The organism is Paenibacillus sp. 2TAB19 (assembly GCF_052115185.1).
Taxonomy (GTDB): domain Bacteria; phylum Bacillota; class Bacilli; order Paenibacillales; family Paenibacillaceae; genus Pristimantibacillus.
Window position 1 is genome coordinate 1 of record NZ_JBFRGE010000028.1, and the last position, 57671, is coordinate 57671.

44 protein-coding genes and 6 tRNA genes (1 of these 50 running past the window's edge) are annotated in these 57671 nt (G+C 52.4%); 39 read left to right on the forward strand and 11 right to left on the reverse strand.

Annotated elements, in window-relative coordinates; all coding sequences use genetic code 11:
- The first annotated feature begins 201 nt into the window (after positions 1–201).
- The 9 genes from AB4Z33_RS14600 (at position 202) to pdaA (ending at position 3552) form a co-directional block, all read left to right on the forward strand.
- Positions 202–289 (forward strand) — tRNA-Ser (locus AB4Z33_RS14600).
- Between the two features lie 26 nt (positions 290–315).
- Positions 316–390 (forward strand) — tRNA-Glu (locus AB4Z33_RS14605).
- An 18-nt stretch (positions 391–408) separates the two neighbouring features.
- Positions 409–485 (forward strand) — tRNA-Met (locus tag AB4Z33_RS14610).
- Between the two features lie 35 nt (positions 486–520).
- Positions 521–596, forward strand: a tRNA-Thr gene (locus AB4Z33_RS14615).
- A 7-nt stretch (positions 597–603) separates the two neighbouring features.
- Positions 604–678 (forward strand) — tRNA-Gly (locus AB4Z33_RS14620).
- An 8-nt stretch (positions 679–686) separates the two neighbouring features.
- Positions 687–763, forward strand: a tRNA-Pro gene (locus AB4Z33_RS14625).
- A 119-nt stretch (positions 764–882) separates the two neighbouring features.
- Complete coding sequence (locus AB4Z33_RS14630) at positions 883–1905, forward strand: LLM class flavin-dependent oxidoreductase (RefSeq protein WP_442050602.1); 1023 nt, start codon at positions 883–885, stop codon at positions 1903–1905.
- A gap of 135 nt (positions 1906–2040) precedes the next feature.
- Positions 2041–2637: an HD domain-containing protein gene (locus AB4Z33_RS14635; protein WP_442050603.1), complete on the forward strand. Its 597-nt coding sequence runs from the start codon at positions 2041–2043 to the stop codon at positions 2635–2637.
- A gap of 165 nt (positions 2638–2802) precedes the next feature.
- Positions 2803–3552 (forward strand): delta-lactam-biosynthetic de-N-acetylase, encoded by a 750-nt coding sequence (gene pdaA, locus AB4Z33_RS14640; protein WP_442050653.1) that lies wholly within the window; start codon positions 2803–2805, stop codon positions 3550–3552.
- A 230-nt stretch (positions 3553–3782) separates the two neighbouring features.
- Here pdaA and AB4Z33_RS14645 read toward each other — a convergent pair whose 3' ends face one another.
- Together AB4Z33_RS14645 and yhbH are read right to left on the reverse strand one after the other, a co-directional pair.
- The gene (locus tag AB4Z33_RS14645; RefSeq protein WP_442050604.1) at positions 3783–12005 is read right to left on the reverse strand and encodes a GH36-type glycosyl hydrolase domain-containing protein; all 8223 of its coding nucleotides are present in this window, start codon (positions 12003–12005) and stop codon (positions 3783–3785) included.
- Positions 12006–12192: 187 nt separating this feature from the next.
- Positions 12193–13356 (reverse strand): sporulation protein YhbH, encoded by a 1164-nt coding sequence (gene yhbH, locus AB4Z33_RS14650; protein WP_442050605.1) that lies wholly within the window; start codon positions 13354–13356, stop codon positions 12193–12195.
- Between the two features lie 276 nt (positions 13357–13632).
- Between yhbH and AB4Z33_RS14655 the strand changes: the two genes are divergently transcribed.
- The 11 genes from AB4Z33_RS14655 (at position 13633) to AB4Z33_RS14705 (ending at position 25364) form a co-directional block, all read left to right on the forward strand.
- Positions 13633–14445, forward strand: a complete 813-nt coding sequence (locus AB4Z33_RS14655; RefSeq protein WP_442050606.1) for an ABC transporter ATP-binding protein — start codon at positions 13633–13635, stop codon at positions 14443–14445.
- Positions 14426–15241 (forward strand): ABC transporter permease, encoded by an 816-nt coding sequence (locus AB4Z33_RS14660; RefSeq protein ID WP_442050607.1) that lies wholly within the window; start codon positions 14426–14428, stop codon positions 15239–15241. The genes AB4Z33_RS14655 and AB4Z33_RS14660 overlap by 20 nt, the downstream gene beginning before the upstream one ends.
- Positions 15238–16161 (forward strand): ABC transporter permease, encoded by a 924-nt coding sequence (locus tag AB4Z33_RS14665; RefSeq protein ID WP_442050608.1) that lies wholly within the window; start codon positions 15238–15240, stop codon positions 16159–16161. Before AB4Z33_RS14660 ends, AB4Z33_RS14665 begins: the two co-directional genes overlap by 4 nt.
- A gap of 73 nt (positions 16162–16234) precedes the next feature.
- A complete protein-coding gene (locus AB4Z33_RS14670) occupies positions 16235–17329 on the forward strand; it encodes an ABC transporter substrate-binding protein (protein ID WP_442050609.1) in 1095 nt (364 codons plus the stop codon).
- A gap of 118 nt (positions 17330–17447) precedes the next feature.
- The gene (locus AB4Z33_RS14675) at positions 17448–18821 is read left to right on the forward strand and encodes an aspartate aminotransferase family protein (RefSeq protein ID WP_442050654.1); all 1374 of its coding nucleotides are present in this window, start codon (positions 17448–17450) and stop codon (positions 18819–18821) included.
- Positions 18818–20104, forward strand: a complete 1287-nt coding sequence (locus tag AB4Z33_RS14680) for a M20 family metallo-hydrolase (protein ID WP_442050610.1) — start codon at positions 18818–18820, stop codon at positions 20102–20104. The genes AB4Z33_RS14675 and AB4Z33_RS14680 overlap by 4 nt, the downstream gene beginning before the upstream one ends.
- Positions 20092–20973 (forward strand): nitrilase-related carbon-nitrogen hydrolase, encoded by an 882-nt coding sequence (locus AB4Z33_RS14685; RefSeq protein ID WP_442050611.1) that lies wholly within the window; start codon positions 20092–20094, stop codon positions 20971–20973. The genes AB4Z33_RS14680 and AB4Z33_RS14685 overlap by 13 nt, the downstream gene beginning before the upstream one ends.
- 27 nt (positions 20974–21000) lie before the next feature.
- A complete protein-coding gene (locus AB4Z33_RS14690; RefSeq protein WP_442050612.1) occupies positions 21001–22377 on the forward strand; it encodes an NAD(P)-dependent oxidoreductase in 1377 nt (458 codons plus the stop codon).
- On the forward strand, positions 22370–23680 hold the full coding sequence (gene preA, locus AB4Z33_RS14695; protein ID WP_442050613.1) for an NAD-dependent dihydropyrimidine dehydrogenase subunit PreA: 1311 nt from the start codon (positions 22370–22372) through the stop codon (positions 23678–23680). Before AB4Z33_RS14690 ends, preA begins: the two co-directional genes overlap by 8 nt.
- 3 nt (positions 23681–23683) lie before the next feature.
- Positions 23684–25123 carry a dihydropyrimidinase gene (hydA, locus tag AB4Z33_RS14700; protein WP_442050614.1) on the forward strand — a complete coding sequence of 480 codons (1440 nt, stop codon included), beginning with the start codon at positions 23684–23686 and terminating at the stop codon, positions 25121–25123.
- Between the two features lie 28 nt (positions 25124–25151).
- Positions 25152–25364 carry a hypothetical protein gene (locus AB4Z33_RS14705; RefSeq protein WP_442050615.1) on the forward strand — a complete coding sequence of 71 codons (213 nt, stop codon included), beginning with the start codon at positions 25152–25154 and terminating at the stop codon, positions 25362–25364.
- Here the strand turns inward: AB4Z33_RS14705 and AB4Z33_RS14710 are convergent.
- Entirely contained in the window at positions 25361–26983 is a 1623-nt protein-coding gene (locus tag AB4Z33_RS14710; RefSeq protein ID WP_442050616.1) for a PucR family transcriptional regulator, read from the reverse strand. The two genes, AB4Z33_RS14705 and AB4Z33_RS14710, sit on opposite strands and share 4 nt — an antisense overlap.
- Positions 26984–27176: 193 nt before the next feature.
- Here AB4Z33_RS14710 and AB4Z33_RS14715 point away from each other — a divergent pair, with 193 nt between their 5' ends.
- Positions 27177–28655 (forward strand): CoA-acylating methylmalonate-semialdehyde dehydrogenase, encoded by a 1479-nt coding sequence (locus tag AB4Z33_RS14715; protein WP_442050617.1) that lies wholly within the window; start codon positions 27177–27179, stop codon positions 28653–28655.
- A 46-nt stretch (positions 28656–28701) separates the two neighbouring features.
- Positions 28702–29829, forward strand: coding sequence for an alanine dehydrogenase (gene ald / locus AB4Z33_RS14720; protein ID WP_442050618.1), 1128 nt, complete (start codon positions 28702–28704; stop codon positions 29827–29829).
- A 14-nt stretch (positions 29830–29843) separates the two neighbouring features.
- Here ald and AB4Z33_RS14725 read toward each other — a convergent pair whose 3' ends face one another.
- Entirely contained in the window at positions 29844–31097 is a 1254-nt protein-coding gene (locus AB4Z33_RS14725; protein WP_442050619.1) for an MFS transporter, read from the reverse strand.
- Between the two features lie 210 nt (positions 31098–31307).
- On the opposite strand from AB4Z33_RS14725, the gene AB4Z33_RS14730 reads away from it, so the two are divergent.
- Together AB4Z33_RS14730 and AB4Z33_RS14735 are read left to right on the forward strand one after the other, a co-directional pair.
- Positions 31308–32474 (forward strand): exonuclease SbcCD subunit D, encoded by a 1167-nt coding sequence (locus AB4Z33_RS14730; protein ID WP_442050620.1) that lies wholly within the window; start codon positions 31308–31310, stop codon positions 32472–32474.
- Positions 32471–35566 (forward strand): AAA family ATPase, encoded by a 3096-nt coding sequence (locus AB4Z33_RS14735; protein ID WP_442050621.1) that lies wholly within the window; start codon positions 32471–32473, stop codon positions 35564–35566. The genes AB4Z33_RS14730 and AB4Z33_RS14735 overlap by 4 nt, the downstream gene beginning before the upstream one ends.
- Positions 35567–35640: 74 nt before the next feature.
- On the opposite strand, the gene AB4Z33_RS14740 is transcribed toward AB4Z33_RS14735, so the two are convergent.
- Positions 35641–36183, reverse strand: a complete 543-nt coding sequence (locus tag AB4Z33_RS14740) for a hypothetical protein (RefSeq protein WP_442050622.1) — start codon at positions 36181–36183, stop codon at positions 35641–35643.
- Positions 36184–36278: 95 nt separating this feature from the next.
- Between AB4Z33_RS14740 and AB4Z33_RS14745 the strand changes: the two genes are divergently transcribed.
- Together AB4Z33_RS14745 and AB4Z33_RS14750 are read left to right on the forward strand one after the other, a co-directional pair.
- Positions 36279–36659, forward strand: a complete 381-nt coding sequence (locus AB4Z33_RS14745; protein WP_442050623.1) for a DUF423 domain-containing protein — start codon at positions 36279–36281, stop codon at positions 36657–36659.
- A 160-nt stretch (positions 36660–36819) separates the two neighbouring features.
- Complete coding sequence (locus AB4Z33_RS14750) at positions 36820–38703, forward strand: putative bifunctional diguanylate cyclase/phosphodiesterase (RefSeq protein ID WP_442050624.1); 1884 nt, start codon at positions 36820–36822, stop codon at positions 38701–38703.
- Between the two features lie 78 nt (positions 38704–38781).
- Here the strand turns inward: AB4Z33_RS14750 and AB4Z33_RS14755 are convergent, their stop codons facing one another.
- Entirely contained in the window at positions 38782–39270 is a 489-nt protein-coding gene (locus AB4Z33_RS14755) for a hypothetical protein (protein ID WP_442050625.1), read from the reverse strand.
- Between the two features lie 161 nt (positions 39271–39431).
- Between AB4Z33_RS14755 and AB4Z33_RS14760 the strand changes: the two genes are divergently transcribed.
- The gene (locus tag AB4Z33_RS14760; protein WP_337098967.1) at positions 39432–39737 is read left to right on the forward strand and encodes a YunC family protein; all 306 of its coding nucleotides are present in this window, start codon (positions 39432–39434) and stop codon (positions 39735–39737) included.
- A gap of 88 nt (positions 39738–39825) precedes the next feature.
- Here AB4Z33_RS14760 and mtnA read toward each other — a convergent pair whose 3' ends face one another.
- Together mtnA and mtnK are read right to left on the reverse strand one after the other, a co-directional pair.
- On the reverse strand, positions 39826–40881 hold the full coding sequence (mtnA, locus tag AB4Z33_RS14765) for an S-methyl-5-thioribose-1-phosphate isomerase (protein WP_442050626.1): 1056 nt from the start codon (positions 40879–40881) through the stop codon (positions 39826–39828).
- Between the two features lie 24 nt (positions 40882–40905).
- Positions 40906–42117 (reverse strand): S-methyl-5-thioribose kinase, encoded by a 1212-nt coding sequence (gene mtnK, locus AB4Z33_RS14770; protein ID WP_442050627.1) that lies wholly within the window; start codon positions 42115–42117, stop codon positions 40906–40908.
- Positions 42118–42267: 150 nt separating this feature from the next.
- On the opposite strand from mtnK, the gene AB4Z33_RS14775 reads away from it, so the two are divergent.
- From AB4Z33_RS14775 to AB4Z33_RS14805, 7 genes are all read left to right on the forward strand, one after another.
- Positions 42268–42855, forward strand: a complete 588-nt coding sequence (locus tag AB4Z33_RS14775) for a DUF1802 family protein (protein ID WP_442050628.1) — start codon at positions 42268–42270, stop codon at positions 42853–42855.
- A gap of 277 nt (positions 42856–43132) precedes the next feature.
- Positions 43133–43912 carry a Fe-S cluster assembly ATPase SufC gene (gene sufC / locus AB4Z33_RS14780; RefSeq protein ID WP_307205760.1) on the forward strand — a complete coding sequence of 260 codons (780 nt, stop codon included), beginning with the start codon at positions 43133–43135 and terminating at the stop codon, positions 43910–43912.
- A gap of 21 nt (positions 43913–43933) precedes the next feature.
- Positions 43934–45241 (forward strand): Fe-S cluster assembly protein SufD, encoded by a 1308-nt coding sequence (gene sufD, locus AB4Z33_RS14785; protein ID WP_442050629.1) that lies wholly within the window; start codon positions 43934–43936, stop codon positions 45239–45241.
- On the forward strand, positions 45238–46464 hold the full coding sequence (locus AB4Z33_RS14790; protein WP_442050630.1) for a cysteine desulfurase: 1227 nt from the start codon (positions 45238–45240) through the stop codon (positions 46462–46464). The genes sufD and AB4Z33_RS14790 overlap by 4 nt, the downstream gene beginning before the upstream one ends.
- Positions 46451–46876: a Fe-S cluster assembly sulfur transfer protein SufU gene (gene sufU / locus AB4Z33_RS14795; RefSeq protein ID WP_442050631.1), complete on the forward strand. Its 426-nt coding sequence runs from the start codon at positions 46451–46453 to the stop codon at positions 46874–46876. Before AB4Z33_RS14790 ends, sufU begins: the two co-directional genes overlap by 14 nt.
- A gap of 39 nt (positions 46877–46915) precedes the next feature.
- Positions 46916–48313 carry a Fe-S cluster assembly protein SufB gene (sufB, locus tag AB4Z33_RS14800; protein ID WP_442050632.1) on the forward strand — a complete coding sequence of 466 codons (1398 nt, stop codon included), beginning with the start codon at positions 46916–46918 and terminating at the stop codon, positions 48311–48313.
- A gap of 118 nt (positions 48314–48431) precedes the next feature.
- Complete coding sequence (locus AB4Z33_RS14805; RefSeq protein WP_442050633.1) at positions 48432–49394, forward strand: GNAT family N-acetyltransferase; 963 nt, start codon at positions 48432–48434, stop codon at positions 49392–49394.
- 63 nt (positions 49395–49457) lie between these two features.
- On the opposite strand, the gene AB4Z33_RS14810 is transcribed toward AB4Z33_RS14805, so the two are convergent.
- From AB4Z33_RS14810 to AB4Z33_RS14820, 3 genes are all read right to left on the reverse strand, one after another.
- Entirely contained in the window at positions 49458–50516 is a 1059-nt protein-coding gene (locus AB4Z33_RS14810; protein ID WP_442050634.1) for an HD-GYP domain-containing protein, read from the reverse strand.
- Positions 50517–50612: 96 nt separating this feature from the next.
- Entirely contained in the window at positions 50613–51695 is a 1083-nt protein-coding gene (locus AB4Z33_RS14815) for a ThiF family adenylyltransferase (RefSeq protein WP_442050655.1), read from the reverse strand.
- 26 nt (positions 51696–51721) lie between these two features.
- Positions 51722–52456, reverse strand: coding sequence for a molybdenum cofactor biosynthesis protein (locus AB4Z33_RS14820; protein ID WP_442050635.1), 735 nt, complete (start codon positions 52454–52456; stop codon positions 51722–51724).
- Positions 52457–52677: 221 nt separating this feature from the next.
- On the opposite strand from AB4Z33_RS14820, the gene moaA reads away from it, so the two are divergent.
- The 5 genes from moaA to yfkAB all read left to right on the forward strand — a co-directional run.
- Complete coding sequence (gene moaA / locus AB4Z33_RS14825; RefSeq protein ID WP_442050636.1) at positions 52678–53679, forward strand: GTP 3',8-cyclase MoaA; 1002 nt, start codon at positions 52678–52680, stop codon at positions 53677–53679.
- Positions 53680–53688: 9 nt separating this feature from the next.
- A complete protein-coding gene (locus AB4Z33_RS14830; RefSeq protein ID WP_442050637.1) occupies positions 53689–54165 on the forward strand; it encodes a hypothetical protein in 477 nt (158 codons plus the stop codon).
- 51 nt (positions 54166–54216) lie between these two features.
- The gene (locus tag AB4Z33_RS14835; RefSeq protein WP_442050638.1) at positions 54217–55680 is read left to right on the forward strand and encodes a bifunctional metallophosphatase/5'-nucleotidase; all 1464 of its coding nucleotides are present in this window, start codon (positions 54217–54219) and stop codon (positions 55678–55680) included.
- 127 nt (positions 55681–55807) lie between these two features.
- Positions 55808–56923 carry an HD-GYP domain-containing protein gene (locus AB4Z33_RS14840; protein WP_442050639.1) on the forward strand — a complete coding sequence of 372 codons (1116 nt, stop codon included), beginning with the start codon at positions 55808–55810 and terminating at the stop codon, positions 56921–56923.
- Positions 56924–57210: 287 nt separating this feature from the next.
- On the forward strand, positions 57211–57671 hold the beginning of the coding sequence (gene yfkAB, locus AB4Z33_RS14845) for a radical SAM/CxCxxxxC motif protein YfkAB (RefSeq protein WP_442050640.1). 709 nt of this gene lie beyond the right edge of the window; the window shows 461 of its 1170 coding nt (coding positions 1–461); it begins with the start codon at positions 57211–57213; the stop codon falls past the right edge of the window.

The window sequence follows — 57671 nt, forward strand, 5'->3', positions numbered from 1 at the left end:
AAAAAGCTTATATGGTCCATACAACCTATAGGCAACAGCTAAAGTTCAGCAGCAACATCTTTCGTATCCAGTTTTCAGGGCGCAATGCCTCTGAGATCATGGTTGTGTCTTTTCTGAAGTGATTCAGGAAGCATAATCAAATGAAAATGGTTGTGTTTTTCGAAGTAATTCGAGAGGTACAATCAGTGAAAAACACTGTTTGGAGAGATACCCAAGTGGCTCAAGGGGACCCTCTGCTAAGGGGTTAGACTGCGTAAGTGGTGCGAGGGTTCGAATCCCTCTCTCTCCGTACGAACTTTTTTATCATCATAGCTAGGCCCGTTGGTCAAGGGGTTAAGACACCTCCCTTTCACGGAGGTAACAGGGGTTCGAATCCCCTACGGGTCACCATTATTATTTGTTTAACGACGCGGGGTGGAGCAGCCCGGTAGCTCGTCGGGCTCATAACCCGAAGGCCGCAGGTTCAAATCCTGCCCCCGCAACCAATTCCTTCATCTAGAAGCAGATGAAACCATACCTTGCCGTTGTAGCTCAATTGGTAGAGCAACTGACTTGTAATCAGTAGGTTGGGGGTTCAAGTCCTCTCGACGGCACCAGTTTTTTGCGGAAGTGGCTCAGCGGTAGAGCATCGCCTTGCCAAGGCGAGGGTCGCGGGTTCGATTCCCGTCTTCCGCTCCATCTTTTCTCGGGATGTAGCTCAGCTTGGTAGAGCACCTGGTTTGGGACCAGGGGGTCGCATGTTCAAATCGTGTCATCCCGACCATCTTCATTTTTTACTTAAACGGTAACCACTAACTTCGTCGAATTGAGGCGAACGGGAGTGGTTTTTTTTGAAATTATTTTACTCGTATTGCTGCTCATTATATCGCTAGGAGGTAGGTTATGCTTAAGCTCGGAGTTCTCGATCAGGTGCATATAAGTGAAGGTCAGACAGCGGGACAAGCGCTGCAGGAAGCGACGCGTCTCATTCAGGAGACGGAGAGGCTAGGCTATAGCCGGTTCTGGGTATCGGAGCATCACGCGACAAGAGCGCTTGCATTCTCTAGCCCTGAAGTGCTTATCGCGCATTTGGCAGCGGCTACGTCGACGATACGCGTAGGATCAGGCGGGATCATGCTGCCTCATTACAGTGCCTACAAGGTAGCGGAAAACTTTAAGCTGCTAGAGGCGCTCCACCCGGGCAGAATCGACGTTGGGCTAGGCCGAGCGCCGGGCGGTATGCCGATCGCGACAAGAGCGCTGCAAGCGGATAAGTTCGTTGATGTGAATAAGTACCCGCAGCAGGTGCTGGACTTGGCTGGCTTTCTGCGTGATAAACAGCCATCTGGTCATCCTTTTGAGGGGCTGTTGACGTCTCCGTCGATCCCGAGCGCACCGCCGATCTGGATGCTCGGCTCTAGCGGAGAAAGCGCAAGAATGGCCGCGCAGCTAGGTTCGGCTTATGCTTTCGCGCAGTTTTTCGGCACACCGGGCGGAGAGGAAGCCATGCGATATTATCAGACTCACTTCCAGCCTTCCAAGCTGCTCGGCGATAAGCCGCAGGCTATGATTGCTGCATTAGTTATTTGTGCGGATACGGACGAGGAAGCGAATGCGCTTGCGACAAGCAGTGATTTATTTTTCCTGCAGCTGTCGACGGGACAGCAACTGCTTAATCTGCCTTCTGTGCAGACGGCGTACGACTACCCATATACGGAAGCAGACTATTTAAGAATTAAGCATACGCGCCAAACGAGAGTCGTAGGTTCTCCCGAGAAAGTGAAGCAGCAGCTTATCGAGCTAAGCGGGGCTTACAATGTTAACGAGATTCTCATTAATAGCCCGATTCATAATTACGAGGCGCGGATACTTTCGTATAAGCTCCTGTCGGAGTTATTCGATCTGAACATAAGCAGTCATGGTTGATTATACGATATTATGTKGTATAAGCAGCGATATTCGGATACACTACGAACACTTGACGACCATTAAGCATACGCATATGGTCTAGTTGAAGCAAAAAAGCGTATATATTACGTTTATAGGCTGCATACGAAGAAGATGGAACAGAGACGAAAGGCGGCCATGCAGGAGAGGGAGCGATCATTGGTAATGGAGCTTATACAGAAAGCAATTGATCTTGCAGCAAAGGCTCACAAAAATCAAGTGAGGAAAGGTACAAACCTGCCTTATATTAGCCACCCGTACGGAGTCGGGATGATGCTGATGCAAGCTCAGTGCGAGCCTGAGATCGTAGCTGCAGGCATCCTGCATGACACGCTGGAGGATACCGAAATTACGGAAGCAGATCTGCTCGAGACATTCGGACAGACGGTGACTGATATTGTTATCGGATGCTCAGAGCCTGACAAGAGCAAGTCCTGGGAAGAGCGCAAGTCGCATACGATTGCTTTCTTGAAGACAGCATCGCTTCCGATCAGAATGGTTTCCTGCGCAGATAAGATTCATAATATTCGATCGACACGGTCAGCCATTGAGGCTGAGGGCGAGAAAGCGTGGCAGCGGTTCAAGCGCGGACGCGATAAGCAGGAATGGTATCATCGTTCGATCATTGAGAGCATTGGCTATCAATCAACCTTTCCGCTTCTCGAGGTGCTGATCCAAGAGGTAAACGGACTGTACGGCGAGCGGCAATAAGGGAGAATGATGGATATAATAGCGAAAATCAGGGGAAAATAGCTGCGCTGACGATTTTTATTCGTTGGAGCAGCTATTTTTATTATGATCGGTTACGATCGGGACAAGAGAAGGAGCGGATGAGTGGTTATGCGTTTGATTCGTATCGTTGCGGCTTTGCTGCTTATGGTTATGCTGAGCGGCACGACAAGTATAGTGAATGCGGCTGGCTCGCCTGGCGTGTATCATTTTGGCTTTCGGAAGAGCGCCGAGGGGAGGCTTCCCTCCATAGACGATGAGGGCTTCAAACCGATTGTGATGAAGCACGGCGCTTTGTTTCTTGGCGACTCGACCAAGAAGGAGCTGTACTTAACGTTCGATAACGGTTACGAGAACGGCTACACCTCGAAAATTCTTGACATATTGAGGGATAAGAAGACGCCGGCGACTTTTTTCGTGACCGGTCATTACATTAAGGATCAGCCTGAGCTGCTTAAGCGAATGGTATCGGAAGGGCATATCATCGGCAACCATTCGTGGAGTCATCCGGATATGACGACGTTGTCCGACGAGCAGATCAAATCCGAGCTGGACAAAGTAAATGTACAAGTGCGCGAGCTCACTGGACAGAAGGAAATGATCTATCTTAGGCCGCCAAGAGGGATATTCAGCGAAAGGGTGCTCGCTGTCAGCAAGCAGGTCGGCTATACGAACGTATTTTGGTCAGTCGCTTATAAGGATTGGGATGTTAATGCACAGCGAGGGCGCGAGTATGCCTATAGCTCCGTCATTAAGCAGCTGCATCCCGGTGCGATCATCTTGCTCCATTCCGTGTCGAAGGACAATACGGAGGCGCTGGGGGGCATCATTGACGAAGCTAGACGGCAAGGTTATGAATTCAAGAGCTTGGACGAGTTGATGGCTGGCTTGCTCTGAGTGGCCGTGCGCTCCGTCTTCGCCAACGAATAGATAGTTAGAAAGGGCGCAGGAGAAAACTCCTGCGTCGTTTTTGTTTTCGTCATAGTCAGTCATAAGCGCTAAAGGCAAGCGAGTGCGAGACGTACATCGAAGAGACTGCGTACATCGATAACGATGCCGCAGTCTCTTCTCTTTGCAGTATTTTACCGTAAGACGGCAACGCCGGTTGCCGCACTTTCGCTTGTATTTTACGTCAATCGGATGGTGATAAAACGTTCTCCTCCTCCGTCTTCCAGCTCGACGTAGGCATCGGGACCGGCGTTCAGTTCGATTTCGCCGTTGCCGTCCCCGTTGCGGATGAAATGAAGATGGTAGCGGGTTTGGCCGAAGCGGTAGATCGCTTTGTAGCCGGCCCATTCGGACGGGACGCAAGGATTCAGGTATAGACGTCTGCCTTGCCTGCGCATACCCAAAATCCATTCGATTCCGCTTTGATACATCCAGCTCGATGCCCCGGTATACCAGGTCCATCCCGCATGGCCTTGATGAGGTTCGGCGGTGTACACGTCCGCCGCCATGACGTAAGGCTCGCCGTAATAGGTTCTAACCTCGCGTTCGGTCCGCGTATGGTTGACCGGGTTCAGCATGCGGAACAGGTCGAACGCCTTGTCGCCGCGACCCAGCTTGCACCAGGCGACGATGCTCCAGATGACGCCGTGCGTGTATTGCGCGCCGTTCTCGCGGATGCCCGGCGGATACCCCTGAATGTAGCCGGGGCTCGGCTCGGTGCGGTCGAACGGCGGAGTGAGAAGTCTTACGACCCCCATCTCACGGTCGACCAGCTCGCGATCGAACGACTTCATCGCTTGTAGCGCGCGATCCGGCGCGGCCGCGCCGGAAATGACGGACCAGGATTGCGCGATGGCATCGATCCGGCATTCCTCGTTATGCAAGGAGCCGAGCCAGGTACCCCCGTCCGTAAAGGCTCGACGGTACCATTGTCCGTCCCACGCATGCTCGTGAAGCGATTCGGCCAGCTTCTCGCGGGCCGTCTTGTACATTGCGCTGCGTTCTTGTTCGCCTCGAGAATCGCATAAAGGCTCAAAGCGTTTAAGCACTTCACTGAGGAACCAGCCGAGCCAGACGCTTTCGCCCCTGCCTTCGTCGCCGACCAGATTCATGCCGTCGTTCCAATCGCCCACCCCGATATGCGGCAAGCCATGTTCGCCGATCCGCTGCAGCGACTTGTCGATGGCTTTGGCGCAATGCTCGTAGACGCTTTCGATTCGATCGGAGCGGACCGTCTCCTCGTATCGCTCATGCTCGCCTTCCCGCAGCGTTTCGCTGGTCAGATAGGCGACTCGTTCATCGAGTACCGTCGCGTCTTCCGTATGCTCGATATATCGAGAGACCGAATACGGCAGCCAGAGCAAGTCGTCGGAGAACAAAGTGCGGATGCCGCGATTCGTTTCTTCATGCCACCAATGCTGCACGTCGCCTTCCTCGTACTGATGCGATGCGCTTAGCAAAATCTGACGCCTCGTAAGCTCGGGTCTCGTGTGGAGAATGGCGAGCGAGTCCTGAAGCTGATCCCTGAAACCGAAGGCGCCTCCGGCTTGATAGAAGGCGGTTCGCGCCCACATGCGGCATGCAAGCGATTGGTACAGCAGCCAGCCGTTGAGGAGTATATTGCTCTCGACCGACGGCGTATCCACGACGATCTGGCCGAGCGTTTCCTCCCAATAAGAGGCTGTCTCCTGCCAAGCGGCATCGCAGCGTTCCTCGTCGGCGTATTGCCGAGCAAGTATCGCGGCTTGGCTTCTGGAAGAGGCACAACCGAGCAGCATGATCACTTCCGTTTCTTCGCCAGGCTGAAGCTTCAGCTTGCGTTGGACGGCTCCGCAGCTTGCGTAATGGACGCCGTCCCGCATGTCCAGGCTTGGGCGCGACAAAGCGGCGGGCCGTTCCATGCTTCCGTTTCTTCCGACGAAAGCCAGTTGATCCGCTGTCCACGATAGTCCATCTTCTTCCGCCGCTTGCTGCGGGAAGACGCCGAGGAACGGCGTCGCTTCACGGAAGATGTCCTGATAGCGATTCTGAGCGGTCATGATTTCGGCTTCCTCGTTCCATTCACTTGCGATAAAGGAGGCGTTCGATTGGCGATGTACCCCGATTACCCACTCCGCATAATAGGTTACGGACAGGCGTCTTTCCGACGCAGAGTCGTTCCTCAGCTTCAGCCGCATGATTTTGACGGGATCGTCCATCGGCACGAACATCTTCATTGTATGGCTTATGCCATCGCGCTCGTGCTCGAAGGTCGTGTGGCCGAGGCCATGGGTGACCAGGTACGGCGCCGCATGGCCGCCGGCGGCAGGAGCGATCGTCCATACGCTGCCGGAATCTTCATCGCGGAGGTAACCCATTTCTCCGGGCGGGTCGAGCACCGGGTCGTTCGACCAAGGGGTTAGCTTGCACTCCCGGCTGTTGCGCCAGAACGTATACCCGGTTCCGAGCTCGGACACGATCGTTCCGAACTCGGGATTGGCAAGGACATTGATCCACGGTGCGGGCAAATGCTTGCCGTCTTCAATGAGCAGCTTGTACTCTTTGCCGTCCGGCGTAAAGCCGCCCCAGCCGTTGTGGAATAATACGTCCTTGGCTTCGAGCTTGACGGCGCGGGCTTCCTGCTGCCGAGGCGCAAGGAGATGCGTGCCCTCAGACATGGTCGGTCTCTTTGAGGCCGAATCGCTTTCCCGCGTCCCGCGCGGCTTCCGAAGTTGAACGGCCAAGGAAGGTCCGCTCGCCCGGAGCGATAACTTCGCTACGGAAAGGAGAAGTGTTTCGTCGTCTTCCGACAGTCTGTCGGCGGGAAGGACTTGAATATTCGCGTGCCCGGCACCGAAGCGGTCGACGCCGTGCTCGACGGCCCGGCTGAGCGCATCCTGCAAATCCTGTTCGTATCCGACCGGAGATCGGTTTAGTAGGACGAGATCGAAGCGGATGCCCAGCCTGCGCAAATATTCATGTCCGGTAAGCAGCTTAATTACGAACGGCAGGCGGCTTCGGTTATCGATTTCGACGACGATGATCGGTCTGTCTCCCGATATGCCGAAGGACCACAGCCCGGGCTGTCCCTTGACGTTGGCTAGAATTCGCTTGCCGCGCTCGCCGCTAAGCGGAGGCGTATACAACACTTGCGCGGCAAGTCGTTGAAAGACGAACGCTTCCTCCAGCTCCAGCCCTAGGCTGCGGAGCTCGATTCGGCTTCGCGTCCAGGCCAGCTGGAACGTCCGCTCTACCTGCTGCGGCTTTGCTAATCCTGCTGCTCCTTCAAGCGCATCTTCCTTCGTTTCAGCTACCGAAGTTACGGCGTAGAAGATGGCTTGTCCACCGGGCTCTACTTGTACGCGCCGCCTCATTACGAAGGCCGGATCCGCGACGGAGCCCGTTTTTCCCTTTAGCCGGTTCCGGATCGCGTGCGGCTCCTCCAAGCGGTACCCTCGTCCGATGAAAGCCGATCGGTCGGTTTCGAATTCCGGTCCGCCGAACGTTCCTCTTTCCGCCACGAGGGTATGGGCAGCCCATAGCGCTTGATCCTTGGCATCGCGTTTTCTGCGGCTGGCCACGAGACAACCGCTGTTTTCGTCGTATGCAGTGCGGATGAACAGCTTGCTGAAGGCGGTATGCGCATCGTCCGCGATCGGATTTGCAAGTGCTAGCTCCAGGTACGACGTGACCTCCAGCATCAACGGCTCGTCTCCTTCATTGACAAGCGTGATGCGCCGTACTTCCGCGTCGGTTTCAGGAGATACGCAAATTTCCATGAGCGTCCTCACAACGCCAACGCGGCGTTCGAACGTTGCTTTGTCCGGCTCGAAACGAATGCGTTGCTCCGGCGTTTCAGTCCGGCATGGCTGGAAGGAGGGGGACCATATCCGATCGGAAGCGACATCGCGAACATAAATATAGGATCCCCAAGCGTCCTTCACCGGATCTTCTCTCCATCTGGAGACGGAAAGACCTTCCCAGCTGCTGAAGCCGCTGCCGCTGGCCGTGACGATCGTGCTGAATCGGCCGTTGGACAGCACGCATGCTTCGGGCGTCGCGGTATGGGGGGAGGTGAATTCGCGAACCGGCTCGGTTTGAATCGGCAGTGTTTCCCTATCGGTCTGCGAGCGGTGCAAAGCGGGATGCCGGATTAATTTGGCTTGGCGAGGAATCCGCTCCTGAAGCAGCAGTTCGGCCGCGCGCACCTCTTTGTTCCGATGGAAACGGTCGATCATGGAATGAGGGAGTAGCATATTGGACAAGGTCGCCAGGCTCATGCCTTGATGATGCGCCATGAAGCTTCGGATGACCGCGTGCTGTCCATCATGCTTCAGCCGTCGCGGCGTAAAATCCATCGCTTCGTAATACCCGTACGGTCCCCGGGCGCCAAGTTCCTCCATCCGATGCAACGCACGAAGCCCCTCTTGGGGTGCATAAGGTAAAGCCATGATCGTTGCGTAAGGGGCCAACACCAAGTCCTGTTCCAGTCCGCGTTTGAAGCCGAGACCCGGCACCCCGAAGGCGCGATACTGATAGTTCAGTTGATGATCGAAAGCGAAATAGCCAGACTCGGATATGCCGAACGGCACGTTCCGCTGCTTGGCGTATTCAATCTGGCGAGAGACCACGGCTTTGTAAGTGCTGTCCCAAATCGTATGTCGGTATGTCTTCATGAGCAGCCAAGGCATCAAATATTCGAACATCGTGCCGCTCCAGGAGAGCAGCGCCGACTTGCCGCCGACCTTCGTCATCGTACGCCCGAGCGCGTTCCAATGGGAGACCGGCACCTGTCCCATCGCGATGGCGACGAAGCTCGCCTGCCTTGCTTCGGAAGCGAGCAGATCGTATAACACTTCGTCCCGTTCGCGACGGGCGACATGATAGCCGAGCGAGAACAAATTCGTCTTTGAATCGTAAAGATGCCGGAAGTCGGTGCCCTGGGTTAAGTCATCGATCCGGTCGGCCAACCGATTGCCTCGCGTCATCAAGTCGCCTTTGCCGGCATTCCCCAGCTCATCCGCGAAAGCGACCTCGTATCGTTTACTCTGCCGGTGTTCCATGCCTTTATAATCTGGCATGCCCGCTTTACTGCCCCAGTCCGCGCGCATCCACTCGATTAGACCTTCCTTTACCGTTATAAGGGCGGCCACCAAGTTACCCGAATCAACGGTGGACACGTAGATAGGCATAAGCGGAGCGAGCGATTCCGTGTCGTACCAGTTGTATAGATGTCCTTCCCACTTTTCAAGCCGCTCTATCGTACCGACCGTCCGCTCGAGCCGTTCGATCAAGCCGGTCGTGTCAATAAAGCCGAAGTCCCTTGCCGCAACCGCACATATGGCGTACATGCCGATATTGGTCGGAGAGGTTCGGTGCGCGACGCCTCGATCCGGTTCAAGCTGCACATTGTCCGGAGGCAGCCAGTTGTCCTGTTCGGTCACGAAATCTTCATAAAACGACCATATATCGCTAGCAAGATTGCGAAGCGTTTCCGTTTCCTGCTCACTAAAGGAAGCATCGCTATGCTCGGGCGAACCGTCAAGCCACCGGACGACAAGCGGCGCCGCGCACCAGAGAAGCGCGATTACGAGGACGACTGCCTTCGTCGCGGCCGAAGATCCGGGCAGAAAGGCGCCGGCAAGCATAAGCGCGGTAAGCGTGTAGCCGCCGGGCATGCCGGCGAGCGGTGACGCTCCCGCCTTGCTGCTTAACCGCTCCACTTCCGCTTGGCTTGTCCATTCCAGCAGCAATCGTTTGGACGCTATCAAACGGTACAGCGTCCGAAAAATGGCATCGAGCAGCATCGCGCTCTGGAACGGGAGCACAATGAACGATAGAAGCGCATGTGCGGCCGTCCGCAGTATGCTGCCGGGACGCCGAATCAAGCCGGCGAACGAGAAGAGCTGGCGAATGACCGGCAGCAGCATGGTTGCCAGTACGATGGCGTACCAACTGAGAGGAGAACCCGGCAGCAGCGGTGCCGCCGTCAGCAGAATCGCCAGAAGCACAGGCTGAAGCAGGCTGCGCCTTAGATTATCCGCAATTTGAAAGCGAGTCATCGCCGATAAGTTAGTGGGCGAGACCATTCCCTTGGCGTTTCTCGCTGCACTCCTAAGCCAAGGCAGCAGTTGCCAATCTCCGCGCGTCCAGCGATGAAGCCTCTTTTGCTGCGACAGGAAGGTCGGCGGATGATCGTCGATCAACTCGATATCCGACAGGAAACCGGTTCTCAGGAAGCTGCCCTCCAGCAAATCGTGACTGAGCACGCGGTTCTCCGGGAATCGTCCTCCAAGAACGCGGTGGAACGCGTCGACGTCGAAGATTCCTTTGCCGGTAAATATGCCTTGGCCGATCGCGTCTTGATACGGATCCGACACCGCGAAGGCATAAGGATCGAGGCCGGTTTCGAAAGCGAAGAGAGCCGTTAGCCTCGACTTCCGCGCGCTTTCGTAGGTCATGCCGATCCTCGGCTGGAGCACGCCGTAGCCCTCGGCTACTTTCGTACCGCTTGAATCCAATCTGGGACGATTGTACGGCAGATGGATCGCTCCGATCATGCGGCGAGCGCTTTCGAGTGGAAGCTGCGTATCCGCATCAAGCGTGAGGACGTAGCGGATCCCCTCCAGCACGGTGCTATCACCGTAAATTACTTCGTAGCTTGTATTACGTTCCCCCTTCAAAAGCTTTACGAATTCCTCCAGCTTGCCCCGCTTGCGCTCCCAGCCCATCCATGAACGTTCGGAAGGATTCCATAGCCTGCTGCGGTGAAACCAATGAAACGTGGCTGCAGGATATTTAAGGTTCAACCGTTCGGTTTCCGCCTTCGCCAGCCGCAGCAGGCTATCATCCTCGGACAGTTTCTCCGCGTCCGCATCATGCAAATCGCTTAGTATGCCGAAATGGATATTGGATTCTCGATTCGCCAAATAATGAAGCTCCAGACGGTCGAACGTCGCTCTAATATTGTCTGGCCTGCTCCAAATGACGGGAATGATGACCATTGTCGACGCTTCAGACGGCACGCCTTCAGAGAAATCGTAGCGCAGCAGACGGGTCGGCAGCGTCATTCGTTCGATGAGCCAGTGAACGACTGTGATGGCCCATTCGCTTGCCGGGATCAGAAGTAGCATTAAGCAGGCCGAAAGAGCGCCTACGGAAAGGGGGAGGTCCAGTCCTCCCTGCGCGCCGATCGCGATGAAGAAACCGACGAGAGCGATTAACGTTCCTAATGCGACCATCTGCAAATACAGGCCGGATGCGCGAAGACGAAGACCGACCTCCGGAAGGGCGCCGGCTTTGCCGCATTGCTTCAACGCCTGCTGAAGCTCTTTCATGCCGCGCGCGTCCWGCAAATAATAGGACACATAGCTGCTTCTGGAAGGGGAAGCCTGAGGTGTCTTCTCCGAAGCGGCGGTTAAGTAGCGATCGTCGGCCAAACGGACGGCTTGGGATGCCACCAAATTTTCTGGCACCTTCATGCGGCGGGCAAGCAGCTCTACCCGATATCGCAGCGTATGCCGGCTTGCTCCATCCAATCGCGGATAATCGCCTGCCTGCTCTTGCCGCAGCGTTTGCTCGATAATGCTGACGCGTTCGAAAAGTTCATTCCACAACCAGCGCGAGAGCTTGCGCAAGCTGCCGAGTACGTTGCCGACAGCGACTTGATATTCGGCTTGCAGCCTATACTCGTAAGATAGGATCGCGTCCAAATCCGAGGGCTCATTCTCCAGCTTGCAGATCAACCATTCCCCGACATGCGCCGAATCCTCCGCATGTTCTCTGAGATGTTTGACGAGATGAACGGTCATGGCGCCGGATAACGGCATTTCGACATGCTCCGCCTCGAGTGCTTGCTTTAACCGCTCCGGTGTCAGCTCCGATGCGGGAATGGAGGACAGCATGCGCTCAACCTGTACGCAGATGGCCCGGCGTTCCTTCAGCGGCCCCGCGAGGGACACAAGCCTGCGAACGAGCTCCATCTTAAGGAAGAGCGGGATTGACCAAGCCTCGGCGGCAGTCAGCACGGCAACCTCCTGATAAGCGTCCAAATAAGCGATGAAAAGTTGTTCGTCTAGCAATCCATCGGTATACGCAAGGTATGCTTCGCATATCGAAGAAACTCTGGTCCTCGCGCTCTTTCCAAGCACGGGAAGCGATTTGACCGGGAAGCCGGCCAGCTCCAGCTTGATGCCAGCCAGCTCCGCTTCCAAAAATTCCGAATGGTCGAGAAACCATTCCTCGGCCGGCTGCTCGCAGGMGATGGCCCGTTCGTTCAACTCGGCGATAAACTGCCGGAGCTCCCTGACATCTTCCTCCAGCCAAAACGACAGCGACTTAGACGATATCCGTTTGCCGTGAGGGTCATGTTCCAACGCGAGCTTATGGGCATGTTCCTTCAATTTTACTTGACTCCATTCCATTTCCTTTATCCCCCATGGATCATAATTGAATAAAAGCACTTCTTTAACATTCCGAATTTTGKGGGATTTTATAAGTCAAACGCGCGTATTCGATGAAACCAATTCGAAATACACGCATAATGATGATCAAAACAAAGGGAGGCAGCAGGCTGCCTCCCTTTGTTTATTCGTAAAGATTTCGTCCTGATTAGCCCGTCACGCCCTCGCGCTTGCGGAAGAACGACTTCAGCGCGTTGTATACCTCGCCTTTTTCCTTGATGACATAATACATGAAGTGCTGCAAGTTAATATGCTTGTAGGCTGACATGAGCGTACTGGAGCGGTTATATTGGTTAACCTCGCCGTAGCCGAACAGGTTGGAACGCTTAAGCAGCTCACCGATGAGCTTCACGCACCGTTCGTTGTCGCTCGTCAGGTTGTCGCCGTCAGAGAAGTGGAACGGGTAGATGTTGTACAGGTTCGGATTGAAGCGGCTGTCGATAATTTCCAACGCTTTCATGTAAGCCGACGAGCAGATCGTACCGCCGCTCTCGCCACGGGTGAAGAACTCTTCCTCTGTTACTTCCTTCGCTTCTGTATGATGCGCAATAAAAACAATGTCGACCTTCTCGTACTGGTGCCGCAGGAAGCGTGTCATCCAGAAGAAGAAGGAGCGAGCCACGTATTTCTCGAACGAGCCCATCGAGCCAGACGTATCCATCATGGCCAAGATGACGGCATTCGACTGCGGCTTAACGATCTCTTCCCACGTCTTGTAGCGCAGGTCGTCGGGCGTTATGCCGTGAATGCCAGGTTGGCCGGAGGTGGCGTTGCGGCGCAAGTTCTCGATGATCGTCCGTTTCTTGTCGATGTTGGACATGATGCCTTTTTTACGAATATCGTTGAACCGGATTTCCTTCGTCTCGAGCTGATCCTTGTCTTTCTGCTTCAGGAACGGAAGCTCCAGCTCTTCGAACAGCATCGTTTCCAGCTCTGCAAGGCTGATCTCCGCCTCGATTATATCCTCGCCGGGCTGATCTCCGGCCTTGTCGCCTTTGCCGCCCTTCTGCGCCGATGAAGGGTCGACGCCGAGCACGTCGCCGACCTGACTGTCGCCATCGCCTTGGCCGACATGTTTATTTTTATTGTAGTTATAGACGAACCGATATTCATCAAGGCTCCGAATCGGCACCTTAATAACCTGTTTGCCGTCTGACATGACGATGCTTTCCTCAGACACGAGATCGGGCAAATTTTGCTTAATCGCTTCCCTTACCTTCTGCTGATGCCTGGCCTGATCTTGATACCCTTTGCGATGCAATGACCAATCTTCCCGTGAGACGCTGAACATGCCGTTGTCCGATGAACCCATTTCGGAGCACCTCCCCCGCTTATTTGTTGTTAAAACACCTGTTGTTAATCAATATATTCAACAGCCGAGCGGTTATGTGAAAGAATAAAACGTCTAATTCTAGCAATCTATCTAACGGTCTTGCGGCTGGGGGTGACATTGTGTCCAGTTCGACTGCTCATTTTTAACCACTTTGTATAATGTAATCAAAAGTTAATGTTATATAATATGACATATACAGTGATGAAGGCTTTCGCATACTTAACGCAAACTATGTTTGTTTTGAGGAGGGACTGCATGCATATACCTGAAGCTGCCAAGAAGGCAGAGATCATCGTCGATCAAGTGAGTATGCGTTTTGGGAAAAAGGGGCAGGAGTTCACTGCGCTCCAAGACGTAAGCTTCGAAATCTATCGCAATGAATTCGTATCGCTGCTAGGACCGTCCGGCTGCGGCAAGTCGACGCTGCTCAGGCTGATGGCCGACTTGCTTGAGCCTACGAGCGGCACGATTACGATCCAAGATGACCACCCTCGTGAAGTCCGACTCCGCCGTAAATTCGGCATTGTGTTCCAGAACCCGACGCTCTTCGAATGGCGGACGGTGAAGGAGAATATCGAGCTGCCGCTAGAGGTGCTCGGTGTGCGCAAATCGCAATACACTCCTCTTATCGAGAGGCTGCTCGAGATGGTCGGGCTATCCTCGTTCCGTAATTACTACCCTTGGCAGCTAAGCGGCGGCATGCAGCAACGTATCGCAATTGCCCGCGCCCTATCGCTTGATCCACCTATTCTGTTCATGGATGAACCTTTCTCCGCGCTTGATGAGTTCACGAAGGAGAAGCTGCAGTTGGAGCTACTTGAGATCAAGAAGCAAACGAACAAGACGATCGTATTCGTTACGCACAGCATTCCCGAAGCGGTGTTCTTGTCGGACCGCGTCATTGTGTTATCTGCTCATCCCGGACGCGTCCATTCGGTCGTGGAAATGATTAGGGAGGAGGGCGATCTGTCCCATATCCGCGAATCAGCCCATTTCCACGAGATGTCGAGGACGGTGAGGAATTGTTTCTACAAGGAGAGTGATTCCTTTGACGGACAGATTGTTTAAAAGAGGGGGGCAGGGGGCTGTCCTTGCCTTATGGGTCGCCGCCGTCCTGCTCTTATGGGAAGCTGGAGCATGGTTCATCGCCGACGTCATGAAGACGACCGCCCCAGCCTCGAAGCTTCCATACTTGCATAAGGTGCTGGGAACACTAGCCGATCATCTGCCGACCTTGCTTAAGCAAGGGACGGTGACGTTCGGCAATTCGATTACCGGCTTCGTCATCGGTTCGATAGTCGGTGCAGCACTTGCGATTGTAATGAGTGTATCGAGAGCAGCCGAGTATACGCTGTCTCCATATATGATTGCCTCTCAGATGATACCAATTATCGGCCTAGCCCCAATTATTTACGGGATTGTCCGCGATGCCGAGCTGTCCAGAGTGCTGATGGCTGGCTACGTGACGTTTTTTCCGGTCGCGATCCATATGCTTCGCGGGCTGCGAAGCGTAAGTCCTGAGCAGTTGGAGCTTATGCGCACGTATGCAGCCTCGACATGGACGCTCTACAGCAAGCTGAAGCTACGTGCCGCGCTTCCCGGCTTGTTCGCAGGTCTGAAGCTGTCCGCGCCGCTCGCCATAACGGCATCTATCATCGTGGAGCTGATGGGAGCGCCGGACGGTATCGGGGTGCTCATGGTCAGCTCGCTCTACTATGKGACGTCACAGGTATATATGTTCTGGTCAACGGTGCTCATCAGCATGGTAATCGGCATCGCATTATATCTGCTTATCGCRGCAGCCGAAAGGTTGCTTACACCGTGGCAGCCCGAGTTCCGGGCGAAGGGGAGGGACGAGGCATGAAGGAGCTTGCGGCCGTCAAGTCAGAACCTCAGTCAGGTATGGCGGCGCTGCCTGCCGCGGGCAATGTACAGGAGCTGGATTCWGGGCGCGACCCTATAACGATTAACATCAAAGCAAATGAGAGAGGTCTGCCGCGTATATCAGCGGGCTGGAAAGCTTTGCAGCCGATGCTGCTTCCGGTAGGCTTCGCGATTGTATTCCTGCTCGTCTGGCAGCTTGAGGGATTCCATCGATTGTTCAGGCTGGAGCGCTATCAGCTGCCGATTCCGTCAGCGATCGTATCTTCCATAAAGGAAAACGCCGATTTGCTTTGGAGCTATTCGATCTATACGGGAATTGAGATCATAGGTGGTTGCATCATTGGTTCTTTGCTCGGTCTTACGGCTGCTGTGGCAGCCTCATTGTTCCCGAATGCGGGCAAAGGCGCGATTACGCTGCTAGCGTCGCTTAACGCCGTTCCTATCGTTGCGCTTGCGCCAGTCATGAACAATTGGTTCGGCAACGGCGTTTCCTCCAAAATTGCGATCGTCTCCGTCATGACGATGGCCACGATGGCGATTAGCGCCTTCAAAGGGCTGCGATCCATACAGCCTGCTTACCTCGATCTCATGCATGCCTATGCTGCGCCGAGAACGACCGTGTTTCTGAAGCTGCGCTTTCGAGCGGCACAGCCGGCTATCTTCACGGCGCTGAAGATCAATATGTCCACGAGCATCATCGGTGCAATCGTCGGGGAGTTTTTCATATCTTCACGGGGGCTGGGCTTTCTATTATCGGATCAGATCAAGCTTGGCAACATGCCACTCGCCTGGTCCTGCATCGTAATCGCCGCAGCGCTAGGCATCGTTCTCTATTATATCGTTCAGCTTGTTGAGCGGCTTGTTATACCGTGGCATGTATCGCATCGTAGACATTCCTGACAACGTTCATCCTGGAAGTACTCCGAATGGAGTTTTTCTCATATAGAAAACAATAGGGAGAGGAATGGTCTTCATGAAACAGAGAAACCGTACGATGCAAGCCGTTTCAACCGCTTTACTCGCATTAATGCTGCTCTTCGTCGCCGCTTGCGGCAACTCGAACGAGTCACCGCCTGCTGAAGACGATCCGAAGCCTACGGAGGGGGCAGCAACAGAAGCGACGGATAAGCCGTCCGACGCTCCTCTTACTAAAGTGAAGATTCAACTGAAATGGGTGCCTCAGGCGCAGTTCGCGGGTATTTTCGTTGCCAAGGAGAAGGGGTTCTATGCAGAGGAGGGGCTGGACGTTGAAATCATCCCCGGAGGCCCGGACGTTGTCATTGAACAGCAGGTCGTCAACGGAGCAGCCGACATTGGCGTAACAAGCTTTGACAGCCTCCTCGTCAACCGCGACAACGGTTTGCCTCTCGTATCAGTAGCGCAAATTCTGCAGCAAAGCTCGTACCGCTTCGTTGCCAGCAAGGAGTCGGGCATCGACGAGCCGGCTAAGATGAAGGGCAAGAAGGTTGGCATGTGGACGGGAAGCCAGCAATTCCAAGTGCTTGCCTTCATGGAGAAAAACKGCCTCGATCCGAAGAAGGATGTTGAGCTCGTGAAGCAAGGTTTTACAATGGACCAGTTCTTTAACAAACAGCTTGATGTAGCAATCTCTACGATCTATAACGAATATCATGTCGTGCTCGAGAGCGGCGTAAAGGAAGAGGACTTGTATGTATATGACTTCGAGGATGCGGGCGTAGGTATGCTGGAGGATACGCTGGTCGTTAAGGAGGATTGGCTGAAGAGCAACCGAGAGCTTGCGGTCAAAGCGATTAAAGCGACGATGAAGGGCTGGAATTATGCTATCACGAATCAGCCGGAGTCGGTTGACATCGTAATGAAGGCGGTAACCGAGGGCAGCACGACGAAGGAACATCAAACAACGATGCTTATGGAGATGGCTAAGCTTGTGAAGCCGGAAGGGTTCACAGAGGCACAGGTTGGCAGCTTCGTCGACGATGCGGTACAGAGAACGGTCGATATCTCGCTGAAGTACGAGTTGATCAAGAAAACGCCGGATTTGGCTGCGGCGATCGACAAGACGATTTTGGAAGATGCATTGAAATAAAGGATTGCTTGCTAAGGGCTGACGGCAAGGAAGAAGCGCCGATGAGCAGTTGTCTTCGGCGCTTCCCCACCGCTTAGCGGCGAGCTGGAGGAGGCGATAGCGTGTGAAAGAACCGGCTATGGACGGGATGAGCAAGGAGGAATGGCTGGACAAGGACCGCAGGTATGTATGGCATCATATCTCGCCGCATAACGACCATCCGATGATTGTCGTATCTKGGGAAGGCAGCTGGATTACGGATAGTGACGGTAACCGGTATTTGGATGGGATGTCGGGATTATGGTGCGTGAATGTCGGGCACGGGCGCGAGGAGATTGCGGAAGCGGCAGCTAAGCAAATGAAGACGATTGCCTATTCCACGCTCATTCAATCGCATGTTCCGGCGATTAAGCTCGCCGAGAAGCTTAACGAGTGGCTGGAAGGAGACTACCGCATCTTCTTCTCCAATTCGGGCTCGGACGCCAATGAGGTCGCCTTCAAAATCGCCCGCCAATACCATCACCAGAACGGCAAGCCGAGCAAGCATAAGTTCATTTCTCGGCATCGCGCCTATCATGGCAGCTCGCTCGGTTCGCTTGGAGCGACGGGACAGGCGCAGCGCAAGCTGAAATATGAGCCGCTGGCGATGGGCTTCTCGCATGTGCCGCCGCCGTATTGCTACCGCTGTCCTTTCGGCCAACAGGAGGGGGCCTGCCGCATGCAATGCGCGGAGGCGTTCGACGACGCGATTACATGGGAAGGTGCGGATTCGGTTGCCGCCGTCATCATGGAACCGGTTATTACGGGCGGGGGCATGATCGTACCGCCCGACGGTTACATGAAGCGGGTGCAGGAAATATGCAACAAACACGATGTGCTGCTTATCGTAGACGAAGTGATCTGCGGCTTCGGCCGGTCGGGGATGAAGTTCGGCCATCATAATTACGGCGTGAAGCCCGATATCGTAACGATGGCGAAAGGAATGACGAGCGCGTATTCCCCTCTATCGGCAACGGCGGTGTCGGCAAAGCTGTATGACAGCTTCAAGGATACGAGCAAGGCGGACAATCATTTGCGGCATGTGAATACATTCGGCGGCAATCCGGTTTCCTGCGCGGTTGCATTGGCGAATCTAGCGATACTGGAGCGCGAAGAGCTGGTTAGCCGATCTGCTTGGATCGGGGATCAATTTCGTGAGGGCCTGCAGCCATTGGGTGCACACCCGCATGTCGGAGAGATCCGGCATTTCGGATCTGCGCTCGGGATTGAGCTCGTTGAGGATAAGGGTTCGAAACGGCCAGCGGATGCCTCTCTTGTCGCTTCCTATATTGCGTCGTGCAAGCGGTTAGGTTTGATCATTAGCAAAAACGGCGATACGGTGCCCGGCTTTGCCAATATATTGACCATTAGTCCGCCGCTTAGTTCGACCGATGAAGACGTTGCATTCATCGTGGATACGCTTCTGAAGGCATTTTCAATCTCGATGAAGGATGAGGAGAAGGTGATTGCATGACGCTGAGCCTATATTCGGGAGCGATTAATAAGGAGAGGCTCCACAGAAGAATTGAGGAGCTGTCGCTCATCGGGAAGATCGGAGATACCGGCGTCTGCCGTCTTGCGCTCTCCCAGGAGGACCGCGAGGCGGTCATGCTCGTTAAGAGCTGGATGGAKGAAGCGGGGCTTGAGGCGCATATCGATCCATTCGGCAATTTGATCGGCGTTATGGAAGGTGCGAACCCCACGCTGCCAGTCTTAATGCTCGGCTCTCATATCGACTCGCAGCCTTACGGCGGCCGATTCGACGGCGTTATCGGAGTGCTCGGAGCGCTTGAAGCCGTTCAGACGATGGCGGAAAGCGGATTTGTACCGATGATGAACATTGAGGTCGTTGCCTTCTGTGACGAGGAAGGCTGCCGATTCAATAAAGGATTGTTCGGCGTAAGAGGAATGACGGGCAAGCTGGAGGACGGCGAGCTCGCGCGGATGGATAAAAACGGGGTAACGCGTGAAGAAGCGTTAAGGCAATTCGGCTGCGACCCCGCTCTAATAGAAAGCTACCAGGTAACGGCCGATCGCATCGGCGCCTTCCTTGAGCTTCATATTGAGCAAGGGCCCGTACTTGAATCATTGGAGCATCCGATCGGCATCGTGAGCGGTATTTCCGGGCCGGTATGGTGGACGGTCGAAATGAACGGCTTCGCCGGACATGCGGGCTCGGTGCCTATGCCGATGCGGCGGGATTCGCTGGTCGGAGCGGCCAAAGTCATCACGGCGCTCGATCGGCTCGCGAGGGAGTCACCTGGTGCGCCGACGGTCGGGACGGTTGGATCGTTAACCGTCTTTCCTGACTCGCGCAACATTATTCCGGAGAAGGTGAGCTTCACCGTCGATTTTCGCGATATTGAGCTTAGCAGGAGGAATGGGCTGGAGGCTCGGCTGCTTAAGGAAATAGAGGAGACCGCCGCCGAGCACGGTCTTACGTATACGATTCGCGAGGATACGAAGAGTGATCCGCGCTATTGCGCCGACTGGATCAAGAAGACGTTGCGGATCGAAGCGGATAACATGGGCATAACGCCTCCGCCAGAGCTTATGAGCGGTCCGTTCCACGATTCGCTTACGATGTCTTACGTATGCGATTACGGGATGATTTTCGTCAGGTGCAAGGAGGGCATCAGTCACAATCCGAAGGAATATTCGTCGCCGGAGGATATAGCGCTCGGCGCAGAGCTTCTGTATCTCGCGGCAAGGCGAATCGCAAGCCGTGAAGGAGGGATAGACGCATGTCGAAGGTGAAGATCGGTTTAATCCAAGCATCGAACGAACTGCATGGCGACGAGCCGGTTGCCGCTCATAAGGAAGCGGCTATCCGCAAGCACTTAAAGCTAGTTAGAGAAGCTGCAGCTCAGGGAGCTCAGATTATATCGCTGCAGGAAATTTTTTATGGTCCGTACTTCTGCTCCGAGCAGCAGACGAAGTGGTATGAGGCAGCGGAAGAAATTCCGTCGGGCCCTACGACAATAGTGTTTCAAGAGCTCGCGAAGGAGCTTGGCGTCGTCATCGTACTCCCGATCTATGAGCGCGAAGGGATAGCAACCTACTACAATACCGCAGCGGTAATCGATGCAGACGGCTCGTATCTCGGCAAATACCGGAAGCATCATATTCCGCATGTGGCGGCAGGAGGCGGTTCATGCGGCTTCTGGGAAAAATATTATTTTAAGCCCGGAAATCTCGGATATCCGGTGTTTGATACGGCATTTGCGAAGGTCGGGGTCTATATATGCTATGACCGCCACTTCCMGGAAGGAGCGCGGGCGCTAGGGCTTAACGGCGCGGAAATTGTATTCAACCCATCGGCGACGGTGGCTGGTACGAGCGAATATTTGTGGAAGCTGGAACAGCCCGCCCATGCGGTAGCCAACGGGTATTACGTGGCGGCTATCAATCGGGTTGGCGTCGAAGCGCCGTGGAATATGGGCGAGTTTTACGGCCAATCGTATTTGGTCGATCCGCGAGGCTCGATTGTATCTATAGGAAGCCGCGACAAGGATGAGATCGTTATTGGCGAGATGGATAAGGAGCTTATTCGCGAAGTGCGCAATGTGTGGCAGTTTTATCGAGATCGCAGACCGGAGACGTACGACAATATCGTTAGCCTGTGATAGGACGAGAGGAAAGGAGCGGATGGCATGAGCGGTAAAGTTCAATCGGCCTTCATATCTCTAGAGCAATTGAAGCGCAACTTCGCCGAGGTTAAGGCGGGCATGAGGCCGAAGGAAGCGATGGAAGAATCGAATCGATGTTTGTACTGTTACGATGCGCCATGTATTAAGGCATGCCCAACCGGCATCAATATCCCCTCTTTTATCAAAAAAATCGCCTCAGGCAATATGCTCGGGTCGGCACGGGCCATTATGGATGCGAATCCGGTAGGAGCTACCTGCTCGCGGGTATGTCCGACAGAGGAGCTCTGCGAAGGCGCATGTGTCCTTAATCATTCCTCGAAGCCAATTATGATCGGCGACCTGCAGCGTTATGCGACCGATTGGGCGATCCGCAATGAACAGGTGCTGTTCTCGGCCGGGCGCAGCAACGGCATGACGGCAGCCATTATCGGCGGCGGACCTGCGGGGCTGTCGGCGGCGCGGGAGCTTGCGCGGTTCGGCTTCGCCGTTACGATCTTCGAAGCGAAGGAGCAGGCTGGAGGGCTCGATACGTATGGCATCGTATCGTTCCGTCTGCCGCAAAACATATCGCTTTGGGAAGTCGAACAAGTGAAGCAGCTTGGCGTCGATATACGGACGAATACGAAGGTTGGCRTCGATATTAGCGCCGAGCAGCTGCTCGAACAATTTGATGCCGTTGTACTTGCAATCGGAATGTCTAAAGTACCTATGCTAGGCATCGAGGGCGAAGGCTTGAACGGAGTTTATGATGCTATCGATTTCGTAGAGGCAACTAAGACGGGACTATCGGCAGAGTTCGCAGGCAAGAAGGTAGCGGTTATCGGAGCGGGCAATACGGCTATTGATGCGGCGACTTGCTCTGTCCGGCTTGGCGCGGATGATGTTAAGATCGTCTATCGGCGAACGAGCGCGGAGATGACCGCTTACGACTTCGAGTTCGAGTTCGCAAAGCAGGACGGCGTATCGTTCAAATGGTTGACCGCGCCTACACGCATCGCCGCTGGACAGAACGGCGAGGTCAAGGCGCTTGAATGCATCGAAATGAGGCTTGAGGAGGATGCAACCGGCGGGCGAGCAAAGCCTGTACCGATAGAAGGTTCGGCTTTCTCCATGGAAGTCGATGTCGTTATTAAGGCAATCGGACAGACTCGGCACTTGCCGCTCATTGAGCAGTTAGGGATCGCTCATAAACGAGGCGTCGTAACGGTTGATGCCGCAACGCATCAAACGTCCAATCCGCAAGTTTATGCGGCAGGAGATGTCGTATTCGGCGAAGGGCAGCAGGGCGATGCAATGGTCGTATCCGCAGCGCAGCAAGGGAAGCTCGCCGCTTATTCGATATACAATTCGCTCTGTGCGAGGAGGGAACGCTATGGCTGATCTCAGCATTAATCTGGCAGGCATCAAGTCTCCGAATCCGTTCTGGCTGGCATCCGCGCCGCCGACGAATACCGGCTATCAGGTACAGCGCGCTTTCGAAGCGGGCTGGGGAGGCGCGGTATGGAAGACGCTTGGCGATCCGATCATTAATACGTCGTCGCGCTTCGCTGCAGTTCACTTCAACGGCCAGCGTGTAGCGGGCTTCAACAATATCGAGCTTATTACGGATCGTCCGCTAGAGATCAATTTGAAGGAAATCTATGAGACCAAGAAACGGTTTCCGAATCATGCGCTCGTCGTATCGCTAATGGTTGAACCGAAGCGGGAGAAATGGCATGAAATCGTGAAGAAGGTCGAAGCGATCGGCGTTGACGGACTGGAGCTGAACTTCGGCTGTCCGCATGGGATGGCGGAGCGCGGCATGGGCTCGGCTTCCGGTCAGCAGCCGGACCTTGTTGAAGCGCAGACGATGTGGGCCAAGGAAGCGGCACAGACGCCGGTTATTGTGAAGCTGACCCCGAACATTACCGATATTACGGCTACGGCGAAGGCGGCAGCAAGAGGCGGGGCGGATGCGATATCGCTTATTAATACGATCAATTCGCTTGCAGGCGTAGATATCGATACATGGAATACGATCCCGCATGTCGCAGGCAAAGGAGCGCATGGCGGGTATTGCGGTCCGGCAGTGAAGCCGATCGCGCTCAACATGGTCGCGGAATGCGCCCGCAATCCGCAGGTTGGTATTCCTATATCAGGCATCGGCGGTGTATCCAACTGGCGCGATGCAGTTGAATTTCTGCTAATGGGCGCAACGGGCGTACAAGTCTGTACGGCAGCCATGCATCACRGCTTCAGCATCGTCGAGGATATGATTGACGGATTAAACAATTATTTGGATGGCAAAGGCCTTGCTTCCGTTACCGAGCTGATTGGCAAGTCGGTTCAGCGCTTCTCGGACTGGGGCGACCTTGATCTGAATTATGCAGTTGTGGCGCGTATTGAGGAAGAGAATTGCATCGTATGCAACAAATGCCATATTGCTTGCGAGGATGCTTCGCATCAATGTATTGAGCGTCATACCGATGAGAATGGTGTCGCGTATCTGAAAGTACGTGAAGAGGATTGCGTCGGCTGCAATCTATGCTCGATCGTTTGTCCAGTCGAAGGTGCGATCACGATGGTCGAGGTGCCGTCTTCGGAAATGCCGATGAGCTGGAATGAGCGGCAGAAGGCGATTAGCGCCCTTAACGGCAGCAGTAAGGATGATGCGGACGGCTCGAGCGCAAAGGAGGCGGTATAGAAGATGACTTCCAAATGGATTAAAGGCGGAACGATCGTTACGGCGGCTGACACTTATCGCGCCGATCTACTTATTAAGAACGGAATTATCGCGAAGATTGGGCTTGATCTGTCTGCCGAGGCGGCGACGGAAAGCGCCGAAGCTGTCGATGCATCCGGTAAGCTCGTATTCCCGGGGGGAGTAGATCCGCATACGCATCTCGATATGCCGTTCGGCGGTACGGTGACGGCGGATGACTTCGCGACAGGGACGCGGGCGGCCGCATTCGGCGGAACGACGACGGTCATTGACTTCTGTCTTACGGCCAAAGGCAAACCGCTTGCCGATTCGATCGCGGCATGGCATCGCAAAGCGGCCGGCAAGGCGGCTATCGATTACGGCTTCCATCTGATGATCGGCGAGATCAATGATGAGGTGCTGGCGGAGCTGCCGGCTGTGGTGAAGGAAGAAGGCATTACTTCGCTTAAAGTATTTATGGCTTATAAGAACGTATTCCAGGCCGATGACGGGACGCTGTTCCGCACGTTGCTGGCGGCCAAGGAGCTTGGCGCCATGGTGATGGTGCATGCGGAGAACGGCGATGTCATCGATTTTCTTATTCGCCAAGCTTTGGAGGCCGGACAGACGGATCCGATCTATCATGCGCGTACGAGGCCGTCTGTTATTGAGGGCGAAGCAACGGGCCGGGCAGCGAATCTTGCAGCGCTTGCCGGAGCGAGATTGTATGTGGTGCATGTGACTTGTGAGGAAGCGGTGCGTCAGATTGCGGAAGCGAGAAGCCGCGGTGTCGACGTATGGGGGGAGACTTGCCCGCAATACTTGACGCTCGACGAATCGTACCTGGCACAGCCGGGTTTCGAAGGAGCGAAGTATGTATGGTCGCCGCCGCTGCGCGAGTCGAGGCACCAAGAGGTGTTATGGAATGCATTGAAGAGCGGCCAGCTGCAGACGATCGGCTCAGATCATTGCTCGTTCAATTATGACGGACAGAAGGATCTTGGACTTGGCGACTTTAGCAAAATACCGAACGGCGGCCCGGTTATCGAGGACCGCTTCTCCATTTTGTACTCGGAAGGGGTAGCGAAAGGACGCATTACACTGAATGAATTCGTTGAGATGGTATCGACGCGTAACGCCAAGCTGTTCGGACTGTTCCCGCAGAAGGGGACGATTGCCGTAGGCAGCGATGCGGATGTCGTTATTTTCGACCCATTGGTGGAAAGGTCGCTGTCCGTGCAGACACATCATATGAATGTGGACTATAACCCGTTCGAAGGCATGCAGGTAACCGGCGTTCCGGTAAGCGTACTGTCCAAAGGCGAATACGTCATTCGCGATAGGCAATTCGTAGGCGAGCTTGGTAGCGGACGTTACTTGAAGAGATCGCCTTATCGCAGCGTGGGGGAATCCTTTCATCGATCCGCTGCTAACACCGAAGCATAAGTAAAGTCCAGGAGGAGGTGTACGCGTATTGTCGGCATATGAGCAATATATGGAAGAGAAGCTGAGGATCGACAATTTCATTGAGCGCCGCTACAAAATTAAAGCAGTGACGGAGGATCTGAGCGGTTCGACGGTGCATATGGAGCATCCCGGGGGTGAACAGACCGTCGTCCAAATCTTGACGGCAGATGCCAGGAAATACCTCGTTAATGTTGTGATTAAGCAGATGAGCGTCTCTTAATTAACCGACCCATGAATGTATTCATATGCGCGAAGGGCAAGCTCGATTGTCAACCTTTTCTCATGATCGCTTGCGAAGTCGCTGCCAAGCAGCGTCTCCAGCCTTTCTAACCTATGATAAAGCGTTTGGCGGGCAATGAGCAGCGCTTTGGCCGTTTCCTGCTTGGAGCCTGACAGTGACAAGTAGACGGAAAGCGTTCGCAGAAGATGACCGTTGCGTTCTTTGTCGCTAGCAGCGACAGGCTCGATATATTGCTCGGCAAGCGCGTGAAGCGTTCCAGCTTTCTTGAGCGCATACATCACTTTGTGCAAATGCAAGTCTTGATAGAAAGGCGAGGCTAGCGGGCCTACATCTCTCTGAATAGTGAGCATTTCTTTGGCGGTATCATAGCTTTCATGGAGCCGGCTCAGCTTGGTCATGTAACAGCCGATGGATAGACGAGGTGCGAAAAGCGCTGGCTCTTGTAGCTGCTCCGTTCGCCGTACCCGATCAATGGCGCGCAGAAGCCGCTCCCTATGCTTAATCTCACCAAGCTGGTCAATGACAATGAAGACGATCTGATCGTGGTGAAGCAGCGGCAGCAGCACATAACCTTCTCCTTCGAAGATCGCCCGCGCGACCATATGTTTCTGAATAAGCAATGCCCCGTCTTCCTTCTCGGCTTCGCGCCTCGTCTCGGCATCGAGATCAAATAGGCAGACGGTTGCTCCGCCTAGCTTGGCTGTCGGTTTCAAGGTCTGAATATAATCAAGAACCTCTTGCTCGGTGTGTTTTCCGCTTAGCCAGTCAACAGCCCATAAATCCTCCTTAAGCCTGCGGCGTTCCTCCATATATTTGGTACGCATCATTTCCTGGGCAATGGCAGTGGCGCAGCGGTCGAGCACTAAAATTTGAAACTCGCTCAGCTCGGTTTTGCCTTGGAGCAGCAAGTCCGCAAACAAATGGTCGAGCGCTAGAATCGGCCGATGTGCGATGGTTTGCTTCTGCTCCGCATTAGCGAACATTTTACCGTAGATCCATTGCTCATAGAAGATTCCGGCTTTGGCACGAGGCATATGCGGCACGAACTGCGCTTCCGCTCCGAGCGGGAAGAAAGCAACTTGGGCACCGGTCGTCTGATGAAGGAGCCGAAGCAGCGACATCATCCCCTTGCCGGACAACAGCAATTGGTTAAGCTCGGTGGACAGCAGTTCGAGCCGTGACACCATCTGATGATGCTGGTTAATGAAGTAGGCGTGCAAATCTTGCGTTATATCGATATAACGGACTTCCTCGTGAAAAAAAATAAGCGGGAAATGCTCGCTCTCCGCGAGCTGCTTCATCCTCTCGATGGGTTGCTTCGCATAAGTGCCAAGCTCGATGCATAAGCCTGAAGCGCCGCTATCGATTAGCTGACGGAGGAAGGAGACACTGAGCTCCTCATCGTCACGCCAACCGATGCCTGTACTCAGAATGAGTTCATGTCCGTTCAGCAAATGGCCAACCTGCGTAACTTCCATAATATGCACCCACCGGACGGAGCGCTGTAGGGCTTCGGGGCTGGCGATGGCTTCCGCTCTAGTGAATATAGGCCGTTTCAAAATGTCCCCTACGGTCATTTGCAGCATCGTGTTGACCATCGGCCTTCACCGCCCTTCTATTATTTTTGGAAAAGTCTGAAAGTTTAATTGTGTTTTCAATAGTATACTAAATGTCTTTTTCGAATGGAAAACTTTTATTCGCTGCCCGGACAACTTCTTGGGCGAGAATAGCTAAGGTCAGGGCTGGCGAGAGCGGACAAGAGGATAACTTGCAGCTTAGGAGATGAGAGAGATGGCCATAGAGTCGGTATCCGATCCCCTTACGGAACAGAACCGGTTGCGTAACTTCGTTAATGGCGCTTGGATCGAATCGGAAGGTAGGCAGATAGAGCCGGTGTACAATCCTGCGACCGGTGAGACGATCGCTTATGTGCCAATGTCAGTTCAATCCGACGTGGAGGAAGCTGTGCGGGCGGCGGAGCAAGCGTTTCCTGGATGGAGCAAGACGCCGGTGCCGCGCCGAGCGCGCATCCTGTTCCGTTACTGGCAGCTGCTGCAGCAGCACTCCGAGGAGTTAGCCGAAATCATAACGACGGAGAATGGCAAAAGCTACAAGGAAGCGCTGGGCGAGGTGCAGCGCGGCATTGAAAACGTTGAATTCGCTGCAGGAGCTCCAACGCATATGATGGGGCGGACACTGGCTAATATCGCCACAGATCTGGATTCGGAGCTGTTCCGCGTGCCGGTTGGCGTTGTATCCGGCATTACACCGTTCAACTTCCCCATGATGGTGCCATGCTGGATGTTCCCGCTGGCTATAGCGCTTGGCAATACATTCGTGCTGAAGCCTTCGGAGCGAACGCCGCTGACAGCGAACCGGCTTGTGGAGCTTTTCCACGAAGCGGGACTGCCGGAGGGCGTCCTTAATATCGTGCACGGCGGTCGGGAGGTCGTTAATGGTCTGACGGGCAGCCCGGCCGTTAAGGCGGTATCATTCGTGGGTTCGCAGCCAGTCGCCAAGTACGTCTATGAGCGTTCGTCTTCCTTCGGTAAGAGGGTTCAGGCGCTGGCTGGCGCCAAAAACATGCATATCGTCATGCCGGACGCCCATATTCCCAAGACGGTCGAGAACATAATCGCCTCTTCCTTCGGCAGCGCGGGTGAGCGGTGTATGGCCTGTTCGGCTGTTGTCGTCGTTGGAGACGGAGAAGCATTCATGACCGCGCTGCTCGCTGCGGCTTCCGAGATGGTGATCGGCAACGGTCTGAGGGAGGACGTCACGCTAACGCCCGTCATCCGTAAGGAGCATCAAATGCGAATTGAAGCTTATATTGTCCAGGGCGAAGCGGAGGGAGCGAAGCTGCTGCTCGACGGACGCATAGCGGAGGCATGCGGATTGGAAGGCTTCTTTCTTGGTCCTACGTTGTTCGATGAGGTTAAGCCGGATATGACGATCGCGAAGGAGGAAATCTTTGGTCCGGTGCTGTCTGTTCTGCGGGCATCGAGCCTAGATGATGCAATTGGAATTGTGAACAGCTCACGGTTCGGCAACTCGGCAGTCATATACACCGAGAATGCGAAGGCAGTTAGACAATTTCGAGAGGAGGCCGAAGCGGGGATGCTGGGGGTTAACGTTGGCGTGCCTGCCCCAATGGCTTTTTTCCCATTCTCGGGCTGGAAGGATTCCTTCTATGGCGATTTGCATGCGAACGGCGGAGACGGCATTGAATTTTATACGAAGAAAAAAATGATAACTTCGCGGTATTTCTAAGTTTTGATGACTGAGTGGAAAGATTGCGGGAGAGGAGGACTTCGGCATGGAAATCGGCATTCCTAAAGAAGTGAAAAACGGGGAAAATAGGGTCGCAATCGCTCCCAGCGGCGTTCACGAATTTATTCGTCTCGGACATCAAGTGTTCATTGAACGGGATGCCGGTTTGGGGGCGGGCATCTCGGACGAACAATTTGCAACTGCTGGCGCTGTCATAGTGCCTTCTGCTCCCGATGCTTGGTGCAGGGAGCTTGTTCTGAAGGTGAAGGAACCGACGCAAGCGGAATATGCGTATTTCCATGAGAAGCTGATGCTGTTCACGTATTTGCATTTGGCGGCCGAGCCTGTTCTGACGGAAGCGCTTGTAAGGGAGAAGGTAACGGCGATTGCCTATGAGACGGTGCAGCTTGCCAGCGGAGGACTGCCTCTTCTGACGCCAATGAGCGATATAGCCGGCAGAATGGCTGCCCAGCTTGGAGCTCATTTTCTTGAGAAACCGCAGGGCGGCAAAGGACTGCTGCTTGGCGGGGTTCCTGGTGTTCGCAAAGGAAAAGTGGTCATTATCGGAGGAGGCGTGGTCGGGACGGGAGCGGCTCAGATCGCACTTGGTCTCGGCGCGGAGGTGACGATTCTCGATACCGATATGAACCGGCTTCGTTATTTGGACGAGAGGTTCAGCGGAAGATTGCGGACTTTAGCATCGGGCGTTAGGCAAGTTGCGGATTCAGTAACAGATGCTGATCTCGTTATAGGAGCTGTTCTTATTCCCGGGGCACGCGCTCCTAAGCTGGTGGGCGAGGAGGTCGTCCGCGCAATGGGCAATGGTTCGGTCATCGTTGATGTCGCGATTGACCAAGGCGGCATCTTCGAAACGATAGACCAAATAACGACGCATGATGATCCTGTATTTGAGAGGCACGGCGTGCTCCATTATGCGGTGGCCAACATGCCAGGCTCGGTGCCGAGGACGGCAACGGCGGCGCTGACGAACGCTACGCTGCCATATGCGCTTGAGCTTGCAACAAAAGGCGCGAGAGCGGCTCTGCTAGGCAATGCCGCTCTCGGTCTCGGAGTGAATACGATGTCTGGCCGCATTACTTATGAAGCGGTAGCAAATGCGCATGGATTATCGTATACTGCGCTTGGTCAATGTCTGGAATCGGTATCGGCATAGCGCAGACATTCGGTTTATAACACTTCGTTCCGTTTCACCAGCATGCGATAGAGAATAATCGACGCGATCGAGCACAATAACGCACAAGCGCCGATGAACAAATAACCCGCTTGGAGGCCAGCGATGAGACTGGCCTCTTCGTCATGTCCGGAAGCGAACAGCCGCTTGATCCAGTCAATGATCGCACCAATGGCGAAGTTTCCGATGACGCTGGCAATGCCCATTAGCGTGACCGTGAATGTAATGGCCGTATCGGCGTTGTTCTTGTATCTGCGAGCGAGCAGCGCCATAACGGTCGGATAGATCGGCGCAATGCCTACGCCAGCGAGCGCGAACAGAACGGCGCCCTGCTCGCCTACGATAATAGCGGCGACTGAGCATAGGCCGGAGACGGCGGATAAATAAATAAGCGCCTTCGTGTAACCGATCTTGTCCGTAACAGGTCCGAGAAAGAGTCGGGCCAGCATGAAGCATAGGAAGAAGGCTGACAGCATGCGGGCAGCCGCGTCGTTGCTCCATCCGTATGCCTTCTCAAGAAAGTTGACGAGCCAGCCGCCGACGGCAAGCTCCGATATAACGCCAAGCGAGAGAACGATAACAATCAACCAAGCAATGGGATCTTTCATATATTGCCGAAGGGAGATTCGTTCCTCCTGCTTGCTCTCTTCAGCAGGGAACTTGGCGATAAACGCGGGCAGCATCGGAAGAACGGACAACGCAAGCATAAGCGCGTACATCCCGCGCCAACCGAGCTCCGATCCGAACAACGAAACACCCATAAGAGAGGCGGCGAGCATCGGTGCGATCATCGAGCTGAGCCCGTAGAAGAAGTGGGAGAGATTCATCATCGTTCCGGTGTTTTTGACAAAAATGCGCGCGGCTAGCAAGGCGAGACCAATTTCCAGTATCCCGTTGCCGATATACATGAGAAAATAAGACACGGATAAAGCGGTGTAATTAGACGCGATATAGATAAAGATGCCGGATACCGCCATGGAGCCGAGCGCAAGCATCGTCGTCAGCTTCATGCCCGCCTTGCGGGACAGCCAGCCGGTGAAGCTGCAGGCGAGCAGATAGCCTAGGGAGTTGAAGGCAAGCAGCATGCCGATCTGAAACTCGTCTAATGCGAGGTCGCTTTGCATTTTGGGGAGCGCGGGACCCTTAATATTTTCAGAGAAACCGAACACAAGGAAACCGCCGAATACGACGATTAATAATAGAATGTAGTTTTTGCGTAGGGATGATGTATTTTCTCGTTCTAGTTGCAAGCGGAAAACCTCCAAGAAAGTTACTATAATGAGACGATTGTTGTCTTCGGCGCAGCTATGCTGCACGCAAAATATCGCCTTGTTCACTCTATCGCGAATAGATCGGGATGGCAAGCCGCAGACTATGCGATTCATAGATTAGAATGGTAAAATAACGGATAGAAATAGGCGGAAGCATGTCGAACCGCGGGGAAAGGTAGGTTGCTAGACATGAAATTTTTTCACACGGCGGATTGGCATTTGGGCAAGCTTGTCCAAGGCGTATATATGACGGAGGATCAGCGGCATGTGCTTGAGCAGCTGCTGCAAGCGATTGAGAATGAAAGGCCCGATGCGGTAGTGATAGCAGGCGATCTGTATGACCGGGCTGTCCCCCCGACAGAAGCGGTTGAGCTGTTGGACGAGCTGCTGGAGCGCATTGTTATCGATCTGAATACGCCGGTTATCGCCATCTCAGGMAATCATGACAGCCCCGACCGGATCGACTTCGGGACGAAGCTGATGGCAGGCCGCGGCCTGTATTTGGTTGGGCAGATGAAGCGGGAGCTAGAGCCGATCGTCTTAAGCGATGAATTCGGCGAGGTGCATTTCCACCTTATCCCTTATGCGGATCCCGCACAGGTTCGCCATCTGCTCGGAGATGAAACGATTCGCTCGCATGATGATGCGATGAAGGCGATAACGGCAAGGATTGCCGAAACGATGGATGCATCGGCGCGTCATGTGCTCGTTGGACATGCCTTTATTACGCCGACCGGGGCGCATGAGAACAATACAAGCGATTCAGAACGTCCGCTAGCCATCGGCGGAGCGGAGCATGTGAGCGCCGCTCACTTTGCGAAGTTTCAATATACGGCGCTCGGCCATTTGCACCAAGCCCATTATGTGCTGAACGATACGATTCGATATGCGGGTTCTCCGCTCAAATATTCGATTTCCGAAGAAAGTCATGCCAAAGGGTATTTGGTCGTCGAGATGGATGGCGGCGGCAAAGTGGCAGTAGAGAAGCGCGAGCTTGCGCCGCTGCGAGACATGCGCAGAATTACCGCTTCAATAGAAGAAATAGAAACGCATAGCGTGAACGAGGATTATGTGTTCGTAACGCTGCTTAACGATAATCCGGTGCTCTTCCCGATGGAGAAAGTAAGGGCGGTTTACCCGAATGCGCTTCATGTGGAGCGCCGCATGGCTAGTTTATCCACACTTCGCAATGGGCAGGAAGAGGGAGAACAACGAGGCAGGCGCGAGGCCGATCCGATCGAGCTGTTCGCCGCTTTCTACCAGGAGGTTAAGGGCGAGCCGCTCTCGGATAAGAAGCAGCAGCTGTTCGCTGACACATTCGCAGCACTGCTGCGCGAGGAGGGGGGAGCTGTATGAGACCGCTGAAGCTAACGATGACGGCCTTCGGGCCATACCGCGACGTGGAGACGATCGATTTCAGCCTGCTGCAGGACCAGAGGCTGTTCGTCATCTCAGGCAACACAGGCGCGGGCAAAACTACGATATTTGACGCGATCTGCTTCGCCGTCTACGGCTCGGCAAGCGGTGAGGATCGTTCCGATATGCGCATGCTGCGCAGTCAATTCGCCGATGAGGACACGCATACGGCGGTGGAGTTCGATTTTGCCATTGGCCGCAAAGCTTATCGTGTATTCAGGCAGATGAAGCATCGCAAGGGCGCGAACAAAAGTGAAACCGGCGAGAAAACCGAGCTGTATGAGCTTACGGAGGACGGCATTGCAACGCCAATTGTTGACCGCTTTATCTCTACGGAAGTGAATACGAAGCTGTTGTCGATTGTAGGACTGACGAAAGAGCAGTTCAGTCAGATCGTGATGCTGCCGCAGGGCGAATTCCGCAAGCTGTTAACGTCGGATACGGACAACAAAGAGGATATTTTGCGTCGAATATTCCAAACGGAGCTGTATGAGAAGCTCGAAGCGAAGTTCTATGCGATGAACAGGGAGCTGCAAGAGCAGCTCAAGGAAACGCGAGCGGGAGCTGCCGCATATATGAAGCAAGCGGAGGAGGCATTGCCGCAGCGCGAGGGAAGTCAACTTGCGCTGACGCTGGCGCAGGAGTCGTACAATGCTTTGCAAATAACTGATGCGTTGGAGCAGGAGGCCGCTTATTACGAGCAGCTGTCGGCGGATGCGCAGCAGCGCAAAGCGGAGTTGTCGGACCGCATCGAGCTTCGCCAAAGCGCGTTGAACGATGCGCTGGCGCTCAATCAGCGGCATGATGCGCTAGCTAAGCTCCGGGAGCAAGAGCGGCAATCCGAAGCGGAGCGGCCTGCATTCGAGGCGCGGGAGAAGCGTCTCGCTCTTGCCGAGAAGGCGGCGAAGCTGACGCCGTACGAGGAGCAGGCAACGCGCGCGAAGGCGGATAGCGAAGCAAAGCACGGTCAGCTGGACAGCCGTCGCGAGAGGCTTGCGGCGGTGGAACGCTCAGCGGCGGCTGCGGAGGAGCGGTTTGCGGCCGAAGCAGCGAAGGAAGAGCAGCGCCGCGAGGCGGAGCGCGAGCTTCATAAGCTGACAGAGCTTGCGCCGCTAGTTCGCTCGCTTGCGAGCCAGCAGCAGACGCTAGATCGGCTGCAGCAGGAGGAGCAGGGCGCTGCTGCCAAGCATGCGGCGGCCGAAGCCGCGCTTGCCGAGCAGCGGGAGCGTAAGCAAGGGATGCAGCTGGCGCTGCAGAAGCTAAGCGCGAATGCGGGCTTGCTCGCCAACAAGTTAACCGAGCTGTCGCAAGTTCAACAGCAGGGCAAGCAATTGACGCAGATGATCGAGCTGGATAAGGAGCTGCTGCGTATCTCGCAGCTCGAGCGCGAAAATAGGAATACGATGCTGCAAGCGAAGTCGGAGTATGATCGGCTGGAACAGCTGTGGATTGAAGGTCAGGCCGGTATGCTTGCGGTTCATCTGCATGACGGCAAGCCTTGTCCGGTATGCGGCAGCGAGTCGCATCCGGCCAAGCAGGCCGTCGCTGAGGATGTGCCTTCACGCGAGCAGTTGCAGCAGGCAAAGGAGCAGCTCTCGGCTATCGAAGGCGAGCTTCACTCGTCAAGAGCGCAAGCGGCGGCAGCCAAATCCACTCGTAACAGCAACGCTGAAGAGCTTGCGGCTTCAGGCATGGAGATTGTAAAGCTGGAGGAGCAGCAAGCACAGCTTCGCAAGCGGTGGCGCGAGCTTAAGGATGAGACGGATGAGCTGCAGAAGCAGGCGCAGGAACAGCAGAAGCTGGGCGAGCAGCTGCATCAGCTTGAGCAGGAGCTGGATAAGCGTCAAGCGGACAAGGAACGTCTGCAGCAGCATTGGCAGCAGCTTATAATTGAGCGGACGAAGCAGCAATCGCTGCTCGAGCAGGAGCTTGAAAGAATCCCGGCTGCACTTCGCTCGGAGGAGCGGATGACGGCTAAGCTTGCTGAGCAGCAGAAGCTTGCCGCGACGCTTGCGCTGGCTTGGAAGACCGCACAGGAGCAGCGACAGCAGCAAGCTTCTTTGTTGGCGGAAGCGAAGGCGCATGCAGAGCAGGCTGTTGTGCAGGTTGAAGAATCGAAGCTGCGTCTGCAAGAGTTCGAGGCGCGGTTAACGGAAGAGCTTGCGAATGCGGGTTTCGCAGATGCAGCTGAATACCGAGCTGCGGCCATGAACGCGGTCGATCGTGATGCGCTGAGATTGCAGCTGGAGACGTATCGATCGGCCTTTCAACTGCTTGCACAGCAGATTATGCAGCTTGAACAAGAGCTGCTGGACAAGCCGCGTATCGATGCTGAAGGTTTGCAAGCCGAGCTGGCCGGCATGAGGGACGAACTGGAGCGCTTAATTGCAGCCTCGCAGACGCTGCTGCATAATGAGCAAGAGGCGCGACGGCTGGCAGCATTGATTAAGCGGGCTGCCGAGCGGGTTAAGACGCATGAAGCGAAGCTGGCTGAAGTATTCGATCTTTATCAGATGCTCAAGGGCGATAACGCTCTGAAAATATCGTTCGAACGTTATATTCTGATCGAGTATTTAGAGCAAATCCTGCTTGCGGCTAATGCACGGCTCGCGGAGCTGTCGAACGGGCAGTTCCTGCTGGAGCGCAGCGACCGGCTAGAGAAGAGCGGCAAGCAGAGCGGTCTCGGGCTTGATGTGTATGATGCTTATACGGGGCAAAATCGCGATGTAAAAACGTTGTCCGGCGGCGAAAAGTTTAATGCTTCCTTATGTCTTGCGCTCGGTATGACGGACGTCATTCAGTCGCATCAAGGCGGCGTCACGATCGAAATGATGTTCATCGACGAGGGCTTCGGCTCCTTAGACGAGGAGTCGCTGGGCAAGGCAATCCATGCGTTAGTGGATTTGCAGAAGGCGGGGCGGATGATTGGCGTTATCTCCCACGTGCAGGAGCTAAAGGATGCGTTCCCAGCCCGGCTTGAGGTGCAGAAGACGAAGGAAGGTTATAGCCGAACGAAGATTGTTGTGAAGTGAAGCTTAAAAAAAGTCTGCCTCATGAAGTTCCCGACCGGGCACTTAAGCGGCAGACTCTTTAGGGCTTGTAACGATTAGCCGACTCCGCCGGAAGTAGCTCCCATGGCGATGCCTATGATAAAGAGAGCGATCGCGCCTACAATCAGCAAGCCGTTAAGCACGAGCCCGATAATCGCGAACGCTTTGCGGCGGTTTTTGGCGAATATGCCGATGAAAGCAAGAATCGCGCCTACAAGCGCAACGCCTATTGAACCGAACATGCAGATCATAATCAGCACGAGTACTCCAAGAATGTCACCGCCGAGCGTCTCAATGTCTTCCGGTGTAACTACGCCGTTACGTGCATTCACTTCTTCGACAAATTCAATGAATTGGGCGGAGTTTGACGTTGCAAGGACGAAGGTGATGATGATAAGCAAGACGGCAACTAAAGCGATGATGAAGGAAGCGATGCCAAGCTTCGATTGCTTTAACGGCCCGGTTTCATTCGAGTTGTCGTCCGAAAATCGCGGAGCTGTCGAATAAGGAGAATATGCGTTATCTCTCGGTTGATCCGAGATTGGTCGTTCCGCCGTATCCTTCGACAAGTCGGGCGGATGGTTGTTTTCGTTATTCAATACGGGTCAGCTCCTTGTAATAGGGTTAACGTTATGATATTAAAAATCACAATTACGGTAAAATTATACACAACAACGAAAGGGTTGAAAACATAATGTTTCCAAAATATTTTGTAATAGGTGCAATTAACGCAGCTCTATCCATCGCATTAGGCGCGTTCGGCGCACACGGTCTTGAAGATAAAGTGAGTGAGCATCTCATAGAAGTATTCGAAACAGGGGCGCGATACCATATGTACGGAGCGCTAGGATTAATGCTGATTTCATTGCTGGCCAAATTTATTGACGGCGGCAAACTGCTGCTGAATGGGGCAAGATTCATTTTTGCCGGCATTATTTTGTTCAGCGGAAGCCTATACGTCATGACGCTTACGGATATTAGCAAGCTCGGTATGATCACGCCGCTCGGTGGGGCAGCGATGCTAATTGGGTGGGTATGCGTTATCATTTCCGCAATAAAATTTGGACGAAAATAATGAAATAAATATAGTGATTCGACAAGAATCGCCGTTATCCAACATTAATCCGGTTGTCATTAGTAAATATTTCTATACCGCAGCGACTTCATCGTTTATAATAAAGCTAACACTCACTTGACTCGAACAAGAGGAAGGAAGTTGGTGCGTGACGAGACGGATGGATAATAGAACTAATAGACGAACCCGCCGAACGTTAGGTGAGCCGCTTAGCGGCCCTTGGACGATAAGTATCGTATTAACTTTACTCGCTGCGGTCTGGATCGTCGTTTCCTTTATATTAATTAATMCGATGTATCGATGGTCTGCTTCAGCTATCGCTGCGTCATTATTAGTTACCGCAATTATTATCTATATACGTCGAAGACAATCATTCAGCTTCAATAATTATCATACAGCAATCGTGGAGACGCTGCTTCGTTCCGAGGCAATTCCGCTTGCTGTGCTGGATCGAAGCGGAACGGTTATAGAGATGAACGAAGCGTCGAGCAGTACGCTTGGCTATTCTCGCAACGAATTGCTTGGCGAGCCTCTCGAGCGCCTTGTAGAGCCAGCCAGCCGGCAGGTGCTTCAGGAAACGTTCCAGCAGGCGTTGCTTGGCGAGGCGAAGCAGACGAACATTAATATTACGCATCGTTCTGGCTTCCCGCTTGAGCTGCAGATCGTGTGCACGCCTATGATAAGGGATGAAGAAGTGATCGGAACGGTTATGATCATCCATGATCTAAGCGATCGGAAGCGGAATGTCGAGCGAATACGATATATGGCCTATTATGACGATATGACGGGCTTGCCGAATCGGACTCTGTTCCAGATGAAGCTGACGGAGAGCATAAGCCGTGCAGTCGAGGAAGAGCGAATCGTTGGCATCTGTTATTTGGACTTGGATCGGTTCAAGCTTGTGAATGCTTCATTCGGCCGAGAGTTTGGCGATATACTGCTCATGCAGGTTGCCGAGAGACTTAACCGCGGCATGTCAGAATCCGATTTCGCTGGCCGTATGGAAGGCGATGAGTTCGCGCTTCTATTCCATAACGTTAACTCCGAGCAGCATCTTCTAGAGCTGTCGCGCGATGTGCTTAAATCCATTGAGGAGCCGTACGAGCTTAGAGGATTCCCGTTACATATTACGGCAAGCATCGGTTCCGTTACGAACCGAAATGTAGAAGATGATGCATATACGCTAATTAAGAAAGCGGATATGGCTCTTGTAAGAGTGAAGGAAAGCGGTAAGAATGATTGCCTGCTTTACTCTGAGACTTGGAGCAACTCTTCATTCGAGCGGTTGACGCTGCAGCATGAGATGTACCGTGCGATTCAGCGCAGCGAATTTATTCTTCATTATCAGCCGCAGTATGATCTCGTATCCGGAGCCATGGTCGGCGTTGAGGCGCTCGTCCGTTGGAAGCATCCCGTCAAAGGAATGATTCCGCCAGGCAGCTTCATTCCTCTAGCAGAGGAAAGCGGCATGATCGTCCAGATCGGAGATTGGGTGCTTGAGGAAGCATGTCGACAAAACAAAGCATGGCAAGACGCAGGTTTAACGCCAATACCGGTATCCGTCAATCTATCCATAAGACAATTCGTTCAGAACGATCTGGCAAGCAAGGTAGCCGCTGTGCTTAAGAAGACGGGACTGGACTCCAAGTATTTGGATCTCGAGATTACAGAATCGATGACGATGGATGTCAGCCATGTATCGCGCTGTCTGCTTGATTTGACCGAGATGGGCGTCGGCATTAGCGTAGACGACTTCGGAACAGGGTATAGCTCCTTCCATTACTTAAAGAACTTCCCGATCGATCGGMTTAAGATCGACCGTTCCTTTGTAAGAGACATTCAGCAGGATCCGAGCGACGCCGAGATCGTTGCAGCGATCATTGCAATGGCGCATAACTTGAACATCCAAGTAATCGCTGAAGGCGTTGAGACAGAGGCGCAGATGGAATTCCTTCGCAAACATAATTGCGATGAGATGCAAGGCTACTTCTGGAGCCCGCCGGTATCCAGTGACAACATTGAGCAGATGCTAGCCGCAAGCTAGCACGTTCTTATGACAAATCCCCGTACAAGGGCTGCATACGCAGCGCGATGTACGGGGATTTGTTTTTTTCTACGAGAATTAAGCTTGCTCCTTATAATCTTCAATCTCATTTAATCGGAACGTATAGACTTGCTTCTCATCGACATGGTAGACAGTAATTAAGTTCTCACTCTCGTTCATGTTGAGTATTCGGCAAGGAATATTAAGCGTGATGCCAAGTCCTTTGTTGACGACGAGTCGGATGAGGGAGTTGTTCTTAATGATTTGTTTAATACGCTCAAGCCCGTAATTAACGCTTTCAGAATTAGTTATCGGAGGCATGCTCTTCGGCTTCTCCTGGAGTGGGAGCTGAATCGGTATCGACTGCTGCGTTGTCGAAGCTGCTTTGCGTTCCTCGAGCATTTGTCCAAGCTGAATGCCGGATTGGACCTTATAATCGAGGAACTCTCCATTATTGAGTTGACGCAACAGCTGTTCGAGCGCTTCGCCGTTCGTCGTTCCCTCTACAAGTACTTCAATTTGGAAAATGAAGGATGATTTATCAGTGGATGTAAGTGGTTTTTTCATAAACCCTCCGTACGAAAATGATATCTCTAATATACCACCAAATCGATCGTTCATGTAGTCATAAAATGAGCATTTATCGGGTGGCTCTCGCTTGCAAGATGCATATAATGTGGATGCAGACTTATGCCTCTAAAGACGTGGATGAAGGGGGTGGATCCAGTATGATGCGAATGATTCCATTTACGCTCGAAAATGGCGAAACCGTGCTTGGCGTTGAAGTTAATTTGCCCAAAACAAACCTGCTCGCAATAACGACAGATAAAGGATATATCATGTGCGGCGCGCTTGATGTCGCGCTATTGAACGAACGATTGAAAACCCGAGAAATCATTGCAGGCCGCGCTGTCGGCGTTCGAACATTGGAAGAGCTGATGGAAGCGCCGCTCGAATCTGTAACGTTCACGGCCGAGAAGCTCGGGATCGTTGCCGGTATGAAAGGATCGGATGCACTCCGTCTTATGCTGTAATTAAACATATTTGGCCTTATTGATGAAGAAAACCCCGGCACGCTCGTACCCATCGAAGGGAGGGAAAGCGAACCGGGGTTGTTTGTTCTCACGCTTGTTCGAACAGTTTGCGCAAATTGTCACCGTACGGAGCCTGAATGATACCCTTCTCGGTAATAATCGCAGTTACATATTCATTAGGCGTAACGTCGAAGGCTGGATTGTAAACTTTGACCCCTTTCGGAGCCGTGCGTTTACCGAAGCCTTCTGTAATTTCCTCGGCGTTGCGCTCTTCGATTGGAATCTCAGCGCCCGTAGGCGTGTTCAGATCAATCGTCGACAACGGGCAAGCGACATAGAACGGAATGCCATGCGCCTTCGCCAGTACAGCTACGCTGTATGTGCCGATTTTGTTGGCTACGTCGCCGTTGGCAGCTACGCGGTCTGTACCGACGATGACGGCGTCGACCCAGCCTTTGGCCATGATCATGCCGGCCATATTATCGCAGATAAGCGTTACATCAACGCCTGCTTGCTGAAGCTCGAATGCGGTAAGGCGGGCGCCCTGCAGAACGGGGCGAGTCTCGTCGGCGAATACGCGAAGCGTAATGCCTTTCTCAAGAGCTAAATAGAATGGAGCAAGCGCCGTGCCGTACTTGGCAGTTGCAAGTCCACCTGCGTTGCAGTGCGTCAGTACGCCCATGTCGTCTTTGAACAAAGAGAGTGCATGCTCGCCGATCAGTCGGTTCGTCTCCTCGTCTTCACTCTGAATCGCGATGGCTTCTGTCAACAGCGCTTCCTTGCATGCAGCAAGCGAAAGCTCTTGACCGGCGAATGCTGCCGCAGCAGCTTTCATGCGATCAAGCGCCCAGAATAGATTGACTGCCGTAGGACGGGAAGTTGCAAGGTATTCAGCTTCCTTATTAACGGCAGCGAGCCAAGTCTGAACGGAGTCCGCATCACGGCTGCCGAGCACTACCCCGTAAGCAGCGCTTATGCCGATAGCTGGCGCACCGCGTACTTTAAGGTGACGGATCGCTTCCCATACGTCCTCTGATGTTGTAAGCGGCAGATACACGATTTCTTCAGGCAACAGACGTTGATCGAGCAAATCAAGCCGATCCTCTGTCCATATAACGGATTGCAAAGCTGTATTTGTAGTCATGCTGTTAATTCCTCTCTGCTTCTTTCATTTGTTTGCGGCAGTTAGCGCGGCATCAATAGCTTGTTCGATCGATTGCGTCTGACGGTTGCCGCGAATTAGCGTTGTGCCGATTGCCAGCGCAAGGCGCTGCGCTTTCTCGCGAGTAGTATTATTCGGTATACGATCAATATCGGCTACATGCGCAAGACCTACGATACGGCRAACCATCTTGCAGCCAGCGAAGCCGACGGCGTCCTGAAGGAGCCGGTTCATATAATAATCTTGATAGCCTGTTGCGGAATTAGCAAGTCTGTCGACGCCATTCTCATTCCACAAGGCACGGAACTTCGACTCGAACTGATTCCAAATATCGATGATGGAGGTAATTAAATATTGGCGGTAGTCTGCACGTTCAGCTTCATCGGACAACCAATGCTCTTGTCCGGCATAGTTGAGCAGCAGATTCGCGATGACAGCGCCGACATCGAAGCCGACTGGACCATAATAAGCGAATTCCGGATCGATGACCTTCGTTGATTCAGGAGTTACGAATATACTGCCTGTATGCAGATCGCCATGCAGCAGTGCTTGAGCGTTCGTTAGGAACTTGTCACGCAGGATCGCGACTTCCAAATGAAGCTCGCTATCCTTCGTCAGCCCTTCTGCGGCGTCGGCAATTGCAGGATCGAAGCTGTTGTTGGACGATACGGTATAAGGATCGTCGAATATGAGGTCTTCCGTTATTTTGCACAAATCCGGATTAATAAACGACTTCACCTGATTTTTCTTATCTTGTTGATTCATACCGAGATCCGATGTGAAAAATAAGGTGCGAGCCATGAACGTCGAAATATCGTCAGCGAACTTCGGATATCGCGTACCGTTGATTAAGCCTTGACGCATAATAACATGATCGCTTAGATCTTCCATGATTGTAAGTGCGAGATCAGAATCGTATTTATACACGGTCGGCACGAGTCCCGGAGCAAGCTTCGCCTCGAGGATAAGCTTCTCGCTCTCGATGCGCGCTCTGTCCAGCGTGAGCGGCCATGATTCGCCTACGACCTTGGCATACGGCAGCGCTTGCTTCATAATGAGGCTTTTGCCGCTGACGCTATCGGTAATGTGAAAGACAAGATTCAAGTTGCCGTCGCCAATCTCGCGGCAGCTAAGTTCTGCTTCCTGTGGAAAAAAGCCTTCAATCGAACGGGATATCTGAATCGCTTCTTGTTCATTTAAAGGGTGATATGCAGACATGGCTGTCCACCTCCGAATATAGGTTTATAAGGTCAAGCATAAATGCCAAGTAATCATCTCCACATAGTATATAGGATATTATTTCGCCATGGAATACCTACCTTTGATATAATAGTGTCAAATCTAGAGCAGACAGGTGGATGATGGATAATGACAGAGAGCAATGAGCTGCAGCCGGTCGCCCTCAAGGAATGGGCCGTATCGGTGAAGGCATTGGCCGAGGGAGAGCAAATCATCGTGATGCGCAAAGGCGGAATCGTGGAAGAAACTCGCGACTTTCAGCTGATCAGCCCAAGCTTCTACTTAATGCCCGCATACGAGCATCAGAAGAAGCATTTGCTGAAGCCAGGGTATGAAGAGCAGTTGGACGAGACCTTGAAGGACTGGACTCCGGAGATGGAGACGATTACTCTTGAAGCTTACGCAGAAGTTGCGGAGGACATCGAGATAACGGATCAAGAAACGTTGAATAAGCTGCGCGATTTTCACATATGGACGGACGGCTTTGCCGAAGAACGGCTGAAGTGGAAGAAGACGAAACCGCTGCATCTTCTGATTATGCGCGTCTACAAGCTGGATGAGCCGCTTAAACTTCCGATGCAGCCTGCTTATAATGGGTGCAAATCTTGGGTAAAACTGGAGGGGAACGCCGAGCTCCGTCCTGCTTCGATGAAACCGGTCGTAGACGATGACAAGTTCCAGTCGGAATTGGATCAAATAAGGGCCGCTTTAGCATAGGTTCGACAAAAAAATATGCGAAGTCACGCTCGATGGCTAACTTACGTTGATTTATAACTAAAATTATATTAAAATGATTATTGAGAATCAGTGAGAATCACTCTATAATAGACAGGCTTGTCTTTTTACGGAAGTGACTACACAATTGTAACGGCTGTTGCCGTCCTTAAGCGGCATAGGCTTTCGTTTCGCGGTGAAATGTAGGAGTAAGTTTAAGAGTCAAACTTATGCTTTCCTATATTTTCAAATAAACCAACCTTGGAGGGGTAAAGATATTATGGCAACGCATTTTGTCATCGACGGCTTGAAAGCTGAGATCGAAGGAAAAGAAATTTTGAAAGGCATTAACCTTGAGATCAAAGGTGGAGAAATCCACGCGATCATGGGTCCTAACGGAACAGGTAAAAGTACATTGGCGTCCGCTCTTATGGGACATCCTAAATATGAAGTAACTGGCGGCTCTGCTACGCTTGACGGCGAAGATCTGCTTGAAATGGGCGTTGACGAGCGCGCTCTTGCGGGCTTGTTCCTCGCTATGCAATACCCTAGCGAAATTCCAGGCGTTACGAATTCCGATTTCTTGCGCAGCGCGCTTAACGCGCGTCTTGGCGAAGGAAACGAAATTTCGCTCATTAAGTTCATTCGCAAAATGGAAGGCAAAATGAAAGAACTCGAAATGAATCCCGAGTTCGCTCACCGTTACTTGAACGAAGGTTTCTCCGGCGGCGAGAAAAAACGTAACGAAATTTTGCAAATGATGCTGCTTGATCCGAAGATCGTCGTACTTGACGAAATTGACTCCGGTCTTGATATCGATGCTCTTCGCATCGTTTCGAACGGCGTGAACGCAATGCGTTCCGAAGATCGCGGTTTCTTGATCATCACTCACTATCAGCGCCTGCTTAACTACATCAAACCTGATTTCGTTCACGTTATGATGCAAGGCCGCATCGTTAAATCCGGCGGTCCTGAGCTTGCTGAGCGTTTGGAGAACGAAGGTTATGATTGGGTTAAAGAAGAACTTGGCATTGTTGACGAAACTGTAGGCCAGGCTTAAGCGGAGAAGGGGGCAAAACGGATGAGTACAGAACTATCTACGGGAGCCACTCGTCAGTCTGCTGAAGCGCTGGCAAGCAGCAAAGGCGAGCCGAACTGGCTCGTGGCATTGCGCGGCGAAGCGGCTGAATTGGCTGGAACACTTGGCTGGCCGAAACCAGAGAAGGTGCGCATTGAGCGCTGGAACCTGACAGCGGTAGGCAACTATGAGCAGCCATCACCGGCGGCTTCGATCGGCGAATTGCCGACAGTCGTACGCGAATTGATTGCAGAAGGCACGGAGAACTTGCTCGTACAACGCAATTCCGGCGTCGTATGGAAGCAATTCTCGCAAGAGCTTGCTAGCAAAGGCGTTATTTTCACAGATCTCGAGACGGCATGCAAAGAGCATGGCGAGCTCGTTCAACAATATCTGTTCCAAGCAGTAGCGAAGAACGAAGACAAATTGACTGCATTGCATGCAGCACTATGGAACGGCGGCGTATTCGTATACGTGCCTAAGAATGTAGAGGTGGAAATTCCTCTGCAAGCGATTCTGTTCAACGACAATGCAGCTGCTACATTTGCACCGCATATTCTGATCGTTGCAGACACGCATAGCCGTGTAACTTATGTCGATTCCGTAGTATCTGAACCAGGTGCGGCATCCGCGCCGTTCATGCATCCTTCGGTTGTCGAAGTATTCGTTAAAGCAGGGGCGCATGTTCGTTTCGGCTCCATTCATCATATGGGCGAGACGGGCGTGGATATGTCTATCCGCCGTGCCGTAATCGAAAATGACGGCCGGATGGAATGGATTATCGGCGACCTGAACGACGGCAACACCGTATCGGATACGAAGTCGGTGCTGAAAGGAAAAGCCTCAACATCCGACGCGAAAGTAATCAGCGTAGGAACCGGCGCTCAGCAAATGAGCTTGACGACACAAGCCGTTCATTTCGGCAAAAGCTCGGACAGCGACATGGTAACGCGCGCGGTTATGAAAGATTCCGCTTCGGCGATCATCAACGGCATTACGAAGATTGAGCACGGCGCAACGAAAGCCAACGGCGTTCAAACCGAGAAAGTTCTCATGTTGAGCCCGAAAGCGCGCGGCGACGCGAATCCGATCCTGCTCATCGATGAAGACGATGTTACAGCTGGTCACGCAGCAAGCGTAGGGCAAGTTAACCCAGAGATGGTCTATTATCTGATGTCTCGCGGTATATCTAAGCAGGACGCTGAACGATTAATTATTTACGGTTTCTTGGCTCCGGTCGTATCGGAAATTCCGGTCGAGGCGGTACGCGAGCAGCTTCAGCGTTTGCTCGAAAGGAAGCTAGAGGGATGAATATAAATGCKATTCGGGAGCAGTTCCCGATATTGCATCAAGAGGTAAACGGGCATCCGCTCGTTTACCTGGATAGCGCGGCGTCTTCCCAGAAGCCGCGTTCCGTCATTGATGCGGTTAAACGATATTACGAGCTGGATAACGCGAACGTTCATCGCGGCGTGCATACGCTCGGTTCGAGAGCAACCGACGCTTATGAGGGAGCGCGCGAGAAGGTGGCGGCATTGCTAAATGCCGGCGCTGCGGAACAAATTATTTTCACGCGGGGTACGACGACGGCACTTAATTTGGTTGCTTCAAGCTATGCCCGTTCCGTCTTCGGCGAAGGCGACGAAATCGTCATTACGCCAATGGAGCATCACAGCAACTTGATTCCGTGGCAGCAAGCAGCGAAAGCTACAGGCGCGACGCTCAAGTATATTCCGCTTCAGCCTGACGGCACGATCTCGCTGGAGGATGCCGAGAAGACGATTACGCCTAACACAAAAGTCGTATCCGTCACGTACGTATCGAACGTGCTTGGCGTAGTGAATCCGATTAAGGAACTGGCTCAGATTGCGCATCGCAACGGCGCGATCATGGTCGTTGACGGCGCACAAAGCACGCCGCATAAGAAAGTGGACGTACAGGATTTGGACGTTGATTTCTATGCGTTCTCCGGCCACAAAATGTGCGGACCTACGGGCATCGGCGCTCTGTACGGCAAGAAGAAGCTGCTTGAGGGCATGGAGCCGATCGAGTACGGCGGCGAGATGATTGACTTCGTAGATCTGTACGAATCGACGTGGAAGGATATTCCTTACCGCTTCGAGGGCGGCACACCGATTATTGCCGGTGCAGTCGGACTTGGCGCAGCAATCGACTTCCTGAATGAAATCGGAATGGACAATATCGATAAACATGAGAAGCATCTTGCTGCTTATGCTTACGAGAAGCTGTCCAGGATGGAAGGCATTGAGCTGTACGGGCCTAAGACAAACCGAGTCGGTCTAGTCACCTTCAACCTTGAAGATGTTCACCCGCATGATGTCGCTACGGTACTTGATTCCAAAGGGATTGCGGTACGCGCTGGCCATCATTGCTGCCAGCCGCTTATGCGCTGGCTGAATGTTTCGGCAACGGCTAGAGCAAGCTTCTATATATACAATACCGAAGAGGATGTTGACCGCTTAGCCGAAGCATTAATCCAAACAAAGGAGTTCTTCGGTCATGCAATTGGATGATTTGTATCGCAGAGTCATAATGGATCATTATAAAAATCCACGCAACCGCGGAACAATGAACGATGAGGCGGTTACGATCAACCTAAATAACCCAACCTGCGGCGACCGAATTTCGTTGCAGCTGCAAGTAGAGAACGGTAAAGTCGTTGATGCTAAGTATACGGGCGAGGGCTGTTCGATCAGCATGAGCTCCGCATCGATGATGACGGAAGCCGTCAAGGGCAAGTCGTTCGACGAAGCGCTTAACATGGCGGAACGTTTCTCCGGTCTCATGAAGGGCCAAGAGGTCGAGTTCGAAGAGCTTGAGGATATTGAGGCGTTGTCGGGTGTCAATAAATTCCCGGCACGGATCAAGTGTGCAACACTTGCTTGGAACGCGCTGCGCAAAGGGATCGAGAACGAGCAGCATTAAGGATACAAAATCCCGAAATGAAAGAGGAGAGTGAATACGATGGCAAAATCAATGCCGGAAATGGAAGAGTATAAGTATGGCTTCCGTGATGAGCATAAAGCAGTTTTCCAATCGGGTAAAGGCTTGACGCCGGAAATCGTACGTACGATTTCGGAGATGAAGAACGAACCGGAATGGATGCTTGAATTCCGCTTGAAGTCGCTGGAGCAATTCAATAAGATGCCAATGCCTAAATGGGGCGGCAACATGGACGATCTGGACTTCGAAGACATTCAATACTACGTTAAGCCTTCGGAGAAACAAGGCAAGACGTGGGAAGAGGTTCCTTCGGAAATTAAGGAAACGTTCGACAAGCTTGGTATTCCTGAAGCGGAACAGAAGTTCCTTGCAGGCGTATCGGCTCAATACGAGTCCGAGGTTGTCTACCACAGCATGCAAGAGGATCTTGAGAAGCAAGGCGTTATCTTCACGGATACGGATACGGCGCTTCGCGAGCATTCTGAGCTGTTGAGAGAATATTTCGGTACGATCATTCCTCCGAACGATAACAAGTTTGCGGCGCTTAACAGTGCGGTATGGTCGGGCGGCAGCTTTATCTACGTTCCGAAAGGCGTGAAGTGTGAAATTCCTCTTCAAGCATATTTCCGGATTAACTCCGAAAATATGGGCCAATTTGAGCGTACGCTTATTATTGCCGACGAAGACAGCTCCGTTCACTACGTAGAAGGCTGTACAGCACCTGTGTACAGCACGAACTCGCTGCATAGCGCAGTTGTTGAGATTCTTTGCAAGAAGAACGCTCGCGTTCGTTACACGACGATCCAAAACTGGGCGCCGAACATCTACAACCTTGTAACGAAACGTGCAGTAGCGGACGAGAACGCAACGATGGAATGGGTAGACGGCAACATCGGCTCCAAGCTGACGATGAAATACCCGGCAGTCGTATTGCGCGGCCGCGGCGCGAAAGGCATGGTATTGTCGATCGCCGTTGCAGGCAAAGGCCAGCATCAGGATGCAGGCGCTAAGATGACTCACCTGGCACCTGACACAAGCTCGACGATTATTTCCAAGTCGATAAGTAAACACGGCGGTAAAGTAACGTACCGCGGTCTTGCATCGTTCGGACGCAACTCCGACGGAGCGAAAGCGAACATCAAGTGCGATACGCTTATCCTTGATAACGAATCCACTTCCGATACGATTCCATACAATGAGATCTTCAACGACAACATCACGCTTGAGCATGAAGCAACGGTGTCGAAGGTGTCCGAGGATCAATTGTTCTACTTGATGAGCCGCGGTCTTAGCGAAGCGGAAGCTACGCAAATGATCGTTATGGGCTTCATCGAGCCATTCACGAAAGAACTGCCGATGGAATACGCGGTAGAGATGAACCGTCTCATTAAGTTCGAGATGGAAGGCTCGATCGGTTAATAAGACTATACCAATGAACCGTCCCCTCTTCGCGAGGGGACGGTTTTTTTGCGATATTTTCGTTTTAATTAACTATAATTAACTTTTCCATTTGATTGCTCCGGGCATAAACGTATACTTGAAAGAAAAACCGAATCGGAGTGATACCTTGTTCCAAGTATACGAGCTTAATGAAAAAGCGGAACGGTTTGAAGAAGCCGTCCACCTATTTTGGAGCCAGTGGGGAAGCAATGAAAATTTTCATTTTTATTACGACTGTATGCTTCATTCAATGACAACTGACAGCCAGCTGCCGCGATTTTATATTGCTTTGGAGAACGATTCAATCATCGGCACTTACGCATTGTTGAGAAATGATTTAATTAGCCGCCAAGATCTATTTCCATGGCTAGCCTGTTTGTATGTCGTTCCGGAATACAGAGGGGAGAATAGGGGGGCCAAATTGCTGGAGCACGCCCTTCACGAAACGAGAAAGAAGGGACATGACTACCTATATCTTTGCACCGATTTGGAAGGCTATTACGAAAAATACGGCTGGTCCCGGCTATCTGACGGTTTCATATTTAATGGTGTGAAAACGAAAATTTACGCGGCTTCGACTGCAATGAATGTAAACTCGCTTGAAAGTATTGTAATCCAGTCTATTAAAGAGTTCCCAGAACATCGAGACGCGTTCATCAATTATGTATCTGAAGCTTGGCCCGGCGTAAAGGATATCGCGATAAACCAATTGGAACAAAGCTTAGCAACAGCAAATGGTTTACCGTTGACGTTATTAATGTTCCGGAACGAGCGGATTATCGGCTTTTATCAATTGAATGAACAGGAATATCTAGTCAGAAAAGATTTATCACCTTGGATTGGACCGCTATTCATTGACAAAAGCGAGCGAGGACAGGCATTAGGAGCGCTGCTGCTGCAACACGGAAGAAAAACGGCAGGGCAGCTCGGCTATGAAAAGGTGTACTTAACTACGGATCATATTGGATATTATGAGAAGTATGGTTTCCGTGAAATCGGAATTAGCCAGTTCGAGTGGGGACGTCCAAGCAAAATATATGAGCATCATAGTATAATGTGACAAAGCAAAGCGCAGCTCGAATGCCGATTGGCATCCTAGCTGCGCTTATTGATTTTTATGCTCTTACAGGTACACTTGTTTAATCTCATAGCCGCGTTCGACGGTTAGATCGATGAAGTGCTCGTCGATGCGGATAAGAGGCTGGAAGAACTCGGTCGGGTGGGTCATCACAATGACGCCAATCTCTCCGGTTACCAGCTCAACCTTCTTGCCGATAAAGTTCGGAATCATATGTTTGATAAAGATGTGTGTCGTGAAAGCGTCCAGTTCTGCGAAGCTCATGTTGTACAGCTCCTTGAGGACGTCGAACAAATCACGTCTTTGCTGGTACACTCGCTCTGAAATCATCGCGCTATATATATCGACGACAGAAATGATTTTTGCAACGGGATGAATTTCTTCACCTTTTAAGCCATGCGGATATCCGCTGCCATCGACACGCTCATGGTGCTGAAGAGCGCTGACGGCGAGATAAGGTTCGTCGAACGACTTACTAATAATTTCATGACCATATAGCGTATGTTTCTTTACTTYGTCGAACTCGTCTTTCGTGAGCTTGGAAGGTTTGTTTAGGATGTCTAAATCGATCCGGCATTTGCCGATATCATGGAGAAATCCAGCTTTGCCGATCTGAAGGGATTCTTTATTGTCATATCCGACCCAAGTGGCAAGATAGTACGATAACATGCCGACTTGTACGGAATGTTGATATGTATAATCATCGCTCGTATTTAGAAGCAACAGCATCGATACGACGTCGCGCTCAAGTTGCAGGTTGCTTAGAAGCGGCTGAAGCGTAGCGGTAACTTCATCATGGTCTACTTCTCCGTCGTTAAGCGCTTTCGAAAAAAGGGTTTCGAATTTACTTACAGCGGTTTTGTATATAGGCTCGACAGTGGGCAGCCATTTCGGACTAGTAGTAGATTCAATCGTTCTAGAGGTCTGAGTTTGAGTTGCTGGTTTATCGTTAATGTCAACATAATCAATCTGATGCTGGATAAGCCTAGCAATGTCATAGCGTTGCAGCGTCGTCCCCTTGGAAAGAACATGGAGCCCAAAATTGTTGAAAGTATCCCGGCTTAGTACGTCTCCCTCATTCAAATCTATGACTTGAACCCTCATTAAGACACCTCTGATTAGTATATTGTTTGTACGAATATACCTACAATAGTAGCAATGATTCGATAGAATGGCAATATGAGGAACTTGTAAATAAGACTAAACTCCTAGTAATTCAGCATAAACCGACTTTGCCTTCAACAACTCATCGGTGCCTTGAACAAGCGCTCTGCCATCGCTAAATAGCACAAAAGTCAGTCCTTCTGGCAGTTCAACTCGCAGGAGGTATCGATTATAGGTCGTACGGCCTGCCGGAGCGAGCCTAAGTTTAAGTTGCTCCAAGTCCAAGTTTGCCGGTTTACCTGGCGTTATCTGAACGGTATGACGTCCGCATAGCGTTGCGGCGGCGGTTTCTGCTCCGTTCTCCTCTAAGAAAGGGTAGTGATGCTGACCGCATGTTGGACATTCGTTTTTTCGAGCGCCAGCTAGGCCTACAGGCATCCAAGCATGATTCCATAGATCGACTTGAAATAATGTGCGGTGAAGCGCCTGTTCGTTGCCTGATAACAACTTTATTGCTTCGCTCGCTTGGACAGAAGCGATAATATCGATAATCGGGGACAGAACGCCAGCTGTCTCACAGGTGTCCGTCATGCCAGGTGCAGGCGGCTCCGGAAATAAGCAGCGATAACAAGGGGAGTCGCCAGGCATAATCGTCATAGTCATGCCGGAAGCGCCTACAGCACCTCCATAGATCCATGGAATGTTATGTTTTACGCTTATGTCATTAAGTAAGTAGCGAATGCTGAAGTTATCGGTTCCGTCAATAATGAGCTGCATATTAGAGAGCAGTTGCTCTGCATTGAGCGGTGTGACATCGGCCACAATAGGTTCAATGACAATAGAGCTGTTAATCTCGCGCAGATGAACGGCGGCGGCCTCTACCTTCGGTAGAAGCTGCTGAACGTCTCTTTCCGTATAAAGCATCTGGCGCTGCAGATTGCTCCATTCGACGATGTCACGATCGATAATACGCACATGTCCAACGCCAGAGCGAACGAGGTGGGAGGCGATGACGCAGCCAAGCGCTCCCATCCCGACGATGGCAACACGGCTCTCGTTGATCGAATGTTGTCCTGAAGCGCCGATTGGCGCATATCGTATTTGTCTAGCATATCGGCTAGTTGTCTGGGAAGCAGAAGCAGCCCGATCACGGTTAGCATCATTAATAGCAGCGTTCATATCGTTCATGCGGGCATATACTCCTTCTAATAATCCGTTAAAGGCACGGTTGGATTCCAAGGGCCAAGCTGGTGGCCTTTCCACTCGGAGCCGTCCTCCCATATTTCTTTTTTCCATATCGGTACAATTTGTTTCAGCCGTTCAATCGCATATCGGCTGGCGTCATAGCAGTCTCCTCGATGAGGTGCGGATACCGCGATAACGACACTTGTCTCGGCAAGGCCGACTACGCCGATCCGATGACTGATCGCGCATAGTGCTCCCGGCCAGCGCTGCGCAATCTCATCGCCAATCTGCTTCATTGTTGCTACAGCCATCGGTGCATAGGCCTCGTACTCTAACCTAACCGTCCGCTGTCCTTGTGTCCATTCACGTGTCGTGCCGACAAAAGCCAGGCTGGCGCCATGCGCGGGGACAATAACTTTGGCTATCACATCGCCCTCGCTTATCGGATCAGATGTTATGACGTATAGCTCTTGGTTGGTTGCTGTTATGCTTGCAGGCTCTTCTCCGCCCGATACAGGAGGGAGAAGGGCAAGCTCGTCCGACGCGTGCATGGTCGAATGATCTGCGGCATATGAATGGTTGCAAGCGAGGAATGAAATTGAAATTAGATTGGCATGTTCAGGATATGCAGCGGCAAGCAGTTGCTTCAGTTCAGCGGCAGTAACCGCTTCTGCATCATGCTGAACCTTTATGGAAGAGACGCCGAAACGCTCTGGTAATCCTGCGAATAATTGTATGGTCCACGTATATGTCATGTCACAAAACCTCTCATGGTATAGGTTGAAGTTGTTTATAGAATATCATAATTCACGAAAAAATGTTATGCTGATACATAGATAGATAAGCGGATGCTTACGACGTGTGTTTGCTTCGCAAACACTAAGCGAATGCTTACGAGGTGTGTTTGTTACACAATCACTAAGCGAATGCTTACGAAGTGTGTTTGTTGCACAAACACTGGAGGAGTGGGAGAGATATGCCTGAATTAATAGACCGCTTTGGACGCGTACATGATTATTTGCGCATATCCGTTACGGATCGCTGTAATTTGCGCTGCTTATATTGCATGCCCGAGGAAGGCGTCGAGTTTACGGAATCCTCAAACCTGCTTTCTTATGACGATATTGTTKAGGTTGCCCGTGCCGGCGCCTCGCTTGGTATATCCAAATTACGCATTACAGGCGGAGAGCCATTAGTGCGCCCTGGCCTTGACGGCTTAGTTAAGCGTCTTGCCGACATTCCCGGCATTCGCGATATAGCTTTGACAACGAACGGCATCTTTTTGGCGAAGCAAGCAGAAGCGCTTAAGAAGGCCGGTCTGAACCGCGTCAACATTAGCCTCGATACTCTCGATCATACGAGGTTCAAGTTTATCGCTAGGCGCGGTGAGCTCAAGCGGGTTATGGAAGGAATTGAAGCGGCAGGCGCGGTGGGCTTCGACCCCATTAAGCTGAATTGTGTGCTGCTCAAGGATATCAATGAAGACGAAATCGCAGATTTCTTGAAGCTTGCCTTCGAACAGCCGCTTCATGTCAGATTCATTGAATATATGCCAATCGGTCATGCCGACGAGAATTGGAAAAAGATGTACTTGCCGCTATCTCGCGTATTGGAGATTGCCTCTTCCGAAGGCTACGACATTAAGCGCAAGGAGAATATAAAGGGGAACGGACCTTCCGACGATTGGCAAATCGAAGGAGGCAAGGGGTCATTCGGTCTTATTCATCCAATCAGCGACCACTTCTGCAAGAGCTGCAACAGGCTCAGATTAACGGCAGACGGCTCTATTAAACCATGTCTGTACTGGGTAGATGAATTGAACGTGAAGACGGCTCTTGGCAATCCTGAAGCGATGCAGGAGCTTCTCCTGCGGGCGATGGACGTTAAGCCGGAAAATCACGAGATGGCAGCTAAGCTGGCAGACGGGGCGCAATCGCATGTTCCAACAGAACGGCGTATGTCGCAAATTGGAGGATAATAATCGATTATGCGTGTAATAAATATATATCATTCCCATTATGGACATTCGGTAACTGAAGCTACCCAGATGGCCGAGATCGCCGGGAAACACTTCGACATAGGTCAGCGAGTGCCTGAGGTGAGCGGTAAAGCGTTCGATCTGTTGACGTGGTACATGAACTGGCTCGCGCTGCGCGAAGATCGAGAAGCAAATCCCGTTCTGCCCTCTATCCTGAAGGTCGAGGCTGTCGATACATTCGAGGCAACGATCCCATGGAATCAACTTACCCAAGCTGCCGTTCTATTCGAGAAGGACGGCGAGCCGCTCGGGCAGAACGGTCCGATTCGTCTCTATGTACCTGACGGCAGCAGCAAATGCTTGAATGTCAAAAGCATCGTCACTATACGTATTGAATGCGAAGCAAGCGGCGCTGCAGAAGCAGAGCAAGAGGCGAGTTACGGTTTCAAGCATACATTTAGCAGGGATGATATGTTCAAAAAATAAGGCAGATCTTCATGGCGCTGAAGCGGAGTAATGAGGAGGCGTGCATCGACATTGAATAACAACATACAGACCCAAGTTGTGCTTCTGCATAGCAACGATGTACATAGCCGACTGGAGAACGCAGCTAAGATAGCGGGTTACATTGCCGAGGAGCGCCGTAAATACGGCAGCGATTCCGTACTCGTTATAGATTGCGGCGATCATATCGATCGGATGCGAGTCGAGACAGAAGGTAGCGACGGACTCGTTAACGTGGCTTTATTGAACTTGGCAGGTTATGAAGCTGTCACGCTTGGCAATAACGAGGGACTTACGTATTCCATACAAGTACTTGAGAGCTTGTATCGCGATCATGCGGGATTTCCTGTTATTTGCGCCAATATGAAACAGACAGCGACAGGAGAGCTTCCCGAATGGCTGCTGCCGCATGCCATAATCGAGAAGAATGGTCTGTCTATTGGACTTATTGGCGTTACGACAGCATACACCGATTTTTATTCCTTGCTTGGCTGGGAGGCTGCAGATCCGATAGAGACTGTGCGTAAGCAGGCAGCTTTATTAAGGGAACAGGTGCAAGTTGTTGTTGTGATGTCCCATCTTGGAATTAGGTACGATGAGAAGATGGCGGAGAGCATTGACGGTATCGATCTCATAATAGGGGCGCACACGCATCATCTATTGGAAGAGCCTCTCGAAATCTGCGGAACGACGATTTGCGCCGCAGGCAAGTTCGGCGAGTATGTCGGCCGAGTGGAGATTAGCATGGATGAGTTRTCGCATCGGCCTGTTTTTCGCGCAAGCGTCATACCGACAGCCGCATTCGAGGAGCAGCAAGAAGCCGCAGAGCTGATAAGCACGTATCTGGAGTCTGGGCGGCAGAGACTAAGCGAAGTCGTAACCGTGCTTAACGAACCGCTGCCTGCATTTACGAATCGAGAGTCTCCGTTATGTAATTTGCTTGCTTCTGGACTGCGCCGCTGGACGGATGCCGACATTGGTATTGTGAACACAGGGCAACTGCTGGGAGGTCTTGCGCAAGGTGAAGTGACAGCGGGAGAGCTGCATGCCTTATGCCCATCACCAATCAATCCTTGCAGAATCAGTATAGAAGGCAAATATATACGGGAAGCGCTGGAGCAGTCGCTGCTCCCCGAGTATATCGAGAAGCCGATCAAGGGCTACGGCTTTCGCGGACATGTGCTTGGGAATATCGCCGTTGACGGCATGCGAATTGAATATGACAGCAATTGTCCGGATTACATGAAGCTGCAATCGGTGATGGTGAATGGAGAACCGTTGGACGATCAGCGAATCTATCGTGTAGGAACGATCGATATGTTCACCTTCAAGGCTGGTTACGAATCGCTTGCGAACGGGCACTCTATCGATTATTATTTGCCTGAATTTATTCGCGACGTGATCGCCCATCAACTGCAAAGCAGCGCAAATATTGCGGATTGCCGTAGAACCCGTTGGCATAATGTGGCGACGGATCCGAGGTCGACGCGTTTATAATCGGTCGCTGTCGAATAATATAGAAGAAAATGGTTGCGAAATCCCCGTTTTTCCCGTACATTAACATTACGAACGGCTTTTTCCGATGAAAGTATTGAGGAGACCATTTGGGGGAAGGATCGAGAAAATGCGTTTGGTGCCGATTACAAAATGCGAGCCGGGGATGAAGCTTGCCAAAAAAATATTTTCACAAGAAGGCATGGTGCTTCTCGGAGAGAATATAGAGCTAACCCAAAGACTAATAACCCGCCTGGCGCAGTGCGGGATACAGTACGTATACATATCCGATGCAAGAACGGATGACATTGTGCTGCCGTCATTAATTAGTGAAGATACGATTCGTGTCGCTTTGAAGGACATAAAGTCGAATTTTCGCGAGATGATGGATCGCCCAAAGAAGAAAAAAGGGGTAACTTACCCCTATATTGCTCAGCCCTTTAAGCAAATGATGAATATGATTATAGACGATCTTTCCGGGCATCAGGATGCGATGATTATGCTTATGGATATGGGATCGGTCGACCATTATCTATTCCAGCATTCTCTTAATGTGTGCGTCTATACCACGCTGCTCGGCATGTCGCACGGATATTCGCGCGAAGAGCTGATGACGCTTGGCATGGGCGCGCTTCTGCATGACATTGGAAAGACGCAAATATCGATCGATGTTCTGAAGAAGCCGGGCTCACTGACGGAAGAGGAATTCCAGGCCATGAAGCAGCATGCGCGAATAGGTTATGAGCTGCTGAAGGACGAGCCTAACTTGCCGCTTCTTGTGGCACATTGCGCCTTCCAGCATCATGAACGGTTGGACGGAAGCGGTTATCCGCGAGGCATTAAGGGCGATGAAATCCATGATTATGCGAAGTGGATTGGACTCGTCGATTCCTATGACGCGATGACGACGAACCGGATATACCGAGCTCCAATGCTGCCGCATCACGCGATCGAGCGCCTGTATGCAGGCTCAGGAACTTTATATGAGCAGAAGATGCTCCAGCTGTTCCGAGACAAGGTGGCCATCTATCCGATAGGCATTACCGTTAAGCTGCAGTCAGGGGAATCAGGGGTCGTCGTCGATCTTAACTCGTCCTATCCGCACCGGCCAATCGTGCGCGTGCTGAACAACGAGGCAGGAGAGCAGCTGGCCGTTCCGTACGAAATCGATTTGTCGAAGCAATTGACGGTTATGATCACACATGTGAATGATGACCCGACGGACAAGCTTGTGTCAGGGATCTAGCATCCGAGATCATATAGAAACGCAGGAGTCTGATAAGACGTCTTGCGTCATAACAGGCCAGCCAGAATACTCTGGCTGGCCTGTTATGCTTGATAGGATCGAGTATAGGGGATTGGGAGCTTAATGCTGCAAGCGGACTGCGGCATCTTCATAGTCGTTTACGCTTAAGCTTGCTTCCTGAGGAATCGGACATTACAATGAAATAATAAGCATATCGAAGCTTGTATTCTGTTATATGTTAATATGAAGATATAAAATCCAGTCAATTAAGTCAGGTGCTGATATAGATGAATACTGTTCAATTGCAACAAACAACGACTAGCATAAGCCAGGTGAACGCCCCGTTAGCTGTTTTGCCTCCCTTGTCCCCGGTCAATGATCCGTGGGATCCGATCCGTTCCTTACGCCAGCATGGCCGCCATCGATTGACGAGCGTTGAGATGACGGTATCGAATTTATGCAATATGCGCTGCGAGCATTGCGCCGTTGGCGATACGCTTGTTATGGCGGAGCCGCATAAGCTGCCGCTTAAGCAGATGCTGGAGAGGCTCGATGAGGTCGAGCATCTCGAGACCATAAGCATTACTGGCGGCGAGCCTTCCTTCTCCGATCGTACGGTTCGCGATTATATGGTGCCGCTGCTTCAATATGCGCGCAGCCGCGGCATACGGTCCCAAATCAATTCCAATGTTACTTTGCCTTATAGCAGATATGAGCAGCTTGCGCCGTATTTGGACGTTATGCACAT

Excerpts from the sequence above, each read along its gene's own strand:
- ald (WP_442050618.1), top strand. The coding sequence starts at position 28,702 with ATGGAAATCGGCATTCCTAAAGAAGTGAAAAACGGGGAAAATAGGGTC.
- hydA (WP_442050614.1), top strand. The coding sequence starts at position 23,684 with ATGACTTCCAAATGGATTAAAGGCGGAACGATCGTTACGGCGGCTGAC.
- AB4Z33_RS14815 (WP_442050655.1), bottom strand. The coding sequence starts at position 51,695 with ATGAACGCTGCTATTAATGATGCTAACCGTGATCGGGCTGCTTCTGCT.
- AB4Z33_RS14715 (WP_442050617.1), top strand. The coding sequence starts at position 27,177 with ATGGCCATAGAGTCGGTATCCGATCCCCTTACGGAACAGAACCGGTTG.
- yhbH (WP_442050605.1), bottom strand. The coding sequence starts at position 13,356 with ATGGGTTCATCGGACAACGGCATGTTCAGCGTCTCACGGGAAGATTGG.
- AB4Z33_RS14630 (WP_442050602.1), top strand. The coding sequence starts at position 883 with ATGCTTAAGCTCGGAGTTCTCGATCAGGTGCATATAAGTGAAGGTCAG.
- sufU (WP_442050631.1), top strand. The coding sequence starts at position 46,451 with ATGCAATTGGATGATTTGTATCGCAGAGTCATAATGGATCATTATAAA.
- AB4Z33_RS14735 (WP_442050621.1), top strand. The coding sequence starts at position 32,471 with ATGAGACCGCTGAAGCTAACGATGACGGCCTTCGGGCCATACCGCGAC.
- AB4Z33_RS14745 (WP_442050623.1), top strand. The coding sequence starts at position 36,279 with ATGTTTCCAAAATATTTTGTAATAGGTGCAATTAACGCAGCTCTATCC.
- AB4Z33_RS14775 (WP_442050628.1), top strand. The coding sequence starts at position 42,268 with ATGACAGAGAGCAATGAGCTGCAGCCGGTCGCCCTCAAGGAATGGGCC.
- AB4Z33_RS14655 (WP_442050606.1), top strand. The coding sequence starts at position 13,633 with ATGCATATACCTGAAGCTGCCAAGAAGGCAGAGATCATCGTCGATCAA.
- sufC (WP_307205760.1), top strand. The coding sequence starts at position 43,133 with ATGGCAACGCATTTTGTCATCGACGGCTTGAAAGCTGAGATCGAAGGA.
- AB4Z33_RS14710 (WP_442050616.1), bottom strand. The coding sequence starts at position 26,983 with ATGGTCAACACGATGCTGCAAATGACCGTAGGGGACATTTTGAAACGG.
- sufD (WP_442050629.1), top strand. The coding sequence starts at position 43,934 with ATGAGTACAGAACTATCTACGGGAGCCACTCGTCAGTCTGCTGAAGCG.
- sufB (WP_442050632.1), top strand. The coding sequence starts at position 46,916 with ATGGCAAAATCAATGCCGGAAATGGAAGAGTATAAGTATGGCTTCCGT.
- mtnA (WP_442050626.1), bottom strand. The coding sequence starts at position 40,881 with ATGACTACAAATACAGCTTTGCAATCCGTTATATGGACAGAGGATCGG.
- AB4Z33_RS14755 (WP_442050625.1), bottom strand. The coding sequence starts at position 39,270 with ATGAAAAAACCACTTACATCCACTGATAAATCATCCTTCATTTTCCAA.
- AB4Z33_RS14840 (WP_442050639.1), top strand. The coding sequence starts at position 55,808 with ATGCGTTTGGTGCCGATTACAAAATGCGAGCCGGGGATGAAGCTTGCC.
- AB4Z33_RS14760 (WP_337098967.1), top strand. The coding sequence starts at position 39,432 with ATGATGCGAATGATTCCATTTACGCTCGAAAATGGCGAAACCGTGCTT.
- AB4Z33_RS14830 (WP_442050637.1), top strand. The coding sequence starts at position 53,689 with ATGCGTGTAATAAATATATATCATTCCCATTATGGACATTCGGTAACT.
- AB4Z33_RS14820 (WP_442050635.1), bottom strand. The coding sequence starts at position 52,456 with ATGACATATACGTGGACCATACAATTATTCGCAGGATTACCAGAGCGT.
- AB4Z33_RS14635 (WP_442050603.1), top strand. The coding sequence starts at position 2,041 with ATGGAACAGAGACGAAAGGCGGCCATGCAGGAGAGGGAGCGATCATTG.
- pdaA (WP_442050653.1), top strand. The coding sequence starts at position 2,803 with ATGGTTATGCTGAGCGGCACGACAAGTATAGTGAATGCGGCTGGCTCG.